Origin of the sequence: Zunongwangia pacifica (assembly GCF_023499215.1) — a bacterium.
In the GTDB taxonomy this organism is placed as follows: Bacteria; Bacteroidota; Bacteroidia; order Flavobacteriales; family Flavobacteriaceae; genus Zunongwangia; species Zunongwangia pacifica.
The window spans coordinates 173014-230684 of the sequence record NZ_JAKHSK010000001.1; the positions used below are offsets into that span (position 1 = coordinate 173014).

A 57671-nucleotide genomic window follows, 5' to 3' on the forward strand; every position below is an offset into this window, starting at 1 on the left:
AGATAGCGACAACCTGTTGGGAAGTGTCGTCCAGCTCATCAATATTAATTTGTGGTTTGGGTGCGCTTTTAGAAGTTTTAGATTCATTTTCTTCTCCTGTTGTGCCGGTAATCGCATCGTTATTTAAAACTGAATTTCCTTCCTGAATAAAATTGCGAATGAATTCACGTAATTCCATGGTGATCTCGTCCCAGGAAGCCACGTCGTATTTATTGATACTAACATAATTCTCATCAATAAAAACTTCTTTTACAAAAGGAAAATGAAATAGTTTTTGAGCTAATGGAGATTCAGCCGCATCGTCAATATTTTTGAATTCAGCCGCATGAAGTACCAGTTTTCTATTGGCTACAAACTTCATCACCTTAGGGTTTGGTGTGCTTTCGGCGTAAACGGTGACAGGAATATTTTTTTGCTGCTCGTCAGTTTTAATAACTACACCGCCTTTATTCAGGTAATTTTGTATTTGCTCGGCTACCTCATTTTCAACTTCAGGCCATGCTACAATATCATATTTTTCAATAGCGATAAAATTTTGAGAAATGTAAACTGTCTTTACAAATGGAAGATAAAAAAGTTGTTGGGCAATTGGGGACTTCGTAGCTTCATCGATGTTTTTGAACTCAAAATTCTCGTGTTTGGTTAAGAATTTATTGGCTTCAAATTTTACAATTGCCGGTTGTGTAGTGTGTTGTATATTAATAGTATAATTCTCCATTTCTTGAAATTTTCTGCAAAAATACTAAACAAAAGTCAGCTTATGTATATATTTACGCGACTTATATTTAATAGCATCTATAGTTTGATAAAATTTTACTTCGGTTTTATGTGCTTCCAGCGGTATGGACGAATCTTGAGTTTGTTGATTTTTGGTTTCCTTTTTACATTTTCGGGTAAAAAGACGTATGCACAAGAAGTTATTCCAACATATTCAGATTACCTTACAGATAATCTATACTTATTATATCCATCGATGGCAGGTGCTTCAAATTATAATCAAATTCGGCTTACCGCTAGGCAGCAGTGGTTTGACGTAGATAACGCCCCCAACTTACAAACTTTAAGTGTTAATGGAAGATTGGGTGATAAGATAGGTTTGGGAAGTATCTTCTTTAGAGATGAAAATGGTTATTTTTCTAAGTTAGGAGCCTATGCTACTTTTGCTTATCATCTTATGTTTTCCAGGGATAATGTGAACCTTAATCAGTTATCTTTTGGGATTAGTGGAGGGATTATTCAGCACCGGCTGGATCAATCTGCATTTACGGTTTATGATCCTATTATTGGAAATAGTGCTACTGCGACAGATATTTTTGGAAATATGGATGTAGGAATGTCGTATTATTATATGGATTTTTATGCGCATGTTGCGGTAAAGAATATTATTACGGTAGATAGGGATTTATTTTACTCTGATGCGGTGCCGAATAATCAAAGAAAATATCTGGCTTCAGCCGGATATGTTTTCGATTTTTATCGCAATGATTGGGGATTGGAACCTTCGTTTTTATTTCAGCTTAGAGAACTAAATTCTCAAGCCACCATAGATGCAAATATAAAAGCCTATAAAGATTTCGATTTTGGCCAGGGATGGGTGGGAATGTCTTATCGGCAAGCTTTTGATGGAGCAGAGTATACCAGAACCGGGGAAGAAATACAACGACAAAATTTACGATATATCACCCCTTTTTTAGGTTTGGAATATAAACGATTTGTTTTTGGTTATACCTTTAGTTACCAGATGAATACTATGGTGTTAAGTAATAATGGTTTCCATCAGATTACTTTGGGATATAATTTTGGGGAAAGCAGGCAGCGATACGATTGTCATTGCCCGGCGATTAATTAAAAGTCAAGGTGTGTCACCCTAAAGCTTTCATTGTTATCGTTAACGAGGTTTTGAAGTACTTTTGGATCGTGGTTAGTATAAAAAATACAGGTTCCTTTTTGCTTAAAATCGGTATGTAATATTTTTTCTTTTTCCAAAATAGCCTTGGTCTGTCGGGCTACGGCTTCACCAGAGTCGATAATACTTAAATCGACACTGAATTTTTCTTTTAACTTCGGAATTAAATAGGGGTAGTGGCTACAGCCTAAAACCAAATAATCAATAGGGTTTGATTTTAAAGGGACAAGAAGATCATCCAATAACTTATCCATTTCTTCTGAATATATTTTCCCAGCTTCGATAAGCTCTACGAGTCCGTTTCCTTCTACTTCAATAACTTTTAATCCCTGGGTGTATAGATCTGAAGTTTTTGTGAATAAACTGCTGCTAAGCGTCCCTTTGGTGGCAAGAATACCAATTGTTTTTGTTTTCGACTTTAATGCGGCAGGTTTTATTGCGGGTTCAATGCCAATGATAGGAATGTCGAATTCATTTCTTAATTCTTCAATCGCATTTGTCGTGGCGGTGTTGCAGGCTACAACAATTATTTTAGCGCCAAGTTCTAAAAGTTTTAGAGTGTTTTTTCGGCTAAGTTCGATAATTTCCTGCTTGGTTTTAATACCATAAGGAGCATTACTGCTATCGGCCAGATACATAGTATCTTCAAAAGGTAAAAGCTCATGGATTTCTCTCCATATAGAAGTTCCCCCAACGCCTGAATCAAATATGCCAATATTGTTTTTGCCCATAGGATCAAAAATAAAAACTGCGCAGATATCTGCGCAGTTTTTATTATAAATTATATCTTAAAATCTTTATTAAATACCTAATTTAGTTTTTACATCTGGCATTAAATCATACCCGTCTGCCATGATTACACCAGCACCAGTTGTAGAATCTAAAACATAATCAAATCCTTTAGCTCTTGCTACATCTTGGATAGCATTACGTGCTTTTTCTAAAATGGGTCTTACAAGATCTTGTTGTTTTTTCTGAAGATCCTGAGAAGCTTTTTGGCTACGCTCACGGATTCTTTGCTCAGCACTTTGTAACTCCATAGAACGTTTTTGGTTCTCTTCTTCAGTTACTGTTTCAGCTTCAGCTTCGTAACGTTGTAGGGTCTTTTGTGCTTCATTCATCATATCCTTGATTTCAGCATCATACGTATTTCTCAACTTATCGAGTTGGGTCATGGCATCTTTATACGCAGGCATAGACTCGATAAGTTCCTGAGTCGCGATGTGTGCAACTTTAGAGTCCTGAGCATTTACAAATGTCGTAGCTCCCAGGGTTAATGCTAAGGCTATAAAAAATGTTCTTAATTGTTTCATTTTAATTATTATTAAGTGTTAAAGTAATTATTTGTTAATTGATTGTATCCTTCTTTTGTTGTAATGCTTCTCGGGCAGCTTGTATGCTATCCTGCCTCGCTTTACGCTCTTTTAATATTCTTTCTCTTCTTGCTTCAAATTCAGCTTTTTTAATGGCTCTAAGAGAATCACGTTCTCTACGGCGTTGCTCAATATAAAGTTCTCTTTCGGTTTTAGCATTTTCAGAAGCCTGAGCTCTAGCCTGAATAACGGAGTCTTGAGCTACCGTTCTGTTTTCAGCCTGTTCCAATTCTATACGATCTTTGCGGGTTTCGATTTGTTCCCGATTGGCTGCTCTGGTAATGATTCTTAAAACCTGATCACTCATATCGTAATTGGACTTGGCATAAATCATACCAATTTCTGAAGTGCGGTCGAAAATAAAATCAAATTTTCTTCTTTCGGCTATTTCCTGGACTGCGGTAAATACCTGATCCTGTATAGGTTTAATTAGTTTTTTCTTCTGAATAATAAAATCGCCTCCAGGCCCAAATCTTTTTTGTTGATACTCGGTGAGCTGATCTTGTAAATACTTGATATCCTCTTCGCGCTCTTCTAAAAGTTCTTTGGTTAATAAAGCGCGCTCATTTTCAAGTTGGGTCTGGATTTCAGAAATTTCACGTCTTTTTGAATCAATTTCGTTTTTCCATTCTTGTACGCGACGATCAAGTTGGGCTGAAGCTTCCTGATATTCAGGAATGTTCTCTAAAATATAGTCCATATCAATATAGCCAATATTAAGGCCACGCTGGGCAAATGTTACCAGCGGTAAAAGTATTGCTATAATAATTAGACTTAATTTTTTCATACGCCCGAATATAGAAAATATCATGCCATTTTAAAATTGTTGACCGATGATGAAATGTGTTTCCCATCCGTTTGCACCAGATTGTCCAGGGATTGGATCAAATCCATAACCAAAGTCGATTCCTAATAGTCCAAAAGCAGGCATAAAAATCCGAAGACCGGCACCAGCAGAGCGGTTTAACTGGAATGGATTAAAATCTTTAAAGTTGTCATAAGAAGCACCACCTTCTAAGAATGTTAATGCATATATCGATGCTGATGGTTTAAGAGTAATAGGGAAACGAAGCTCTAAAGAGTATTTGTTATAGATCGTTGCCCCATCGTCTTGTGATGCCTGACTTAAAGATGTCCTGTCTAAAGGAATTAAAGACTGGTTAGGATATCCTCTTAGTCTAATGGTTTCACGACCATCAAGACTATACGATCCAAGTCCGTCACCTCCCAGATAAAAACGCTCAAAAGGAGGGATTCCACGCTCTTGATTATAAGCGCCTAGGAAACCATATTCAACGTTTGTTCTTAATACTAAATTTTTGTTTTCACCAAAGTTAGCTAAAGTAGTATACCAGTCTCCTTTAAATTTAACTTTATAAAATTCCAGCCACTTGTATTTTTCCTGATCGATTTTAGATTGATCTCCTACGGCGTTATCTGGAGTTACACGATTACCATTTCTATCGATTAGATTTCCATTATCATCTTCTAACTGATATTCTCTATGGTTTTTCAAATCATCATAGTCTACACCATTCCATAGTGAATAAGGAGGGGTGAACTTAGCAGTGATGCTAAAAACAGATCCTCCTACCGGGAAGATTGGGTTATACCTTGTGTTATCCCTAGTAATACCTAAGGTATAGGTAAAGTTGTTAGAGAAACCGTCACCGTAGGTAAATAATCCGGTATTATAGTTGTTAAGATCGTAACGTTGGAAACCTACAGCATGAGAAATTTGTAAATAAGGATCTGGTTCGGTAAGCCGTTTACCAAATCCTACACTAACCCCTAAAATATCAAAGCTACGGTCTCTATTAGCTTTTCTTGCTCGATAATCATATAAAAACTGCCTTGTGTAAGAGAAGGAAGTAGAAAGTTGTACTGGTTTCCTCCCGCCTAGCCATGGCTCTACAAAAGAAAGGCTATAGGTTTGGTAATAAGTACTGGCTTGTGCTCTTAAAGAAAGGCTTTGTCCGTCTCCCATAGGTACCGGTTTGTATGCATCTTTATCGAATATTCCCGCTAGTGAGAAGTTATTGAAAGAAAGCCCTAAAGTACCTATAAAACCACCGCCACCATAACCACCTTGTAGTTCGATCTGGCTGGCACCGGCTTCAACTACATTGTATTCTAAGGATAATGTTCCAGTTTGTGGATCTGGATCAATAAACTCAGGACTAAGTTGCTCCGCATCAAAGAATCCTAAAGAACCTAATTCTCTTACCGTAGATACAACGTCCTGCTGGTTATACTTTTGCCCTGGTTTTGTTAACAGGTTCCTGTAGATTACGTGGTCTTTAGTTTTGTTGTTTCCAACAACTCGGATTTCGTCAAAATAAGCTTCTTTTCCTTCAGTGATTCGTAATTCGAAATCAATCGTATCTTTATAAACATTCGTTTCTACTAAATTAAAACTAGAGAATAGATAACCATTGTTTCTATAAATGGTGGAAATATTGGTTGCATTAGGATCTTTAGGATCTTCAATTCTTTCGTTCATAAGAACGCCGTTATAGGTATCTCCCTTTTTAATCCCTAAAGCACGGTGTAAGAAATCATCGGTGTAAACCGTGTTGCCAACAAAATCGATATTTCCGATGTAGTATTTGTCACCCTCTTCAAGTTTAATCTTTAAAGCGATGTTATTTTTATCGACTTTAATAAGACTATCCGAAATAATTCGGGCATCTCTATACCCATTTTCTTTTAGTTTGTTTACAAGGTTTTGCTTATCTGTTTGGTAATCTTCCCTGTTAAATTTTGAACGCTTCCAGAAACGATAAAATCGCTTTTCCTTGGTGTCTTTCATGGCTCTTTTTAACCTGGCATCAGAGATCTGCTCATTACCAATGATATCGATATCCTTAATTTTTACCTTATCTCCGGTATCGATATTAACAACCATATTTACGAGGTTGTTATTGGTTGTATCTTTAACTTCGACAGTGTTTATGGCTACTTTTGCATTAAAATACCCATCTTTTTTGTACTTGTTTTCGATGTAATTTTTGGTGTTGGTAATGAGGTTTTCAGTAACATTAACACCGATCTTTAGCTTATTTTCGTCAATGAGCTCTTCCTTGTCTTTTTTCTTTTTAATGCCTTGTATCCTAACTTCAGAAAGTTTTGGTATATCTGTGATCACTAGCTCAAGATCTGCGACCCCGTCTTTTACATTGGTGATATAAAATTCGATATCACTAAACATATCGAGATCCCAAAGTTTTTTGATAACATTACTTAGCCGTTGCCCAGGAATGTAAATTTCGTCACCTGTTTTAAGTCGTGTAAATGAAATTACGGTGCCTTCGTTATATCTTGTAGAGCCGGTAACTTTTATTTTGCCTAAAGTGTATTTTTTACCGTTTCCTATAGGGAGATCCTGCGCATTTGCAGCGATGCTAAAAGTAAAACAAATTATTACGAATGCTAATATCCTTTTCGTCATAAATACACTAACTAAGTTGCTCACTTGTTTTTCCAAATCTTCGTTCTCTGTTTTGATAATTGTAAATGGCTTCATAAAGATTTTCTTTTCTAAAGTCTGGCCATAAAATATTTGTAAAATACAACTCGGCATAAGCCATTTGCCAAAGCAAAAAGTTGCTGATCCTTTGTTCGCCACTTGTTCTAATCATCAAGTCGACATCGGGAATATCTTTGGTATATAAACTTTTAGATATTAAAGAATCATTTATTTCATCTGGTTGTAACGTTCCTTCTTTAACTTTATTGGCTAAAGCTTTGAATGCAGAGGTGATTTCTTCTCTGGAACCATAGCTTAATGCCAAAATTAAAGTCATTTTAGCGTTATCTTTTGTTTTTTCGATAACATCTAAAAGTTCCCTTTTTGCTTTTTTAGGCAGATTATCAATATTGCCTATTGCGGTTAGTTTGATATTGTTGTCCTGAAGCGTTTTGATTTCTTTCTTTAAAGAAGAAACCAAAATTTTCATTAGGGTGTCAACTTCTAGTTTTGGGCGATTCCAATTTTCAGTGGAAAAAGCGTATAGAGTTAAAAATTTTATTCCAATCTCGGCACTACCTTCTACAACATCTCTTACAGATTTTACGCCTTCATTATGGCCAACCGCTCTTAAAAAGCCTTGTTTTTTTGCCCAACGGCCGTTGCCGTCCATTATAACGGCAATATGCGAGGGTAATTTTGTTAAGTTGAGATTTTCTTTAAAATTCATTTCCTAAAAGCTCGAGTAACATGGTTTTCTGCCAAATGTTATGGTGAATGTGATTCCGGTAAAAACATACCAATCTTTAGTATTTTGATTACCAAAAGTAAGTATTGGATCTTGTTCACCCAGTAATTCTTCAGGATTACTTCCGTCCAAATTATCGGTAAAGGTATAGCGGGCACCAATTTCTATAGCGCCAATCAAATGCTGGCTAAGCGTTGTTTTGTATCCAACAACCATAGGGATGGCAAATTCCCAATTAGTACCTTCATTAACTAATGGCCCCCCGCGTGAACCATCTAAAATTACATGGTCTGCACTAAAATAGGTGAATCCGGTGTAAAGATACGGCGTACTTTGCGATGTTCCCTTATGTAAATCAAAATCCCAAAAATTAAATTCTAAACCCAAAGAGGCTTCGGTAATCGTATTACTAAATGAATAGCCTCTTTGTTTTCTGCGAGTATCATTGCTATCAGCATCATCTGCTTCTATTTTTCCCATAATCACTGAGAACCTAAAGGAGTGACGTGGGCTCCTATTCCATTTTAGAATACCCCCCACTGCAAGACCACTGGGATTAATGTAGAACGAATTTCCTACATCCCCAATATAATTTGCGCCACCCAAAAAGGCACCCACCTCATAGGTTTGAGATTGCAAATTAACTGTAGTGATCAACATAAAAACAAAAGCTATTAGATACCGCATAGGTTCTTAAAAGTTTGCAAATATAACAATTATGTTTGCTCTGCAATAATTTGAGCTCATTAGTATTACATTAACAGTTTTTAAAAAAAAATATTGTTTAGTTACGTTTATCTTCTCCCCATAAAAGCTTTTTTCTTAAAGTTTGAAGAAAGCTGTCTTCATTTAGCTCTACAAGGTTGATGGTGTATGGGGCCTTTTGAATAATGATTTCGGTATCATTTTGAAGGCTTGCTAAGCGGGAATCCATAGATAATAAGTGAGAATCTTCCCTACCACTAACTTTTAAAGTAATTTTAGTATCATCTTTAATAATTAAAGGTCTGGCGTTTAAATTATGCGGAGCAATAGGCGTGATAACAAGTGAATCTGCATCTGGGGTAATTACCGGGCCACCGCAACTAAGGGAATATCCGGTAGATCCTGTTGGAGTAGCAATAATTAAACCATCGGCCCAATATGAGGTAAGATACTGGTCATTTAACCAAGTATCTACTGTAATCATTGAAGTGGTATTTTTTCGGCTAACCGCTATTTCATTAAGGGCTACATTATCAAAAATTTCATCGTCAGACTTTGGGTTTGTTTCAATCTGCAATACAGTTCTTGGTGAAATACTAAAATCTTTTTTTAAGAGGGTATGAATTGTTTCTCCAATTTGTTCTTTCTGGATTGTAGATAAAAAACCAAGTCGGCCGGTGTTAATTCCTATAATAGGGATATCAAGATTCTTAATATAATTTATCGATTTTAGGATGGTGCCATCGCCACCAATGGTAAAGAAAAGATCGTAACTGGCGTCCAGGATATCGAAAGTTTCATAATCGCTATACTCGCCGGTAATGCTCTTGTTCTTATTAATAAGGTCTAAAAAGTTACGCTCAATAACGACGTCAACTTTTTCTTCCTTAAGGAGTTCTAAAAGCTGGTTAATATAAGTGCCGGCGTTTTCATGATAAAACTGGCCGTAAATGCCTATTTTCATTTATATCAAAATTTATTCGATAATCAAGATTATTAGTTCGATGCTCGATAGTTATTAAGGAGTGCCGAATTAAAAAAATATTCTTAATTAAATGTTTAGGTATTTGTCCAGATATTTAGATCGATCACGAAGATTTTTATTAAAAGCATCTTCCTGATGTTGCGAAATAATATTGTAACCATAACGTCTTAGGGATTGTATCACCTCGTTAATTCCGGTAGGGTTTATTTTTATGGTGATTTGCGCAAGATCATTTTCTATCTTAGAAACAAACAAGCCAAGCAAGTGAACATTACTGGATTCTACGATCTGGCTAATTTCACTTAAAGAGTAATCTTTAAATCCTTTTTCAACTACAATAATATTTCCGGCTTCATTTAAAAATGGGGTTTCGTTAAAAATTCCCATAATTTCATTCAGTTCTACATAGCCTAAATATTCATTTTCACTATCCAGGACCGGTAAAATATTAGAATTGTTTTGTGCAAAAGATTCTAAAATGTCCAGCCAGTAATCGGTATTTCGAACAAAAAAGCCCTCAAGTGCATATTGATAATCTTCAATCGATTTTTCAGCTTCAAAACATCGAATATCATTTTCAGAAATACAACCCATATAAATACCATTGTTCTCTACCGGTAAGTGAGAATAGGTAAGTTGGTTAAAATCATTCTGTAATTCACCAATCTTGTCTGAAAAATGACGAATAGCAACATCATTCAATATATATTCTTCAATATCCATAATCCTCGCGTCGTTTAACGCAAATTAATTAAAATAATATTCATGAAGCCATCCTCAACTTTGTATTTTTGTTAAAACGGGAAGTTTTAGGATAAGCTTTAGAATTTGTCCTGTAGATCTGCGCTATTATTGTAGCAGTTCATTTTAATTGATATCGAATTTGAAACCAAATCCTTAAAGGTAAAGATAAGAAGATGACAAAATTAAGTGTAAATATAAATAAGATCGCTACGTTAAGAAATGCCAGGGGAGGTGATATTCCTAATGTAGTGCAATGTGCTTTAGATATCGAGAGGTTTGGAGCTGAAGGGATTACAGTGCATCCAAGACCAGACGAAAGACATATAAGATATCAGGATACAAGGGACTTGAAACCCCTTCTAAAAACCGAATTTAATATTGAAGGAAATCCGGTTACAAAATTTATAAATCTGGTGCTAGAAGTAAAACCGGCACAGGTAACTTTGGTGCCAGATGCTGTAGATGCGATTACCAGTAATGCCGGTTGGAATACGGTAAAAAATAAAGATTATCTTATTGAGATTATTTCTGAATTTAAAAAACATGGGATTAGAACATCGATTTTTGTAGATCCAGATGAAAAAATGATTGAAGGAGCCGCTGCAACCGGTACAGATCGTATTGAATTATATACAGAAAGTTTTGCCGAAAAATTTGCAGCCGGCGATAAAGAAGCAGCGGTAAAGCCTTATGCAGATTGTGCAAAGTTGGCCCATCAATTAGGGCTGGGGATTAACGCCGGGCATGATTTGTCTTTGGATAATATCGAGTTTTTTAAAAATAAGGTTCCTTTTGTAGATGAGGTTTCTATAGGTCATGCTTTAATTGCCGAAGCGCTTTATCTTGGTTTAGAAGAAACGATCGCTAGGTATTTACAAAAATTACAGTAAGCTTAAATTGGTCATTTTCGACTATTATTTTAAAAAATTGCAATGAAGTTACATACTAATATTATAGGAGAGGGAAAACCTTTTATCATCTTACACGGATTTCTAGGAATGGGAGACAATTGGAAAACACTGGGAAAGATGTTTTCTGAAAAAGGATACCAGGTTCATCTGGTAGATCAGCGAAATCATGGTAAAAGTCCCCATAGCGATGATTTTTCCTATGAAGTGCTAGCCGAAGATTTAAAAGAATATATTGAGGAGCATCATTTAGAAAAAGTAGTGCTAATGGGGCATTCTATGGGAGGCAAAACGGCTATGCTATTTGCAACCACTTATCCCGATTTACTTGAAAAGCTTATAATTGTAGATATTGCTCCAAAATATTATAAACCACATCATCAGGATATTTTAGCCGGATTAACCTTGCTGGAGGAATCTGATGTTTCTTCGCGCCAGGAAGCGGCCAAAATAATTTCTGAATATGTTCCCGATAGACCTACGCAGCTTTTTCTGCTGAAAAATCTAGACCGTGAGGATAAAGACAAGTATGTATTAAAAGTTAACCTGAAAACTTTAAAAGATAAAATCGAAAATATAGGGGCAGCTTTAGAAAAAGGAAAAGTTTACGAAGGGAAAACCTTATTTATAAAAGGAGAAAAATCGGGTTATATAAAATTACCCGAAGATGAAGGTTTGCTTCATAGTCATTTCCCCGCTGCTGAAATTGAAGTGATTAGCGATGCCGGGCATTGGGTACATGCTGAAAATCAAGAAGATTTTTATGATTCGGCGATTAGATTTCTTTAAAAATTACCATTAAATATTATGCATACATAATATTTTTACCTATTTTGTTACGGTATTTGTATTTTGAGATAAATTTATTGCACACTTTACAAATTGAAACAAACTTAATTCTACTAAAATTATGAAGAAACTTTTATTCCTAACCCTTTTTGGGTTGGCGGCTGCAATGACTTACGCCGGGGGATACAGGGTAGGGCTTCAGGGACAGCGAAGGCTGGCAATGGGGCATACTGGTGTGGCTGTGGTTGATAATGCAGAATTGGCTTTTTTTAACCCGGCAGGGTTAGTGTATCTAGAGGATCGCATAAATGTAGCCGTTGGTGCCAGTGCGGTATTCTCTGATGTGGTATGGCAAAATGACCAATATGGGCAAATGGCAAGAACAGATAGCCCGGTAGGTACACCTTTTTATGCCTACTTTTCTTATAAAGCTTCAGATTGGTTAACATTAGGACTGGCAGCTTATACGCCTTACGGAAGTTCTGTAGAGTGGCCAACAGATTGGTCTGGATCCCATTTGGTAAATAATATCGATCTTAAAGCGATTTATATTCAGGCTTTGGCTTCTATAAAAATTTCAGAGCAGCTTAGTATAGGTGGAGGTCCTATATATGTAAATGGATCTGTAAACTTCAATAGAAATTTAAACAGAACCCTTAGCGATATCGATGGAAATAGGGCAAATGTGACTGTAGATGCTTCTGGAGTGCATGCCTGGGGTTGGTCTTTGGGGGCTATGTATAATCCTACCGATAAACTTAGGATAGGGGCAAATTACCGTTCAGAAATTATTGTTGAAGCAGAAAATGGTGATGCAGATTTTAGTAATATTCCTAATTCACCTCTTACTCCTTTTAATGATACCCGTTTTGATGCATCATTACCTTTGCCGGCAGAACTTTCTATTGGGTTATCTTATGAGATTTCAGATAAATGGTTAGTGGCTTTTGATTATAACCGTGCTTTTTGGGATGTCTACAAGTCTTTAGATATCGATTTTCAGGATCCGGCAATTCCAGATTCTAAAAACCCCAGAAATTATAAAGATGCCAATATTTATAGATTTGGGGCGCAGTACATCGCAAACGACATGTTTACCTTAAGAGCAGGGTATTATTTTGATGAATCCCCTGTGCAATCAGGCTATTTCGCGCCAGAAACCCCAAGGAATGATGCGCACGGTTTCACCGCAGGACTATCAGTAAATATTACCGAAAAACTTTCCATAGATGCTTCTTTCCTTTATAATAGATTTAAAGAGGTAGAGGAATCTTATGATTATTATACAGAAAATGGTCAAAATGTGCCTTTTGAGGGTTCTTATAAATCAGTGGCATTTGTTCCCGGGCTTGGTGTGACATTCAAAATTTAAACTTACAGGAAATGATGAAAAACTATAGATTTTTAGCAGTAGGCTTATTGGCTTTGGGAATAGTTTCTTGTGAGCCAGATTTAGATCATCCAATAGATGAAAAAGGAAGTGTATATAGTAATGGAGAAGCCGATTTTACGCATTACGTTGCCTTAGGAAATTCGTTAACTGCCGGTTATGCAGATAATGCGCTTTATATTACGGGGCAAACCAATTCGTATCCTAATATTTTAGCGGGACAATTTGCGTTAACGCAGGAAACAGATGAGTTTACCATTCCTTATATGAATGATAATGCCGGTGGGCTTTTAGCTAACGGGCAACAAATAACAAATAATAGATTGGTGCTGGCCACAGATGGAGAAGGCAATAATAGCCCTTCGGTCTATACCGGCATGGCGCCTACAACAGATATTGCTAACATTTTAGAAGGACCTTTTAGTAATATGGGAGTTCCTGGAGCCAAATCGTATCACTTAGGTGTAGAAGGTTATGGTAATTTAGCAGGAGTACAGGCCGGCCTTGCAAATCCTTACTTTGTAAGATTTGCGTCTTCGCCTCAAACAAGTGTGATGGCCGATGCCATGGCTCAAAATCCTACATTCTTTTCTTTGTGGATAGGCAATAATGATGTGTTAGGTTATGCTACCTCAGGAGGTACGGGGGTAAATCAGGCAGGGAATTTAAATCCGGCCACCTATGGATCTAATGATATTACAGATCCTCAGGTATTTGCCAGTGTATATTCTGGTTTGGTTCAAACGCTAACTGCTAATGGCGCAGGTGGCGTGTTGATTAATATTCCAGATGTAACTTCTATCGCATTTTTTAATACCGTACCTAATAATGCCTTAGTCTTAGATGCACAAACTGCCGGGAACTTAACAGCATATTTTAGTGCCGTTTCTCAGGTTTTTGCTGGAGGGTTAATGGCGCAGGGAGTTCCGCAGGAACAGGCAATGGCTTTAGCAGCTCAATATGCAATTACTTTTAATGAAGGGCCAAATAGATTTATAATCGACGTGCCGGTAACACAAACCAATCCGCTTGGATTTAGACAGATGACGGAAGATGAGTTGATTCAACTTCAGGTGGATCAATCGGCTTTGGCCAGTGGTTACGGTTCAGTGAAGTTAACCGCAGAAGTACAACAGGTTTTAGGGCTGTTAATGGCTGGAGGAACTCCAACTGCAGAGCAGGCTAATATCTTATTTAGTGGTGTAAATGGTTTAGATGATGCAGATGTTTTAGATAGTACAGAAATTTCAGAAATTCAAACGGCTACGGCTGCATTTAACCAAACGATAGCTGCAGTAGCCAATGCAAACGGACTTGCAATGGTAGATGCTAATGCATTATTAAATGGTGTTGCAAATGGTGGATTTTCTTTTGATGGTGGTACTGTTACTGCTACCTACGCCACAGGTGGTGCTTTTTCTTTAGATGGAGTGCATTTAACGCCAAGAGGCTATGCTATTGTAGCTAATGAGATTATCGATCAGATTAACGCGACTTATGGCTCTACGGTTCCAAAAGTAAATGTTGGACAATACGGCACTATTACGCTTAGTAATGATGTGCAGTAATGATAAACTTATATTAAAATATGAGGAAGTCGGCAAGTAGCCGACTTTTTTTTTCGCAATTTTGAACTAGCAATCAAACTCTTATAAAAAAATGAGACTTTTATTAAAACTTCTTTTGTCTGCGTTGGTAGTGGTAGGTTTAGCTAAGCTTTTACCCGGTGTTACGGTAGACAGTTATTTTACTGCATTTATTGTAGCTATCGTCTTAGCACTACTTAACCTTATCATTAAGCCTATCCTGGTGATCCTAACTTTGCCGGTAACCATCTTAACCCTTGGCCTGTTTTTGCTTATCATAAACGCCATAATTATCTTTTTAGCAGATGGTTTTGTGACTGGTTTTAATGTAGATGGCTGGTTTATGGCAATAATATTTAGTTTACTTTTTTCATTATTTCAGTCCATATTATATTCTCTTCTGGATAAGGATTAGAAGCTTGCTGAAATTCAATAATTTGAAACTTTGCAGGCTAGTGAAAAAAGCTTAATTTTGCACACCAATTTTTTATAATAAGTCAAGATGAATATTACCAGAGAGAATATTGATGAATTGAATGCGGTAGTAAAAGTAGATATCGCAAAAGACGACTATGCTCCTAAAGTAGAGAAGATCCTTAAGGATTACCGTAAAAATGCCAATGTTCCTGGCTTTAGAAAAGGTCACGTTCCTATGGGGATGGTGAAAAAACAATACGGGCAGGCTGTATTGGTAGACGAAGTGAATAAATTACTACAGGAAAACCTTAATAAATACCTTACTGAAGAAAAATTAGACGTTCTTGGAAATCCAATTCCTAAAGAGCAGGAGAATTTTGACTGGAATAAAGATAACTACACTTTTGAGTTTGAAGTTGGTCTTGCTCCAGAATTTGAAGTAAGTCTTGATTTAGAAAAACCTGTGAAAAAATATAATATCGTTGCTGATGATGCGATGATCGATAGACAGATCGAAAACATCCAAAAACAGTACGGTAAATTAGTTTCTAAAGATGAGGTTGAAGAAGGTGATATCGTAGCCGGAACTTTTAAAAATGAAGAAGAAGGTATCGAAAATGAAACTTCAATCGAACTGGAGAAAATTAAGGGAAAGAGAAACCTTAATAAATTTGTAGGGGCTAAAGTTGGTGATACCATTACCTTAAAGACCAAAAGTCTTTTTGAAGATGATCACGATTTAATCCAACATTTAAAAGTTGAGCATGATAAAGCTCACGATCTTGATATCGAAGTAGCATTTACGATTTCAGAAATCAATAAAAGAGAACTTGCAGATTTAGATCAGGAATTATTCGATAAGCTTTTTGGAGAAGGCAAAGTGACTACGGTGACTGAGCTTAAAGAGAAAATTAAAGAAGATGCTGAAAAGCAATTTGTTCAGCAAAGCGATCAGCAGTTAATGAATGATGTTACCGAAGCATTGATCGAAAAAACTGAATTTGATCTTCCTAAAGAATTTCTTCAAAAATGGATTAGAACAGTAGGTGAAAAACCATTAACTGAAGAAGAAGCGGTAGAAGAGTACGAGAATAGCGAAAAAGGTCTTCGTTACCAGTTAATCGAAGGGAAAATCGTTAAGGATAACGATATTCAGGTAGATTTCGAAGCCTTAAAAGCCTTCGCAATAGAGAAAATTAAACAACAAATGGCTCAGTTTGGCCAGATGGATCCTTCAGATAAAGAATTAGATGATATCGCAGCAAGGATTTTATCAAATCAGGACGAAGTAAAACGTCTTTCTGAGCAATTGGTTAACGAGAAATTGTTAAATTTCTATAAAGACAATATGAAATTTGACGAAAAGGAAGTTACTTATGATGAGTTTGTAAAAGAAATTTATGAGTAAAAACTGTGGGTAATTCCGCAGCAAAATTTTACTTCAGGGTATAGCCCTAAAAAATCAAATCTCGATTATCGAGTAAGCCTTTTTTATAATTTATACCTATCTTTAAGGCGTTAACCATAACGGTATAACGCCTTTTTTGGCTTTATAGATTACTTGTGTAATTAAATAAAAAAATTGATGGACTACGGAAAAGAATTCGAGAAGTACGCAACGAAACATCACGGGATAAACAGCAATTATTACGATAAAATAGTAAGTAGCATGGCACCGGTTGGGATGACTCCCAATATTATCGAAGAACGCCAGATGAATGCTGTAGCTATGGATGTATTTTCACGATTAATGATGGACAGGATTATCTTTATGGGAACTGCCATTAACGATCAGGTAGCTAATATTATCCAGGCACAGTTACTGTTTTTAGAAAGTACAGATTCTTCAAAAGATATTCAAATTTATATAAACTCTCCTGGAGGTAGTGTTTATGCCGGTTTGGGAATCTATGATACCATGCAGTTTATTAAACCAGATGTTGCAACAATTTGTACAGGAATGGCGGCTTCTATGGGAGCGGTACTACTTTGTGCAGGAGAAAAAGGAAAACGAAGCGGTTTGCCACATTCCAGGGTAATGATTCACCAACCACTGGGCGGAGCTCAGGGACAGGCCAGTGATATCGAGATCACCGCCAGGGAGATCATTACATTAAAAGAAGAATTGTATAAAATCATTTCTAAACATTCAGGACAAAGCTACGACAAAGTTTACGAAGACAGTGATCGTGATTACTGGATGAAAGCAGACAGAGCTAAGGAATACGGAATGATAGACGAGATCCTTACCAGAGACAAGTAAGATCGGGATTTGATGAAATAAGAAGAGAATTTCAGGATATGTAATGCTGAAATCGAACGAAATATTTTAAGATGGCGAAAGAAGAATTAGAATGCTCCTTCTGCGGAAGAAAGAAACCTGAAACCAATCTTTTGATTGCAGGTTTAGATGCCCATATTTGTGACCGATGTATCGAGCAGGCACACGGGATCGTTCTTGAAGAATCCAAGCAGGGAGAGGCTAACGAATTATCTTCAGAATTGATGCTAAGCAAGCCTAAATCAATAAAGGCTTTTTTAGATGAATATATTATCGGGCAGGAAGCTACTAAGAAGGTAATGTCTGTTGCGGTTTACAATCATTACAAACGATTGCTGCAACCAGATAGCGATGATGATATCGAGATCCAGAAAAGTAATATCGTAATGGTTGGAGAAACCGGTACCGGCAAAACTTTAATGGCTAAAACTATTGCAAAGATGCTTAATGTGCCTTTAGCAATTGTCGATGCCACAGTATTAACGGAAGCTGGATACGTTGGTGAAGATGTAGAAGGGATCCTAACACGATTACTACAGGCGGCAGATTATAATGTAGAAAAAGCTCAAAGAGGTATCGTTTTTATCGACGAGATCGATAAAATTGCGCGTAAAAGTGATAATCCTTCAATTACCAGGGATGTTTCTGGAGAAGGAGTGCAGCAGGCGCTATTAAAACTTCTGGAAGGCACTACAGTAAATGTTCCGCCAAAAGGAGGAAGAAAGCACCCCGATCAAAAATTTATCGAGGTCGATACTGAAAATATCCTTTTTATTGCCGGTGGGGCTTTTGATGGGATCGAGAAAAACATTAGCAAGCGTTTAAATATGCAGGCCGTTGGATTTAGCGCGTCTAAAAACGATGATACGATTGAAAGAACCAATCTTTTACGATATATCATCCCTAAAGACTTAAAGGATTTTGGGCTTATTCCTGAAATTATTGGCCGATTACCAGCTTTAACGTATATGAATCCGCTAGATAAGGAAACGCTTCGATCTATTTTAACCGAACCTAAAAATGCCATTATCAAGCAATACACAAAACTGTTTGAAATGGATGAGATTGAATTTACAGCTACAGAGGAAGCTTTAGATTTTATCGTAGAAAAGGCGGTAGAATATAAACTGGGAGCACGTGGATTGCGTTCCCTTTGTGAAGCCATTCTTACCGATGCGATGTTTGATCTTCCTGAAAGCGATGTAACCGAATTCACCCTTACGCGAGAATATGCCGAAGATAAATTAAACAAATCGACCATGAATGCGCTAAAAGCAGCCTCGTAGTCGAAAAACTAATATTGGATAAAAAGCCTCATGAATTTTTAGAATTTATGAGGCTTTTTTAATTCCCAAAATTCGATAATTTTCGATACCATTTTTTCTTTCTTAAAACTTAACACCTTTCATTTTTAATTTTTGAAAGCTTTAGCATAGCGCTATAATCTTGTGTTAATCATTTGAAGTCGGTTTTATTAATTGGTAATTTCAAAGAGATAGACCACACGATTACCAACTAATAAATCTCAAAACATGGCAGAGGAGAAAGTAGCGACAGCCGAAATTGAAAATCAGGAATGGCTGGATTCCCTTAAATGGGTTTTGCAAAATGAATCGAAAGAACGAGTAGAAGAAATACTAAAATTACTACGAGCAGAAGCCCAAAGACACGGCGTAAAATCAGACTTACCTTTAACCACGCCATATATGAACACCATTAGTCCCCAGGATGAAGAACAATATCCCGGTGATATCGAAATCGAAGAAAAAATACTGGCTTACATCCGTTGGAATGCCATGGCGATGGTCGTAAGAGCTAACAATAAAAGCAAAGGAATTGGCGGTCATATTTCTACTTATTCCTCAATTGCTCATTTATGGGAAGTCGGTTTTAACCATTTCTTTAAAATAGATCGTAGTGCCGGTTCAGATTTAGTGTATTTTCAGGGACATGCTTCACCCGGAGTCTATGCCAGGGCTTTTTTAGAAGGACGGCTTACAGAAGAACATTTAGAAAACTTCCGTAGAGAAGTAAAATCAGATAAAGGATTAACCTCATATCCACATCCGCATTTAATGCCAGAATTCTGGAATTTCCCAACCGTTTCTATGGGATTAGGACCTATAAGTGCAATTTATCAGGCACGTTTTAATAAGTATCTCGAAAACCGGGGAATTATAGAAAAGAACGATCAGCAAATCTGGGCATATTTAGGAGATGGAGAAATGGACGAGCCAGAAGCTCGTGGAGCAATTAGCGTTGCAGCAAGGGATAAACTGGATAATTTAACCTTTGTGGTCGATTGTAATCTACAGCGATTGGATGGTCCCGTTCGTGGTAGCGGTAAGATTATTCAGGAGTTAGAAGGTTTATTTCGAGGAGCCGGTTGGAATGTTATTAAACTGATTTGGGGAAAAGACTGGGATCCTATTTTTGAAAAAGATACTGAAGGGAAACTGGTGAGCTTACTCAATGAAATCCCCGACGGGCAACTTCAAAAATATGCATTTTCTGAAGGTGATTTTATTCGTGAGGATCTCTTCGGAAAAGATAAAAACCTGTCTAAGATCGTCAAAAGTTTGTCTGATGACGAATTAAAACGACTGAAACGAGGCGGGCACGATCATCAAAAGATCTATAACGCATACAAACAGGCGACAGAACATAAAGGCCAGCCCACAATAATCTTAGCGCAAACCATTAAAGGTTACGGGCAGGGAAAAGCTGGTGAAGCCAGTAATGTGGCACATAAAACCAAAAGCTTTAAAGAAGAAGAATTAAAGGCGTTTAGAGATTTTTTTAGCCTGCCGGTTTCAGATAAAGAACTAAAAGATATTCCGTTTCTAAAACCTAAAAAAGATAGTGAAGAGCTTAAATATCTACAGGAAAAACGAGAAAAATTAGGCGGATTTCTTCCGCAGCGAAAAGACAATAGTGAAGCACTAAAAGAGCCTGATAAAAAAGTATTCAAAAGCTTTTTAGAAGGTTCGGGTGATGACGAAGCGGCTACCACTATGGTGATGATCCAAACCCTAAGCCGTTTGTTTAAAGATGAAGAATTAGGTAAGTATATTGTTCCCATTATTCCCGATGAAAGTCGAACCTTTGGAATGGAGTCTTTATTTAGACAGGTTGGGATTTATGCGCCGGGCGGGCAGTTGTACGAGCCCGTAGATAAAGAAAGCCTGCTGTTTTATAAAGAATCTAAAGACGGTGCGATCATGGAAGAAGGGATCACCGAATCGGGTTGTATGGCCGAGTTTATAGCGGCCGGTACTTCTTACCTAAATCAGGGAAAACCAATGATCCCATTTTACTTTTTCTACTCGATGTTTGGTTTTCAAAGAACAGGCGATTTAATGTGGGCCGCAGCCGATGCCGGTGCGAAAGGATTCCTTGTGGGCGGAATTTCGGGAAGAACAAGTCTGCCGGGCGAAGGATTGCAGCACCAGGACGGGAATAGTCATTTGTACGCTTTAGCATTTCCAACATTAAAAGCTTACGATCCTGCATTTGCTTATGAGCTTGCGACGATTGTAAAAGCCGGGATTAAAGAAATGTATATCGATAAAGCGCATTATTTCTATTACATCACATTAGGTAATGCCACCTACAAAATGCCTAAAATGCCAAAAGACAGCGAAGAAGGTATTTTAAAAGGTATGTATAAATTCCAGAAGACCAGAAAACGTAAAACCGATAAAAAAGCACATCTTTTTGGAAGTGGTTCTATAATGGCCGAGGTGTTGGAAGCCGCTAATATTTTAGAAAAGGACTATGATGTTGCGGTAGATATTTGGAGTATTACCAGTTACAAAGCGCTTTATGATGATGCGATAGATACCGAGCGTAACAATCGTTTAAAAACTCAGCTAAATAAAGACAAAAATTATATCCAGGAATGTCTGGAAGACGAAAAAGGAGTTTTTGTAGCGGCTTCAGATTATGTAAAAGCATTGCCAGAATCGATTGCAAAATGGTTTCCGGCCAATCTTGCTGCTTTGGGAACCGATGGTTTTGGGCGCAGTGATGCGAGACCAGAACTGCGTGATTTTTTTGAAGTAAACGCAGCACATATTGTTTTTGCGACGCTTTATGAATTAGCATACGAAGGAAAAATTAAAGCAAAGCAGCTTAAAGAAGCCGCAAAGAAATTTGATATCGACGCCAAAAAACCAAATCCAAGAACATCCTAACCAATAAAAGAAAAGAAAATGGCTAAAGAAATTAAAGTTCCACAAATAGGAGACGGAGTAGAATCTGCAACAGTTTCTGAAATATTAGTTGCTGAAGGTGATAAAATTGAAAAAGATCAGGGCGTTATTGCGGTAGAAAGCGATAAAGCTTCAGTGGAAGTACCCAGTTCAGCTGCCGGAACGATCAAAGAAATAAAGATCAGTGAAGGTGATGAGGTTGAAGTTGGGCAGGTAATTATCCTACTGGAAGAATCTGATGATGAAGACGGGGAAGCAGATGATAATGAAGAATCTTCTGAAGAGCAGGAAGAAGAAAAAGCTTCCGAAGAAAAAGAAGGTGCAGATGATGATAATGAGGATGATGCTGAAGAAAAAGATTCAGATAAGAAAAAGAAAAAAGTAAAGGAAGAAAAGTCTAGCGATGACGAAGAGGAATCTGAAGATGATGAAGAGGATGAAAAAAAATCATCCAAAAAGGACGAATCTGGAGATAAATCTGATGAAAAATCTTCTGAAGAAAGTAAGGATGACAAGTCTAAAAAATCTTCAGGGAAATCTACCGGAGCAGGAATTCAGGCTTCGCCGGGTACTCGTCGCTTAGCAAGAGAACTCGGTGTAGATCTTACTGAACTGGCAGAAGAGATTTCTGGAAAAATTTCAGAAAAAGACGTTAAGGAATTCGCTAAAAAAGGAAGTGAAAAATCAATAAAATCGGCAGCTGTTTCTTTACCCGATTTTGAAAAATGGGGAAGTGTAGAACGTAAGCCATTAAACAATATTCGAAAAGCGACGGCGAAAAATGTAACGGCTTCCTGGCAAGCTGTGCCGCATGTTTTTCAGTTTGATGAAGCCGATATTACCGATATTCAACAGTATTTAGAAGCGAATCAGGATAAAGCTGAAAAAGCCGGTGGTAAATTAACGATTACTGCCCTGCTGACTAAAATAGTGGCGAGTGCACTGGTTAGATTTCCAAAGTTCAACGCCAGTGTAGATATGGAAAACGAAGAAATGATCCTGAAAAACTATGTGAATATCGGGATTGCAGTAGCTACAGAAAAAGGTCTTTTAGTGCCGGTAATTAAAGATGCCGATAAGAAAAGTATTATAGAAATTGCTGTAGAACTAAGCAATATTGCTGAAAAAGCCAGAGATGGTAAATTAAGTAAAGAAGATATGGAAGGCGCTAATTTCTCTATTTCTAATCTTGGCGGAATTGGCGGAACTAATTTTACGCCTATCGTTCCAGCACCACAGTCGGCAATTTTAGGAATTTCACGTTCGGCTAAAAAACCGGTATATATTGATGACGAATTTAAACCAAGAGAAATTTTACCGCTTAGCTTATCCTACGATCATCGTTTAATCGACGGCGCAGATGGCGCAGCATTTATAAATTGGATCACGCAGGCGCTACAAGACCCTTACAAAGCCTTGCTTGGGGCATAAACTAGAGATTATGGCAAATAGCAAGAAAGATAAAAAAGAACTGGTGGTGGTCGGCGCAGGCCCGGGCGGTTATGCAGCAGCATTTAGAGCAGCAGATTTAGGAATTAAAACCACTTTAATTGATCCAGAAGCCAATCCCGGCGGCGTGTGTTTGTATCGTGGTTGTATTCCTTCAAAAGCCTTGTTGCATGTAGCGAAAGTGAAAAAAGAGGCTACAGAATTATCGAATTTCGGGTTAAGTTTTGAAGAACCTGAAATCGATGTGAAGAAAATAGCAAAATGGAAAGATGGTGTGGTAAAAAAACTTACCAGCGGTTTAGGTCAGCTTAGTAAAGCAAGGAAAGTTGAGTTTATCCAGGGGAAAGCTTTTTTTAAAAATGAAAAAACGCTGGAGATTGAAGAAAACTCTGGTGAGTCGTACGAGCTTGAATTCGAAAATGCAATTATCGCTACAGGATCTACACCAACTGAATTGCCAAATATCGAAGTCGATCACAAACTTATCTGGAATTCTAAAGATGCACTCGATATTATAGAAATTCCGAAGAAATTATTAGTGATCGGTGGTGGTTATATTGGTCTGGAGCTGGGAAGTGTGTATGCCCATTTAGGAAGCGAAGTTTCTATTGCTGAAATGACTTCAGGATTTTTGCCGGGAGCCGATCGAGATTTGGTAAAAGTTTTTGAGAAAGAACAGCCTTTTAAAAATCTATATTTTGATACTAAAGTTGAAAAAGTAGATCCTAAGAAGAAAAAAGTTGAAGTCGTATTGAAGTCAGGCGATAAAGAACAAAAAAAGAAATTCGATCGTGTTTTAGTGGCGATTGGAAGACAACCCAATGCAAAAGCCAGTAAACCACAAAATGCGGGAGTGGAGATTGGGGAAGACGGTTTTATAAAAGTCTTTAGCAATCGTAAAACTTCAGCAAATCATATTTATGCGATTGGCGATATTACCGGGCAACCTATGTTAGCGCACAAAGCCTCTCATGAAGGCCGTGTTGCGGCAGAAGTTATTAAAGGTGAGAAAGGTGCTACTTATGATGCCAAGGTGATTCCTGCAATCGTATTTACCGATCCTGAAATTGCCTGGTGCGGACTTACAGAAGAACAGCTAAAATCATCGAATATCGATGCTAAAGTGGTGAAGTTTCCATGGTCGGCTTCGGGAAGGGCCAAAGCCTTGGGAACCGATAACGGACTTACAAAGTTGATTGTAGATAAGGAATCTGAAATTATCCTTGGTGGTGGCGTTGCCGGTAAAAATGCAGGGAGTTTAATTCCTGAAATTGCCTTAGCGATAGAAATGGGCACCACAGCAAGAGATTTATCACTTACCGTGCATCCACATCCAACACTTTCTGAAACAATCATGGAAAGTGCTGAATTATTCTATGGAAGTCCAACGCATATTGTTGATAACTAATTCAGATTAAAAATGAGGCTCTATTTTCAGTGTATGCTATTCGGTTATTTTTCAATATCCGTGGTGTCATTCCGTGCTTGACACGGAATCTCATACAGTTTTTGACTATTGATTTTTGTTTTATGAGACCCCTGAATCAAGCCCGCCTGCCGGACGGGCAGGTTCAGGGTGACGATGGTTTTCAGCAAGATAATGTGACAATAAAAAGTACTTAAGTACCTAAAGCGAGATTTTAACGTTCTCACTTTATTTATTTTTATATTTTTGGATTAAATCCATTTAATAGGATTAAATCCAAAAATATATGATTTCGAAGTCTATTTTACATCTGGATCTGGATTCATTTTTTGTTTCGGTAGAACGAAAAGTAAATTCAGAATTAAAGAATAAACCGGTGATCGTTGGCGGAATGGGAGATCGTGGCGTGGTGGCTTCGTGTAGTTATGAAACCCGAAAATTTGGGGTACGATCTGGTATGCCCATGAAAATTGCCCGTAGGCTTTGTCCGCAGGCAGTTTATATAAAAGGGAACGCCAGCATTTATACCAAAGAATCGCATCTGGTAACCGAGATTATTAAAAATCAGGTGCCATTATTTGAGAAAGCGAGTGTGGATGAGTTTTATGCCGATCTTACCGGGATGGATCGTTTTTTTGGGATCGAGCGATTTGCCAAAGAGCTTAGGGAAGGTATCATCAAAGAGAGTGGTTTGCCAATTTCGGTAGGATTATCGCAAAATAAAGTAGTTTCTAAAATCGCCACCGGCGAGGTGAAACCCGATGCAATGAGTGTTATTAAGTTTGGCGAAGAGAAACAGTTTTTGGCACCGCTTGATGTGAATAAAATCCCGATGATTGGCAATAAAACTTTTCAGTTGCTTATGGGGCTTGGAGTCTATAAAGTGAAAACGCTACAGGAAATGCCGGTAGAAGTTTTAGAAGGGGTGTTGGGAAAAAACGGGCGTACGATCTGGAAACGTGCTCACGGGATCGATAATTCTCCCATTATTCCGTTTCATGATCGTAAATCGATTTCTAACGAACGGACTTTTCATCGGGATACTACAGACGTTACCCGATTGCATGCTACTTTGGTGGCGATGACCGAGAGTTTGGCGTTTCAGTTACGAAGAGGTCATAAGCTCACCTCGAATATTAGTGTAAAAATTAGGTATTCAGATTTTCAAACCAGTACCCTTCAGGCAAAAATCCCGTATACCAGTGCCGATCATATTTTAATTCCGAAGGCAGAAGAACTTTTTAAAAAACTCTATAATCGACGGGTTTTAATTCGGCTTATCGGTGTGAAGCTAAGCGGACTTGTAGGCGGGCATTACCAAATTAACTTATTTGATGATAGTGAAAAGATGCTGAGTTTATATAATTCTTTAGACCGTATTAAAGACAAATATGGCGAGCGTAGTGTGGTAAGGGCGGTAAGTATGGGGGCAAAAACTATTGGCAGGATGCGCAATCCTTTTGATGGGGAACCACCCATTGTCCTGGCGCACCGAAATCAATAATTTGGGCTTAAAATATCAAATCTCGAATATAGAGAAAAGGGAAATTATGTATTTAAACTGTCATTCTTATTTTTCGCTGAGGTATGGTACTTTTTCTGAAAATGAACTGCTGGAACTTGCAAAATCAAAAAACGCAAGCTGTGTAGCGCTTACCGATATCAATAATACTTCAGCCTGTTTAAATTTTTTAAAGCAAGCGCAAACCTACTCCATGAAACCCTTGGTAGGGATAGATTTTCGTAATGGCGTAGACCAGCAGTACGTCGTAATTGCTAAAAATCGAAACGGATTTAGGGAGATGAATACACATCTTTCCAAGAATTTGCATGCTAAAAAGAATTTTGATAAAAGCGCACCTTTATTGGAAAATTGCCATGTGATCTATCCTTTTAAAAAGGTGCTGGAAAATGACAAAAATGAATTCAGGGAAAATGAATTTATAGGTGTTTCAGCTCGGGATTTAAATAAGCTGAAGTTTTCAGGGTATAAAAAAGATACTTCAAAATTGGTGGTTTTACAACCTGTTTCTTTCCGAAGTAAAAGAGATTTTAATGCCCATCGCTTATTGCGGGCCATTGATAATAATACATTGCTGAGCAAACTTACGGTAGAAGAACAGGCAAATCCTGAAGATAAAATGCTCGTGAAAGAGGATTTAATCGAAGCTTTTAATGAATTTCCTGAAATTTTAGCCAATACCAGAGCCCTTGCTGAAAGTTGTCATGTAGCGTTTACTTTTGATAAAAAACAGAACAATAATTTATCGAAAATTAACAGTAGGGAAGCCGATGAATTGATGCTTCGAAAAATGTGTTACGATAATGTCGAAAATCGATATCCGGAAGCCGATGAAGAAGTGTATGCCAGGCTGGATAAAGAGCTTACCGCTATCATAAAACTGGGCTTTGTTTCCTATTTTTTGATTAATCACGAAATCGTGCACTATGCCCGCAGCAAAAACTATCCTGTTATTGGGCGGGGCAGTGGAGCAAATTCTATCGTGGCGTACATCATAGGGATCACTAATGTAGATCCTATAGAATTAGATCTTTATTTTGAGCGCTTTATTAATGAAAATCGAAGTTCGCCGCCCGATTTTGATATCGATTTTTCCTGGAAAGATCGTGAAGATGTTACCCGTTTTATTTTTAATCGCTACGATCATGTAGCCTTAATGGGAACCTATGTAACTTTTAAACGCCGTGCCATGATTAGAGAATTAGGGAAGGTTTTTGGGCTTCCTAAGGCCGAAATTGATAAACTCTCATCAGGACGGTTCGAGGTTTCCGGTTTAGATAAAATGGAACGTTTAGTGCTTAATTATGGCAATTTAATTGCAGGATTTCCTAATTATTTAAGTGTACACTCTGGTGGTATTTTGATTCTTAACGATGATATTTTTAATTACGGAGCTACTTTTTTACCCCCTAAAAATTTCCAGACGATCCAGATCGATATGAATATTGCTGAAGAAGTAGGGATCCATAAATTTGATATTCTGTCGCAGCGGGGCTTGTCTAAAATCACCGATACTTTAGAGCTGATTAAACAAAATCAACCTGATGCTGTTATTGAAGACATCGACAATATTCCAAAATTCAAGAATGATCCGGCGATCAATAGTCTGCTTAAGACTGGTGATTGCATGGGTGTTTTTTATGTGGAATCGCCGGCAATGCGTGGTTTGTTAACCAAGTTGCAAACCGATAATTATATGAATCTTGTGGTGGCAAGTTCGATTATACGACCTGGTATTTCCAGCGGAGGGATGAAAGAAGAGTATATTAAAAGGCATCGTGATCCTAAACGAAGAAAGCTGGCACATCCTGTAATGTTAGAAATTATGGAAGATACCTATGGAATTATGGTGTACCAGGAAGATGTGATGAAAGTGGCACATCATTTTGCCGGACTTAGCTTTGATGATGCCGATGTTTTACGACGCGGGATGAGTGGGAAGAAAACTTCAAAAGATCAAATGGAGAAAATTGAAGCGCAATTCCGTAGTAATTGTAAAAAAAGAGGGTATTCACAGCAAATCACCGATGAGGTTTGGGAGCAGATATCTTCGTTTGCCGGTTATGCCTTTCCCAAAGGTCATTCGGCTTCTTATGCGGTAGAAAGTTACCAGAGTTTATATCTTAAAAATTACTTTCCGTTAGAATACATGGTGGCGGTGCTTAATAATGGTGGCGGATTTTATTCCGCAGAAACATATATTCAGGAAATAAGAAATTGTGGTGGTAATGTGCTTGCGCCCTGTATTAATAACAGCGATCATCCTACTACGATATTAGGGAAAGATATCTATCTGGGATTTGGGTATATCAAGGAGCTGGAAGTGAAAACGGTACAGCAAGTTTTAGAAAATCGCCAGTTTTTTGGCAGTTATAAAAGTCTGGATGATTTTATGGATCGCGTAGCTATTTCTATAGAGCAACTTCGAATTTTATTGAAAGTGGGTGCCTTTCGATTTACTGGAAAAGATAAACATCAGTTGCTTTGGGAAGCGTATTTCAGAAAAATAAAGTCAAAGAAAAAAAGTAATCAGCCGGGACTGTTTAAGATTCAACATAAAGAATATGTACTGCCAGCGTTTCAATATTCAGCTTTGATAGACGCTTACGATCAGATAGAGCTTTTAGGCTTTCCCCTGTGTAATTATTTTGATTTGTTGCAGGAGCCGGTATATAATTTTACAAGCGTAGATGAGCTTAAAAAGTTTGTGGGAAAGAAAGTAAGCATTTACGGAAAGTTGATTTGTACAAAAAAGACAACGACTTCTGGCGGTAAAGAAATGTGTTTTGCCACATTTCACGATATAGGTTACAACATTTTTGATACGGTTCAATTTCCTGATAAGGTTGCTAAATATCCTTTGTATAATAAAGGGGTTTATCGCTGTATAGGGAAAGTTATTAATGAATTCGATTATATTTCTATTGAAGCTGAAGCTATTGAATTTCAAAAAATAAAGATAGATCCCAGATTTGTAACCACTCCATTTTAAGCTAAAATAGTTTCTAAAAGGCTGTAAATGTTAAAATTATGCCTTTCGTCGATTTCTGTTGTTTTTTATCGAAAAATTATACTTTATTTGTATTCATTAACAAAAAATTAACTTTTTAACGAATCTAATCTTAATAATAATCTATTCCCTAACTAATAGTTATTATGAAGTTGATAAAATATGTATTCCTGCTGATTTTTGCAGGAAGTTATGGGCAACATATTAGCATTGACGATGCAAGTGTAACAAAAGAAGAATTAGTTGCAGGGCTCCTGGATAACTCGTGCGTGCAGATTACAAATATTGAGCAATCTGATAAAGAGGCAGTGGCGTATTTTAATAATAATGCCGGTGATTTTCCTATTTCGGACGGGGTGATTATCAGGTCTGGTAAAGCTAAATTAACCGAGGGGCCGTATTCTGGTAAAAATCTAAGCACAGTAATTAATGCTACGGGCGATAAAGATTTGCAGGCTATCAATAATGCCTCTGGGCAGAGTACAGAAATATCTGATGTTGCCTTTTTAGCATTTGAGTTTATTCCACTTTCCGAAAAATTTAGTTTCGATTTTATTTTTGCAAGTAATGAATATGGGCAATGGCAGTGTGCCAGTAGCGATGTATTCGCTTTTTTACTTACCGAAGTAGCTACCGGTGAAACTAAAAATATAGCTGTATTGCCAGGAACAGATATTCCAGTTTCTGTACGAACGATAAAGGATCATAGATTTAATGAGAATTGCGAAAGTGATAACCCCGAATTTTTTGATAGTTATCAGGTAGGTGCGGCAAATTCGGTAGTAAATATGCGGGGGTATACCAGGTTACTTACAGCTTCAGCAACAATAAAACCCGGTAAAAAATACAGAATTAAACTGGTAATAGGTGATAGTCATGATGCGAACTATGATAGCGCGATTTTTATAGCTGGTGGGAGTTTTAGGACAGATTTAGATTTAGGTGCAGACAGGATGTTATGTGAAGGGAGTCTTACCCGTTTAAATACAGGATTAGAGTCGCCTGTTTACCAACATCAATGGTTTAAAGATGAAGTAGCGATCCCAAATGGGAATAGTTATTTTTTAGACGTAAATGAGCCTGGGGATTACATGGTGAAAGTTACTAAAAATGATTCTAGTTGTGATATTAGTGATCAAATAAGGGTAGAACGCCTTGCGTATAATGATCTGCCAGACATAGTGGTATGTGATAATGGAGCACCAGAGCAGCTGTTCGATCTTACAAACAACGGATACGAAAAGCTGGGGGTAAGTTCAGAGCAATATGATTTAGTGTATTTTAAAGAGCGCGTAGCCGCTTTTAATCAAATTCCCAAATCAGCTTTAGCCAATTATAGAAGCAAACCCGGTGAAACTATTGTGGTTCAGCTAAAGAGCAAGGAAACCGGTGAATTTTGCAGTGCCGAAATCCCTTTTAAACTGAAAGTAAATGAAACCATACATTTAGATGTTCCAGAGGAGATTATTGCTTGTAGATCCCCAAAAGGTAATTTGGTAAACCTGTCTGAGATTAAAGATATTGTAAATAGCCAATTGCCTTCAGATTCTTATATTTTTAAATTATACCGGTCTGCCGGAAATGCAGATCAGGATGTAAATCCAATAGAGGATATCTCTAATTTTCAACTTTCAGGAAATGCTTCAGATTTTCAGGTTTTTGGTAAAGTTCAGGATACACTGGTTAGCGATTGCTTTAACATTTTTACGGTTCATGTAAGTTTAAATGATTTACCACCTGTTTCAAAATTACAGAATGTTGTGGAGTGTTCTTCTTATGTCCTTCCTCCAATTAGTGATGGAGACTATTATACTCGTCCAAAAGGAGAGGGAAGAATGCTTCAGCCTGGTGATGTGATCGAAAATTCAGGTACCTATTATATTTATAATACGGTTGTTTCTGGCTGTTTTAATCAGTCTAGTTTTAAAGTAGAGCTTGTTAAGGATTACAAGCTTAATGCTTATTATTGTGGGCAATTTGTGGTTCCTTCACCTCCGGCAGGAAGTTTTTATGACGCCCAAAATGGTCCCAACGGGACTGGGCAGGAAATAGCGGCAGGAACAGTGTATACTTCAGATTTCAGTATATATTATTACGGGGAAATGGAAGATGGTACGCTTTGTAAAGAACAAAAATTTGATGTAGCTATTTATTCTTTACCCGAAGTAGATGAACTGGAGGATGTTGTAGTTTGCAAGGGGTATGTTCTTCCACAGCTTAATAGCGGACAATATTATACCAGTCCCAACGGTGGCGGGCAACGGTTGAATCCTGGCGTTAAGGTAATATCTTCTATGAACCTTTATATTTATAACGATGACGGCAGGTGTAATAACGAAAGTGAATTCAAAATAAATATCATTCCAAATTTTGAAGATATTATTGCCTGTGGGAGTTATATTTTGCCAGAACTTAAAATTGGCGACTATACAGATACAAGCGGAAATGTTCTTGAGCCCGGCAGCGTAATTACAGAAAGTACAACCGTATTTTATCATGCCGATACTACAGATGGCTCTGATTGTGCAAAAGAAATAAGCTTTTCTATTACCGTAACCCCAATACCCCACGTGAGCACATTAGAAGATGTTCTTGTTTGTGTGGAAGATGGTTTTGTATTGCCAGAAATAGCAAATGGCGAGTATTTTACAGCATCTAATAGGGAAGGAGAACAACTTGTGGCTGGGACCGTAATAAAAGAAAGTCAAAAAATCTTCATCAATAATACCCAAAATTACTGTGCTAGTGAAAGTAGTTTTAATGTAGAGGTAAGGGAGCTTGCTCCTGTAGAGAATTTTGTAGATGTATATTCTTGTTTTGGGTATGAATTGCCAGAGCTTCAGTTCGGAAAATATTATACACAGCCAGATGCACAGGGCCAGGAAATAGCAGCCGGAACGTATATTGAAGAAACCACAAGGATTTATATTTATAATAAGTGGGAAGATTTTAATGGTTGTGCCAATGAAAAGTTTTTCAATGTTTATATAGAAGGTGTTCGAGTTGACAGGCCCAAAGCTGTTAATGCCTGTGATTCTTATGTGCTTCCGGAATTAAACGAAGGCGAGTATTTTACGGAGAAAGGCGGGAATGGACAAAAAATCGAGTCAGGAACTACGATATCGGCCAGTACGACACTTTATATTTACAAAAAAGCGGGCGTTCGTTTTGTATGTGAAGATGAATATGATTTTGATATTAAGATTTCGAATACTCCCGATGTAGCAGCAATCCCAGATATAGAAGCTTGTGGGAGCTACCGTGTGCCAAATATTTTTTCTCCTATGGGGATTATGCCAGCGGATTATGAAATGTATTATACTACAAATTTAGAAGATGAAAATGCTATTTTAAGGCCAGAAAATGTAATTACAGAGCCGGGGACTTATACGTTGTATTTAAAATCGCAGTCTTTATCTAATAATTCATGCTATAAATACTCTTCTTTTAATGTTACTGTTTATCCTTTGCAGGAGTTAGAAATTCATGAAGAGGCATTATGCGTTAATACCGAAACCGGAGAGGTAGAAACTGGGGCTTACTTTTATACGGGGCTTAATCCCAGGTTTTTTGAGGTGAATTGGTATTATGGAGGGAAGCTTGTCCATACTGGGACAGATTTTGAGGCCATGATCCCGGGAGAATATATTGTAAAGGCGAATAAAATAGATGGAAAGATAGAAACCGGTTGCGGCTTTAAGGAAGCCTCGGTCTTTGTAAAAGAGTCCGCAAAACCTGAAGTTTCTGTTACTGTATCAGAGCCTTTTCAAGATATAGCGGTGGTAGAAGTTGAAGTCGTAAAAGGTCGAGGAGATTATCTTTTTAGTCTTGATGGAAGTGAATTTCAAGCCGAAGGTCAGTTTTATGATGTCTCTTCAGGAACGCATGTTGTAGAAGTAAAAGGTGTAATAGGATATTGTGGGGCTACTATAGAAGAGGTTGAAGTGCTTAAGCATCCTAAATTTTTTACGCCAAATAACGACGGGTATAATGATACGTGGAATATTACAGCGTTAGAAACACATCCAGAGGCTGAAGTTCAAATTTATGATCGCTATGGGGCTTATATTACTAAAATAAAACCCGCTGAAGGTGGTTGGGATGGTTCTATAGGAGGATCTTCGCTACCTTCAAACGATTATTGGTTCCAGGTTGATTTTAAGGAGGATGGAGTTGCCAAAACCTATCGCTCTCACTTTTCTCTTAAACGATAATTAGCCTTTTCATTTAAAGTTGATTTCTTTGAAAAGAAAAAGCCCACTAAAATAGTGGGCTTTTTAAAGGTGGTGCCTCCAGGAATCGAACCAGGGACACAAGGATTTTCAGTCCTTTGCTCTACCAACTGAGCTAAGGCACCAGTTGCTTTTCGAAAGCGGTTGCAAATATAAATTCAATTTTAGGAACTCACAAGGCTTTTTTGAAAAAAATGCTTTCGTAACTTAGCATTTTATAAAATTAGGCTATGAATCTTGTTGTCGACCTAGGAAATACTTTTGCTAAAATTGCTGTTTTTCAAAATTATAGGCTCTTGGAAGTCTTTAAAATTCTGAAGTCAGAAAAAAATAAAAAAATTGAAAAAATTTTTCAAAAGTATCCTCAAATTCAATTTTCGATACTTTCCAGTGTATTAAAAGATGATGATTCAGTAAAAAAAGTACTCCAAAAACATTCAGTTTTATATTATTTGGATCATCAAACTAATTTGCCTTTTATAAATAATTACAGCTCTCCCAAAACTTTGGGTAAGGATCGTATAGCTCTTGCCGCAGCGGCAGTATATGCCTATCCTAAACAGGATTGCCTGGTGATCGATGCAGGAACCTGTGTAACTTATGATATTGTAAATAGCGATTCTGAATATTTAGGAGGGGCAATTTCTCCCGGTTTGCAAATGAGATTTAATGCTGTACATAAGTTTACAGAAAAATTACCGTTAATACAATCAGATAGTAACCATCTAAAATTGATAGGGGACTCTACAGAAGAATGTTTGAAGAGCGGTATTTATTTTGGTTTTGCTGCAGAAATTGATGGAATGATTACCAGCTATATTTCAGAATTTAAAGATTTAACAGTTATTTTGACGGGTGGTGATCTTCTATTTTTGTCAAAGCGATTAAAAAATAGCATATTTGCGAACTCAAATTTTCTTTTAGAAGGTTTAAACTACATTTTAGAATATAACAAAATTCAATGATTAAACGATTTATAGTAATCGTAGCTTTATTTTCTGCGTTTTGGGCGAAAGCTCAGGAAAACACTTCTTCGCCGTATTCTTATTACGGGGTTGGGATTACCAATTTTAAAGGGACTGTAGAAAATAGAGCCATGGGAGGTCTTAGTACGTTTTCGGATAGTATTCATATGAACCTTACAAATCCTGCCGGTTATGGTAAGTTGGCAAGGACAACTTATACCGTAGGAGCTAGTTTAGAGTCTACAGATCAGAAAACTCAGGATTCAAAAGATCAAACCAAAAATGTTTCTTTAGATTATTTAGGACTAGGTGTACCTGTAGGCCGTTTTGGTTTTGGTGTGGGCTTAATACCGTATTCTTCGGTAGGATATCGAATTTATGATATTGAAGAGGATGGCGCAAGCAGGCTAAAAGGACGCGGAGGAATGAATAAAGTATTCCTTTCTGCCGCTTATGCAATAAACCGAGATCTTAGTATTGGGGTGAATGCTGATTATAATTTTGGGAATATTCAGCATCGCAGAACGGTGGTGAGAGAAGGGGTGCAATATGGAACCCGGGATATAGATCGATCTGACCTATCGGGCTTTAGTTTTAATTTTGGGGTAGACTATCAAAAAAAATTAAACAGTGGATTGAAGTTACATGCATCTGCGGTGTATACTCCTGAAGCAGATATAACTTCAGAGAGTTATAGAGAAATCGCGAATGTGGCGTTTTCGGCAAATGGAGAAACTATTTTCAATGCAAAGACTTTTGATATGGAATCTCAGGACATTACTTTGCCTTCAAAAGCAACATTTGGTTTAGGTATTGGTAGGCCAAATAAATGGTTTTTAGGAGGTGAATATTCTGCATTTGGAAGTATACCAGAAATTTCGGTTTTTAGTACTCCTGTAAACGATGTAGAATATAATGATGGTAATGCATATCGTTTAGGAGGGTATATTGTGCCAGAGTATAGTTCACTTACAAGTTATTTTAAACGTATCGTTTATCGCTTTGGAGGACGTTTTGAAGAAACTGGTTTGCAGCTTAACGGAGAGTCGATAGATGAGTTTGGCATATCTTTTGGATTAGGATTACCGATTGGAGGAGATTTCTCTAATCTAAATTTGGGGCTGGAGTATGGACAGCGCGGTACAACAAGCTCAGGTTTAATACAGGAGAATTTTTTTAAATTATCAATTGGTTTATCTTTGAATGACCAATGGTTTGTAAAGAGAAAGTTTAATTAACCATAATAAACAACAAGATGAAAGCGAGATTTATAGTTTTATTATCGGCGGTAATGCTAGGTTCTGGAGCATTTGCTCAGGATTGTACTACCACTGCGGCTTTAGCTTATGATGATGCTAAAGCTAAGAATTATGATGCGGCATACGCGCCGTTAATGAAAGTGAAAGAAGAATGTCCAGATTATAGTTTAGCAACTTTCCAGTATTTAGAAAGAGTGCTAAAGCACAAAATTGATGGAGCTTCTGGAGAAGAAAAAACAAAATATATCAATGAGTTAATTGATGTATACCTAGGTAGATTAGAACATTACCCAGACAAAACAAAAAAAGGTGATGTTTATAGTGATATAGCACTTTTAAAGTTTGATAACAAAGTTGGAACTACAGAAGATAGATTCAACGCATTCGATAAAGCTTATACTGAAGATAAAGAAAACTTTACCAGTCCTAAAGGTCTTTATGCTTATTTCGATTTAATGGTAAATATGCAAGATGCCGGTGATCGTGAGTTACAGGATGTTTTTGATATTTACGATAGGGTAATGGCAAAAATTGAAGAGGAAGAAATCTATGAGGCAGATCGTCTACAGCCACTAATCGAAAAGCAAGATTCTGGTGAAGATTTAACTTCTAAAGAAGCAAAAACAGCAAAAATAGCTGAGCAGAAATTAAATAATTTTAATGCAGTAAAGGATGCTTTAAATGCAAAGTTGGGTGCTCGTGCAGATTGTGATAACTTAGTGCCACTTTACGAAAAAGATTTTGAAGCTAAAAAAGGAGACGTAGCTTGGTTAAGAAACGCGAATGCACGTCTTTCAGCTAAAGATTGTGAAGATCCGTTATTCTTTAAGATTTCTGAAGCACTTCATCAGTTAGAGCCTTCTGCTGCATCGGCTTATTCTTTAGGTCAGTTAGCTGAAGCTGATGGCGATAGAGGTAAAGCTTTAGAGTATTATAATGAAGCTGCTGAACTTGAAAAAGACCCAGCAGATAAGGCTAAGATCTATTACAGAATTGCTCAGAACTATAAGTCTTCGGGAAGTTTTTCTCAGGCTAGAAATTTCTATAGAAAAGCAATTCAGGCTAAGCCATCTTATGGTAGAGCTTATTTGAATATTGCAGATATGTATGCCGATAGCGCAAACAACTGTGGGCAAACTGCTTTCGAGAAAAGAGCAGTGTACTGGTTAGCTGCAGAATATGTAGCAAAAGCAGGTAGAGTTGATCCATCTCTTTCTAAGCATGCGAATGCAACAGTTGCGGCTTATAATGGTCGTGCCCCACAAAAAGCTGATGTATTCCAGGAAGGGAAAAAAGCAGGAGATGCTATTCAAATTGGTTGTTGGATAGGAGAAACTGTGCGTATCCCTAATTTATAATATGAAAATCACATATCGTGAAATAATACAAAGCATTGTCACGCTTATCGGCGTGACAATGCTTTTTTCATGTGAAGGTAATTTGAACGAAGTAAGAGCACTTCAAAACCCTGCAGATGCCCCAGCAGGAATTGCTAGTGGTATTCTTTTAAAGTATACCGATTCTGGTCGTGTTGTGGCGACCCTTCAAAGTGAAAAGATGTATGATTTCGAGAATAAAGACTTTCCTTATCGAGAATTTCCACAAGGCGTATATATCGAGTTTTTTGATGAAGATGATCAAAAAAGTACCGTTACAGCAGATTACGGGATTGTATATGGTGCCACCGGTTTGGTAGATCTTCGTGGTAACGTAGTGATTTTTACTGCAGATAGTACCCGGTTAGAAGGTGATCAGTTATACTGGGATCAAAATCAAAGTTGGGTGTTTACCGATCGCGAAAATCAAATTAAGTTTCCCGATGGATCTTTTAATGAAGGAATGGGTTTTGATTCCAATCAAAATTTCGATAAATTCAACTTTAGAACCAATAGTGGGATTCAAAACATAGACGAGTCAGAAAAATGACAAAATATTTTAGGTATTTCGAGTATGCATATTTAATCATAGGAGGGTTCTTCATTTTTGAAACCTTTGCTATTTGGGATGCCGAGCGCAGTAGAGCGTATATTTTTATATTCCTGGCCGCGATGGCCATTTTCATGTTTTTCTTCAAAAGAAATTTCCGAAGAAAACTCGAAAAGAGACAAAAAGACCATAAATAATGAGTGCAGAAGTCATCATCATTATTTTTTCATTACTACTTTCCGCTTTTTTTTCGGGTATGGAGATTGCTTATGTGTCTTCAAACAAAATTTATATTGAAATAGAGAAACTTCAGAATGATTTTTTGGCTAAAGTTTTAAAGCGCCTTACCAAAAAGCCATCTAAGTTTATCGCTGCCATGCTTGTAGGGAATAATATCGCCCTTGTTGTTTATGGTTTTTATATGGGCGATTTAATCATGGCATGGCTCCATGAAATTCAGCCTTTACACAATGCAATTTTAAATTATCTGGTGACCGATTTAAGTCTGTTTACCCAAACAGTTTTATCTACATTACTTATTTTGGTTACGGCCGAATTTCTTCCGAAGGTATTTTTTCAGATTTATGCTAATACCATGTTGAAGTTTTTTGCGGTACCGGCCTATCTTTTTTATTTGTTGTTCAGTTTTATTTCATCGTTTGTGATCTGGATTTCAGATATGATCTTAAAACGTTTCTTTAAAACCGATGGAGATGAGGTTCAACTGGCATTTAGTAAAATCGAACTAGGGAATTTTATTAGCGAACAGATGGAAACGGTAGAAGAGGAAGACGAAGTGGATTCTGAAATACAGATTTTTCAAAATGCCCTTCAGTTTGCCGATATTAAAGCACGGGAGGTTATGATTCCCCGTACTGAGATTATTGCAGTAAATCAGGATCAGGAACCCGGGGATTTGGTAAAAACCTTTACGGAAACCGGACTCTCAAAAATTTTAATCTATAACGATACCATTGATAATATTATAGGTTATGTACATTCTTTTGAGCTATTTAAAAAGCCGGAATCTATAAAATCTATTCTGTTACCTGTTATTTTCGTTCCAGAAACGATGTGGGTAAAAGATGTGCTTAATGTTTTGATCAAAAAACGAAAAAGTATTGCGGTGGTTATCGATGAATATGGTGGTACCAGTGGAATGATGACCATTGAGGATATCGTAGAAGAACTTTTTGGGGAAATAGAAGACGAACATGATTCCCCAATCCTGGTCGACGAAAAAATTAGTGACGAACATTTTAAATTTTCGGCACGTGTTGAAGTAGATTACATTAATGAAACCTATCGTTTAAATATCCCTACCGGCGAGAATTATGAAACTTTAGGTGGTTTTATTGTAAACCATACCGAGGAAATTCCCCAGCAAAACGAAGTGGTGCGCATCGATGATTTCGAATTTACAATCCTTGATGTTTCGAATACAAAAATCGATCTGGTAGAGCTTAAAATCAAGCCTGAGGATTAAAGCGTTAAAAAGTTAATATTTTGCTAATCATAAGTTTTATAATTAGCCTAAAAACACTATTTTCGCCCACTATATTTTGATAAATTATATCTAAGAATGGCAGTATTAAATAAAATCAGACAGCGTTCTGTTTTCTTAATTTTAATTATTGCATTGGCATTATTTTCATTTGTTCTGGCCGATGTGATTAGAAGTGGTGGCTTTAGCGGTAAAGATAACTCTATAGCCACTGTAAATGGAGAGGAAATTGGCAGGGAAGAATTTGCCCGTCAGGTAGAAGCATACCAGCAAAATATGCGTGGTAACATTTCTACTACGCAAGCTGTAAATCGTGTTTGGGATCAGCAATTAAATCAAATTATTGTTGATGAGCAGGTAGAAGCTCTTGGAATTAGGGCAGAGCAGGCTCAGGTAAGGCAGATGATGAGAGCTCAAATGGCTGGCAATCCTCAATTTACTAACGAAGCTGGAATGTTCGATGAAAATCGATTAAAAGAATATGTGGCAAGTTTAAAGCAAACATCACCACAAATGTATCAGCAATGGTTAAGTTATGAAGAGGGACTTGCAGAATCTGCCGCACAAAATATTTATGCAAATATGATTCGTGCCGGTGTTGGTGCAACCCTAACCGAAGGTAAAGAAGCCTATCATTTGCAAAATAATACTATGGATCTTCGTTATGTTCAGGTTCCTTTTTCTTCAATTCCAGATGATGAAGTTGAAGTTTCTAAGTCTGAAATAAAAACATACGTAGATAATCACAAAGCGAAATTTGAAACAGAGGCCGCTCGTAATATTCAATATGTTATTTTTAATGAAGAGCCGTCGCCAGAGGATAAAGAAGAAGCAAAAGAATCTTTAAGCGGATTGTTAGAAGATAGGGTAGAGTATAACTCGGTTTCTAAAACGAACGATACCATTGCAGGGTTTAAAACAACTTCAGACGATCAGGAATTTGTAAATTCTAATTCAGATGTACAACAACCCGTAACCTTCAAATTTAAAAATCAGCTTCCAAAAGAGTTTGCTGACGATTTATTTAATCTTGAGAAAGGTGAAGTATATGGGCCTTATGAAGAGAATGGATATTGGAAGTTAAGCAAGCTAGTAGAGACTAAAGAAATACCAGATTCTATAAAAGCAAGCCATATTTTAATAGGATTTCAGGGAGCGCAAGCAGGTGGTACCCGTACCGAGACTGCTGCAAAACAATTAGCAGACAGTTTAGCCGGAGTTGTAAAAGCTGATAAATCTAGAATGGGAGCATTGGCAACCGAATTTTCTGATGATCCTTCAGCTGCACAAAATTCTGGTGATCTTGGCTATTTTAGACCAGGAATGATGGTGCCAACCTTTGATGATTTTGTTCTAAACAATAACAAAGGAACAGTAGGTGTTGTAAAAACAGATTTTGGATATCATGTTATTTATATCGAAGATCAAACCGATAGAGAAAAAGCAGTGAAAATCGCTACAGTGGCTAGAGAGGTTGAAGCTACTGAAGGAACAAGAAATAAACTGTTTAACGAGGTAACTAAATTTGAAATTGCTGCGGGTGAAGGTGATTTTGCCGAAGAGGCCAAAGCAGCAGATTATAGAATCCGTACCGTACGTGATGTAAAAGCTTTAGATGAAAATATTCCCGGAGTTGGTGAACAACGCCGTGTCGTACAGTGGGCTTTTGAAGATGATGCGAAAGTAGGCGATGTAAAACGTTTTGAAACTCCAACAGGATATATTGTAGCGCAAATAACTGCTAAGAAGAAAAAAGGACTAATGAGTCCAGAAGATGCTTCGGCTGAAGTAATCCCAATTCTTACCAAGCAGAAAAAAGCTGAAATTATTAAAGAAAAGATTTCTGGAACTACTGTAGATCAGGTTGCAGAAAATCAGAATAAAATTGTACAAACAGCAAATGCGGTAAACTTAAGTTCACCAACCCTTGCCGGTGCAGGTAACGAGCCAGAAGTTGTAGGTGCAGTTTATGCGTTAGAAGTAGGAGAAACCAGTAAACCAATTGTAGGTGATAAAGGAGTGTATGTGGTAGAACTGGTAAGTAAGAGCGAAGCGCCAGAGCTGGATTCTTATAAACCATTTGCGCAACAGGAAACCAGAACGCGTCGTCAAATGGCAAACAACAGAGCTTTTGAAGCTTTAAAAGCGAAGGCTGAAATTGAAGATAAAAGAGCTAAATTCTATTAGTATTTAGCAGAAATAAGTCATAAAAAAATCCACTCGATCGAGTGGATTTTTTTATGACTATAGGTATCGGGTTTGGTTTTTCTAAACAACCTTTAGCGTTCCACTATAAAATCATTTGGCTGTAAGGAATTACTACCTCAAATCCTTTTTCTTTAAAATAAAGTGTAGGATCATTTTTGGCAGTTACCATAATAAAATCACCACCCCAGGCACCAAGACTTTTAATACTTCCCTCATAATCCGGGAAAAGCCTGGTTTTTACTTTAGGCAGGTTTAATGCTTTAGAAATTAAATTCTCGTGGATATTGATCAATAAATCATATTCGGCTAAATTATCGCATTTAATGAGCTGCTGAGTAATATTGGAAACCTTTTCAATTAAAATTTCACGATCATCAACGGTCCTTTTTCTGTAATGCGCTATGCCTTCTCTGCTATTTTGTTTTTGATTTAGGTAAACAAAGTAAATATGATCTGAAAATCCCGGCTCAAAATCTGCTTTTAGTGAAATTTGAGTATTTTTTTTCCGTTCGTAGGTTATAGGACTATCTGCTTGAGCACAGGCAATGTCGTAACCACTTCCTTTAAAAGTTTTATTCAGTAAAACATAAGGATCAATTTTCAGCCACTGCGCAAGGTTATTGATTAAAGTAGAAGAGGTGCCTAAACCCCAATTGCGGTTAAACTCTAATTCAGTTAGAATATCATACCCTTTTTCAAAAAGATGTTGTCCAGATAATTCTTCAGCAGCCGTTATAATTTGGATGCAGCGCGCTGATATTGCTGATTCTTTTTCTGATTCTGAAATTTTATATTCTGAAGTCGACTTTATTCCTAAGGAATCTTTTTTAAACTGATCCTGAAACCAGATTTTATCATTTTCATCCTTACTCATCCAGTTGATTACGCCTAAATTATTTTCCTGAATAGTTAAAGACTGTCCTTTTTTTGTAGGAAGGCATAAAGCCTGTGCGCCATCTAAAACAGCATATTCGGCTGTAATTAAAAGTTTACCGGGACTGTAAAATCTCATCCTCTAAGTTTTTCAAGTTGCACAGCAACATCGCTATGAGAAACCACATTGGTTTTATAATATTCGATTAGTTTTTCTTTTTCTTCCAAAGTGGCATTATGTTGATTAAGTATATTCATCAAATGCATTTTCATGTGGCCTTTCTGGATGCCGGTGGTGATGAGCGATTTTATGGCTGCAAAATTCTGGGCTAGTCCGGCGACGGCAACAATTTCCATTAATTTTTTAGCGTTAGGTTGCCCAAGCATTTCCAAAGCCAGCTTTACTAAAGGATGAAGACTGGTTAAGCCGCCAACAGTTCCCAGAGCCAAAGGGACTTCGATCCAAAACTTAAAGATTCCGTTCTCAACGCTGGCATGGGTTAAGCTGGAGTACTGCCCATCTTTCGCCGCGTAAGCATGTACGCCGGCTTCAATGGCTCTAAAATCATTTCCTGTAGCCAGCACCACCGCGTCTATTCCATTCATGATTCCTTTATTATGGGTAACTGCCCTAAACGGTTCGGTTTCGGCAATTTTAACCGCTCTTAAAAATTTATCTGCAAATTGTTCTCCGCTTAAATCAGGATCATCAGATAGGTTTTCTAAAGAACAGCGAACTTCTGCTCTTACCACACACTCGGGCACGTAATTAGATAGAATACTCATTACGATTTCGATATGGCGTTCTTTCTCATCAAAATCCTCCCAAATCGCTGCTTCCTTTTCCAGAACCTCAGCGAACTTTTCAAGGCAGCTATTTATAAAATTAGCTCCCATGCTATCTACAGTTTCAAAATTACAATGCAACTGGTAGTAATGGTCTATTTCAGCGGTGCGGTCCCTAAGCTCGATACTTTTAATACCGCCACCACGTTTCTCCATGTTTTGGGTGATCGGTATAGCAGCTTCTCTAAGTTTAGGTTCTAATTGGTTAAAAAACAGCTCTAATTTTTCTTCGCATCCTTGGTAAATAAAGTGTACCTGTCCAACTTTTATGGTGTCGATAACTTCTGCCTTAAATCCTCCCCGGCTTCCCCAAAATTTAGCCGCTTTACTGGCTGCCGCAATTACAGAGCTTTCTTCAATGGCCATAGGGATGGCAAAAAGTTCGTTGTTAATTAAAAAATTAGGCGCAATACCAAAAGGCAAATAGTAATTAGATAGGGTATTTTCGGTAAACTCCTCGTGTAATTGTTGTAGCTTTTCGTCCTTGTTCCAGTACTGTTTTAAAACTTCTACAGCTTTAGGATCATCATTCAGATAGGTTTTTGTTAACCAGTTAATCTTTTCTCCCTTCGTTAGCTTTGAAAAGCCGGAAATTGGTTCCTTCATGAAATTTTATAAATAGTTTCAATGCAAAGATACAATTGTTATTTAGTTGCTCGTAAGACATTAAATTTAAAGCCGTGTTTGGTTTGCTTGAAAACATCATTAACAAATTGTTAGTATTTAACATCAGTTCGACCGGCTTTTTCATCAAAATTTAGTAAACTTGGCCTGCAATAAAATTTTCAAAGAATTTAATGAGGTTCTCAAAAATCTTAGTTCTGCTTATGATGATGGCAGCTTCTGTTGCGACTTCTCAGGAAAAGAATATCACGCTTGAAGAAATATGGAGCGGAAAGTTTAGTCAGCAACATTTACAATCCCTACAATCTCTTAATAATGGTGTTGAATATGTGGTGCTAAATCACGACCCGGATTCTGGAAATTCCAGTGTCGATGTTTATAGTTACGAAACCGGTGAGAAAACCCGAACGCTGGTAGACACTAAAGATCTAAAAGGTTTAAAAAGTTTCCAGGCGTTTAGTTTAAGCCAGGATGAGAGCAAAATGCTGTTGGCTACAGATCCGCAACCAATTTATCGAAGATCTTCGAAGGCGATATTCTATATTTTTGATATAAAATCTAAAAAACTTACAAAGCTTAGTGATAAAAAAGTTCAGGAGCCCACATTTTCTCCAGATAATTCTAAGTTAGCTTATGTCTTTGAGAATAATATCTATGTTTACGATGTGGCAGGCCATAGCGAAAAGCAAATTACCAAAGACGGTAAAGTGAACAGTATTATTAATGGTGTGACCGATTGGGTATACGAGGAAGAACTTGGTTTTGTAAGAGCTTTTCAATGGAATTATAAAGGAGATAAAATTGCTTTTTTAAGATTTGATGAAGCTAAAGTGCCAGAATTTTCTATGGATATCTTCGGAGGTGGTCTATATCCAAGCGAGCTGGTTTTTAAATATCCCAAGGCCGGTGAAGCTAATTCTGAAGTTTCGTTGCACATGTACGATGTAGCTTCGGAAGAAAGTACAGAAATAAACCTGGGGGATGATAAGGATTTCTATATTCCGCGTATCAAATGGACCAATAAGGATAATGTATTAAGCGTTCAGGTTTTAAACAGGCATCAGGATCAATTAGATCTGATTTTTGTAGATGCTGAAGATTATACTACCAAAGTTATTCTTACTGAAAAAGATGAGGCTTACGTTGATGTAACCGATAATCTCACTTTTTTAGAAGATAACAGTTTTATCTGGACAAGCGAAAGAGACGGTTATAATCATATATATTTATATGATGAAAACGGAAAACTTAAGAGCCAGGTAACGACGGGGAATTGGGAAGTGACCAATTACTATGGTTATGATAATAAAAGTAATCGTTTATTTTATCAAAGCACAGAAAACGGAAGTGTAAATCGTGATGTCTATTCCATAAAAACAAACGGGAAAGGTAAAAAACGAATTACGGAAAAAACCGGAATCAATAATGCCGATTTTAGTGCCGATTTCACTTATTTTATCAATGCCTTTACGAGCACAGACACTCCGATGCAGTACACCTTGCATTTAGCTAAAAACGGAAAACTGGTACGGGAAATTAAGAATAATGAAGAGCTGTTAGAAGTTGAAAAACCGTATCATTTCTCACCCAAAGAATTATCTACGCTTGTAGTAAATGGCAATGAGTTAAATATGTGGACCATAAAACCTTCAGATTTTGATGCGTCTAAGAAATATCCGCTGTTAATGTTTCAATATTCAGGACCGGGATCACAGTCGGTTTCCAACTCTTATTTTAATACTAATGATTACTGGTATCAGTTACTGGCTGATAAAGGATATATTATCGCTTGTGTAGATGGCAGGGGAACTGGATTTAAAGGAGCCGAATTTAAAAAAATAACTCAAAATGAGTTAGGAAAATACGAGCTTGAAGATCAGATCGCAGCAGCAAAAAAACTAGGTGAACTTGACTATATAGATGCTGATCGAATTGGAATTTGGGGATGGAGTTTTGGGGGCTTTATGGCTTCTAATGCCATCCTGAAAGGAAATAATACCTTTGCAATGGCCATAGCAGTGGCACCGGTAACCAGTTGGAGATTTTATGACACCATTTATACCGAACGTTTTATGACCACACCGCAGGAAAATGCTTCTGGTTACGATGAAAATTCACCAATTAACCATGTAGATAAATTAAAGGGAGACTTTTTAATTGTACACGGCAGCGGTGATGATAATGTGCACCTTCAAAACACCATGCGAATGGTTGAGGCATTAATACAGGCCAATAAACAATTCGATTGGGCGATTTACCCCGATAAAAATCACGGCATTTATGGCGGCAATACCAGATTGCACCTGTATACAAAAATGACAAACTTTATAAAAGAACATCTATAAAACTCAATCAACAAACTTAAAATTATGGCAAATACTGCACCTCCAGCTAATCAAAAAGAAATATTTGGGCATCCGGCAGGATTGTATATTCTCTTTTTTACAGAATTATGGGAACGCTTCTCCTACTACGGAATGCGAGCCTTATTTACGCTATACCTTGTTGCTGAAACCACCTCGGATAATCCAGGTTTTGGATGGACAAATACCGAGGCCTTAGAACTTTATGGTTGGTATACCATGCTAGTTTATGTGTCTTCTATTCCAGGGGGATGGGTCGCCGATAAACTTTTAGGGCAAAAGAAAACTGTTTTGATTGGTGGTATACTCCTGTGTATTGGGCACGGAATCTTATCGTTTGAATCTGAAACTTCTTTCTATATTGGTTGTTTATTTATCATTCTTGGGGTAGGTGGTTTAAAACCAAATATCTCTTCGATGGTAGGAGGATTATATAAGCAAGGTGACGAACGTAGAGATCTTGGGTTCTATATTTTTTACATGGGGATTAATATTGGTGGTTTCTTAGCACCAATTGCTTGTGGTTTCTTAGCTCAATATTATGGATGGCACTGGGGATTTGGTCTTGCAGCAATAGGAATGTTGCTGGGACAGATCGTTTATATGCTGGGACAAAAGCACCTATCTCATGTTGGGAATTTAATTTCAAGAAAAAACGAAGCAGATCGAGCGATTTTAGATAAACCCTTAACCTCAATAGAAAAAGACAGAGTAAAAGTATTGCTAATCTCTTTCTTATTAATTATCCTTTTCTGGGCAGCTTTTGAGCAGGCTGGTGGTTTAATGAATCTTTATGCTTCAGAGAAAGTAGACAGAACGATTTTAGGCTTCGAAATTCCTGCTTCAGTATTCCAGTCAGTAAACTCTTTCTTTATTATCACTTTGGCGACATTGGTTGGTAGCTTTTGGTTTCATTGGAAAAAGAAAGGAAGAGAATCATCTTCTATTTTTAAAATGGCGGTTGGTTTAATTATTATGGCCTTAGGGTTTGGTTTTATGAGTGCAGCATCTTTGCAATATCAAGAAACCGGATCTTCAGGAATGTACTGGTTAATTTTAGCCTATTTATTCCATACCATTGGTGAATTATGCGCATCACCGGTATCGCTATCTTTTATTACCAAACTAGCTCCGCTAAAATATGCTTCAATTATTATGGGAATGTACTGGGCGGCAACAGGCTTAGGAAATAAGGTTGCCGGTTTAATTGGCCAATTTGCTCAGGATCTTGGGGAATTCGAAATTTTTACCGGTATCCTGGTAATCTGGACAATAATAGGATTGTTAGTTATTGCAATGTTAAAACCTCTTAAACGTTTAACCCACGGTGCAGAGGATGCAAAGATGGAAGAAGGCATCCCGCAGGAAACAACAATAGAATAAAAAGAGATTATAATATTTTCTAAAAAACGTTCTGTAAAAGGAACGTTTTTTGTTATCATAGAAGAAAATTTTTGAAGATGAAAAAAATACTTTTTATAGCATTAATAATGGTTGGTTTTGCAGTGCAGGCGCAGGAAACTGAAAGTAAGATTAACTGGATGACCATGAACGAGGCGCTGGCAGCACAAAAGGAAACGCCTAAGAATATTATCATGGATGCGTATACTGATTGGTGTGGCCCGTGTAAAATGCTTGATAAAAACACTTTTGGGCATCCACAGGTGGCCCAATTTATTAATGAAAACTATTATCCGGTAAAATTTAATGCAGAAGGCCAGGAAGAAATTAAATACAAAGACGAAGTTTTTGCTAATCCAGAATATAAACCTGAGTTAAAAGGTAAAAGAAATAGTCCGCATGAATTTGCTCGGGCTTTACAAATTTCAGGATATCCAAGTATTGTGTTTTTTGATGAAAACGGAGATTTAATCGCACCATTAACCGGATATAGAACGCCGGCGCAAATAGAAATATTTTTAAAAATCTTCGCAAAAGACGAGTATAAAAAATTAACTACAGAAAAAGCCTGGAATGAATACAATGAAAACTTTGAACCTACGTTTAGTAAGTAAGTGTTAGTTGTATCATAAACAATAGTTTGTGGTTAGTAGTTAAAAGCTCCCTTTTTACCCGTCTGGTAAAAAGGGACTTTTTTATGTATACAGGTCTGTTTCCATAATGTAATAAAATTAGGGTAATTGCTGGCGTCGGCGATAACTATGTGTGGCTTTAAAATAGCAATAGTGCGCTCTAAATTCACTTTTGGAGAATTAGAAAGCAGTATTATATCCGGCTTAAATTCAGGAAAATTAAAAAGCGCAGCACTGTCGATCACCAAAATTCTTTTTTGCTTCAGTTCATAAAAATTTTCAAGCTTATTAAACTCAATATTCGATATTTTTTCAGCTATTTTAAAATCTTCCAAGTAATTCCAGCTGCTATCTTTTAGATTATGGCTAAAAAGATTTAATTGTTGTGCTTTCTTTTCAGCAATGATACTGTTTCCCGATTTATTCAGAATAAAAATTTCTTCGGAAGAATGCTGATATTGGTCAATTAGCAGGCTAATCTGAAATGCGATAATCGCCGTCAACACTAAAAATACATGTCTTTTCTGTTTTTGTTGAAGTAAGAAGAAAAAGCTCATGATGACTCCGAATAAAAGTAATACTGAAAAGGCACTAAGATGAATTTCGTTGATAATAAAATTTTCTTTGCTGGCCACCCACGCGATAAATGCATTAAGTTTTTCAACCAAAATCGAATAGAATTTTACCAGGACTTTAGGCAGTACATCTAAAACCCCTAATATGAGGATTAAAATTCCTAAAATAAGTAAGATGCCAAGTCCGGGAAGGATCACCATATTCGTTAGCAAAAATAATCCCGGAAATTGATGAAAATAGTATAAACTTAACGGCAAAACACCAATCTGCGCGCAGAGGCTTACGCTAATCATCTGATAAAAAAATCGCACAATCCTGTTTTTGGGGTACCAAAGTTTATTGAATTTAGGCTGAAATAATGCAATGCTAAATACAGCAGCAAAACTTAGCTGAAATCCAACCTGAAATACATAAAACGGATTGATAAGAATAAGAATTAAAAATGCAGAAAACACGGTGTTGAGTAAACTGATTTTACGGTGAATCTGAAGACCAAAAGCCACAAAGCTAAACATAAATGAAGCGCGAACTACCGATGCCGATAAGCCGGTAAGTAATGCAAAGCTCCAAATTCCGGCTAAGGTTAAAGCCAGTTTTAACCATTTTGATTGCTGAATTGGTTTTAGAAGAAAATTAATGAGCAACAAAATGATACCAATGTGCAATCCTGAAACGGCCAAAATATGAATAGCGCCAGCGGCAGCATAGTTTTGATAGATTTCATTTGAAATACCGTTACGCTCCCCTAAAATTAAAGCCTGAATTATAGCAAGTTCATCTTTTTTAAAACCTGAATCCTGTAACGTTTGGAGTAGGGATCTTTTTATTTTGGTGAAAAGAGAAGGTTTGGCGTTTTGATCGATTAAAATTTGATGTTCTGAAAGATTAATTTGATAAAAAATACCCTGAAATTTCATGTATTCTGAATAGTTGAATTGGTGCGGGTTCAGTGGTAGATTTATACTTGTAATTTTTGCCGGTACCGTGATTTGTTGCCCAACCTTTAAATTCGATTGTAAAGGAACACCGACTAAGATTTTACCAAAAGCGGGCTTCCGTTTTATCAAATCCCGATTATGGATAACATAATCTACTTCAACAATAAAGCGTTTATGGAAATTCGGTTTTAGTTCTTCGGTGAGTTTTAGTTGTAAAAAATCCTCTTCAGAATTAACGAAATTCGAAAAATAATACGGTCGGTTTTCAGGGAATTTAAGCTGGTAGGAAATACTTCCGAAGAAAAATAAAATCAGATATAAGCATATTCCAAAATAGGGCAGTTGGTAAAGCTGCGATTTGGCTTTAAAAAAGAAGAATACAAAAAGAAAGAGGGTAATCCCGGCAGAAATTAGCAGGGCGTTTAAGGGGATTTTAAAAAAATGTGCTGCTAAGATTCCGCATAAAAATGCAATCGAAAATTTAAGAATCTTGGTGTTGATGTATCCCATCTTTCTGATTATTAGAAAGTAGGGTCACACTAAAAGTAGTGAAAATCTGCTTTTTAGCCGACTTTTTTAAAAAGTTTAAATTATTCTTCTGGCCATCACAAAAGTATTATTCCAGTAATTTTCAGAAAGTTTACTAATCACTACACCCTGTGAAGTGGTAGAATGGATAAAAAGAATATCGCCTTGTGAAACATCTACAACAAGTCCTACATGGTTAATTACTTTGCGGTTTTTATTTGTTTCAAAAAACAAGAGATCGCCTACCGTTACGTCTTTTAAATAAAGGCGTTCGCCCTGTAACGACATTGCACGCGAGGTTCTTGGTAATGCAATATCATTCTCCTGAAATGAAACGTACATTAGGCCAGAACAGTCCATCCCGCGTTTTGTGGTGCCACCGTATTTGTATTTAGTGCCTTCAAAACTAATCGCATAATTTACAATATCATAAACCCGATCGTCTTTAGGTTTGATGACTTCATTGTTTTGAGTGATTTTTGGATCGTAATGTTTTGTTTTTTTAGTAGTTTTTTCGGTTTTGGTAGTAATTACTTTGGGTTTTGAGCCGCCACAGGAACTTAAAAATATAGCGGTTAAAATCATTATGCCCAGTCTTAGGCTCTGCTTCATTATCATATCTCTTTCTATATTCTTCATCTCACTTAATGTCGATATTGTAGGATTTCGGGATGTTTTATTTTATGGCATCATAAATAAAGGTGGCAGTTTCTAAACTAGCGCCAGTTCCGCCCAATTTTTGTTCTAATTCGTAATAGTCTTTAAAAATTCGCTCCCTGTTTTTCTCTTCCAGGATCTTTTGTAATTCGATTTTAAGGGTATCTGAATTGAATTCTCCCTGAATAAGTTCTTTTACCACCTCTCGATCCATAATTAGGTTGACCAGAGAGATATAGTCTAAATTAATAATTCTTTTAGCAATATGGTAAGAAATATAGTTGCCTTTATAGCAAACCACTTCTGGGACCTTAAAAAGAGCGGTTTCTAAAGTTGCAGTACCCGAGGTGACCAGTGCGGCATACGCGCAACTTAAAATATCATAGGTTTTATTCATCACCAGATTGATATTGGTCTTTTTAAGGTAAGGTTTATAAAATTCGGTTTCCTGGCTTGGCGCTCCGGCAATAACAAACTGATAATCTTTAAAATCCTGTGTGATGCTTAGCATGACTTCCAACATCTTAGAGATTTCCTGTTTTCGGCTGCCGGGTAATAAGGCTATAATGGGGCGTTCGTCCAGGTTATTTTCAGCTTTAAATTTGGCTATATCGGTATTTTTGCGATTAGAAATAGCATCGATTAATGGGTGCCCGACGAAATTAACAGGATAGTCATGTTTTTTTTCGTAAAAATCTTTTTCGAAGGGTAAAATCACATACATGTGATCGATATCACGTTTTATGGCTTTAATCCTGTTTTCTTTCCAGGCCCAGATTTGCGGTGAAATATAAAAATGGGTATCGTAGCCCTCTTCTTTTGCCCATTTTGCGATACGTAAATTAAATCCGGGATAATCGATAAAGATTAATGCGTCGGGTTGGTATGTTGCGATATCTTTTTTGCAAAATGAAATATTACCTAAGATGGTTCGCAGGTTCATAATCACTTCCGCAAAACCCATAAAGGCAAGATCACGGTAATGTTTTACCATAGTTCCGCCTTGTTCTTGCATAAGATCGCCACCCCAAAATCGAAATTCGGCATTTGGATCTACTTTTTTTAGGGACCTCATAAGGTTAGAAGCATGTAGGTCTCCCGAGGCTTCTCCTGCAATGATATAATATTTCAAGCGCTTAAAATTTTATTCTTAATAATTAAAAATTTCGAATTTTAACCACAGCAATTGCAACTGCAACTACCAGGCATGCCAGTAAAATTCCGCGGGCATGATAAATTTGTTTCTTCCGCATAAAAACGAAAAATGGGAAAAAGTTCAATACAGCGCCAATAGCAATTAATTTTCCGAAGTAATCATTCTGAATAGAATCATGAAGGCTTACTTCAAAACTATAGTCAGAGAAAAATGTAGTAAACAAGAAAACTCCAGCTATAGTGGTCGAAATACCAATTAAAAAGCCTATTGCGATATTGCCCTTACTCATCCAGTTTCCAGTCGTTTAACTCGTTAATAAAATGGTGTGCCGTTAAATCGAATTGAACGGGGACTAAAGAAACATATCCGTTTTCTAAGGCCCATTCATCAGTATCCTGGCCTTCATCGTTATTTACAAACTTACCACTTAACCAGTAATAATCCCGACCTTGTGGATTGGTCCTTTTATCAAACTCTTCTTCCCAATGTGCGTTGGCCTGACGGCAAACTTTAATGCCTTTAATTTCTTCTGCGGGCAATTTGGGAAAATTTACGTTTAAGACCACCCCTTTTGGAAGCCCGTTTTTAAGTACATTTTTAGTAATCGCTTTCACATATTTTTTACAAGGCTCAAAATCGGCATTAAGGGAATAATCCAAAAGCGAGAAACCAATGGCAGGAATTCCTTCTACGCCAGCCTCTACTGCAGCACTCATGGTTCCGGAATAAATGACGTTTATCGAAGAGTTAGAGCCGTGGTTAATTCCGCTTACGCAAAGATCGGGCTTACGGTGTAAAATTTCCTGTGTCGCAATTTTCACACAGTCGGCCGGGGTGCCAGAGCAACTATATTCTTTATGATTGTAGTTTTCTTTTAGTGTAACCGAGTCACAAAATAGAGTGTCACTAATGGTGATGGCATGTCCCATTCCGCTTTGCGGACTATCGGGAGCGACAACAACGACATCACCAATCTCTTTCATGACCTGTAAAAGGCTTCTAATTCCGGGTGCGGTAATACCATCATCGTTAGTGACCAGAATTAGCGGTTTTTCTTTGCTCATAGCTTAATTTTTATAGTTGCTAAATTAGTAATTTCCTACGGAAAGATTAATTTAGTGCTTTAACAAATTATTAGTTGCTGTTCTTATGAATGGCACAGTTTTTAATGTATTTTGTACAGAATTTAATGACGAAATCTATGCGATATATGAAAAGGAATTTAAAAATCCTGGTTTTGGCTGTTTTGATGGCAGCAACTTCATGCAGCTTCACCACAAAAAAGTTTGATGACCCTAACAAAGACAAGCTTTTAATCGATCTTATTACCTATGTTCTTAGCCAGGGACATTACGATGCTAAAGAGATAAATGATGATTTTTCAGCAAAAGTTTATAAGCATTATATAGAAAGTTTAGACCCTTCAAAGCGTTTCTTTTATAAAGAAGATATTGAGGAATTTGAAAAATATAAGCTGCTTATTGATGACGAAATCAACAATAAGGAACTTAATTTTTTCGACTTAACCTATTCTAAGCTAGAAAAACGTAATGAGGAGGCAAAACAATTGTATACTAAAATCCTTGCCGAGCCTTTTGATTTTTCTAAAGAAGAAGATTTTATCGCTGATGGTGATGATTTGGATTATGTGACTTCTAAAGCCGAATTGAAGGAGCGTTGGAGAAAACAACTTAAATTTTCTACACTTATTAACTATTACGATCTTAAAGAGGACGAGAAAAGTAAGAAAGAAAATGATCCCGATTACACAATGAAATCTGATGAGGAACTAGAGAAAAAAGCTCGTGAGACTACCCAGAATAGTTTATCGGAGTACTTTGATCTAACCGATGACTTGGAAAGAAAAGATTACTTCTCTGTTTTTATCAATGCCATAGTAGAAGAATTTGATCCTCATACGTATTATTTTGCGCCAAGGGATAAAGACCGTTTTGACATCCAAATGTCTGGTAAAATTGAAGGTATTGGGGCAAGATTACAGAAAAAGAATGATGATATTACCATTATGGATGTAATATCTGGTGGTCCTGCCTGGAAAAGTGAAGAATTAGATGCAGGCGATGTTATTCTTAAAGTGAAACAAGAGGATGAAAATGAACCTGTAACGATTTCAGGGATGCGCCTTGATGATGCCGTAGATTTAATCAAAGGACCAAAAGGCTCTAAAGTTACCCTTACTGTTCGTAAAAAGTTGCTTGGAAATATAGAGCAGGTTACCCTTACCAGAGATCTTGTAGAGTTGGAAGAAACTTATGCAAAAACAGCGATGGTGGATAAAGATGGCAAACAATACGGAATCATTAACCTTCCAAAATTCTATTTTGATATGGAAGATTATGATAGCCGTAATGCAGCTTCAGATATGCGTAAGGATATTATCGAGCTTAAAGAACAAGGTATGGACGGGCTTGTAATAGATCTTAGGAATAATGGTGGAGGTTCCTTAAAAACCGTAGTAGATATCGCAGGATTGTTTATTGAAAAAGGACCTATTGTACAGGTAAAATCTAATGGAGAGCGTAAAGAAGTGCTTAACGATGAAGATTCTGAAATTGTTTGGGACGGGCCGCTTGTAATTTTAGTAAATGAGCTTTCAGCTTCAGCTTCAGAGATTTTAGCGGCGGCAATGCAGGATTATAAAAGAGCCGTTATCATTGGTAGTAAGCAAACTTATGGTAAAGGAACCGTTCAGAATGTGATCGACCTTAATCGATGGTTAAGAAATAACGATTATGGGGATATGGGAGCCTTAAAAATTACTACTCAGAAATTCTATAGAGTAAACGGAGGTTCAACCCAGTTAGAAGGAGTGAAGAGTGATGTTGTTGTTCCAGATCGCTACAGCTATGTGGATATTGGCGAGAAAGATCAGGAAAATCCATTACCATGGGATAAAATCGATCCCGCAGATTATAACATTTGGGATGGTTATGTAGGTTATGAGGAGGCCATAGAGAATAGTAAAGAGCGCATGGCAAAAAGCGAACAAATTAAGCTAATCGAGCAAAATGCAAAGTGGATTAAAGAGCAAAGTGAAGATGATACTTATTCTTTAAATTTTGATCGTTATGCTGCCGATGCAGAGAAAAATAAAGAAGTAGCGAAACAATATGATGCTCTAAAAGACTATAAAACCAATCTTTCTTTTACTTCTTTACCTTACGAAGAAAAACTTTTTAAAGCAGATTCTACGCTACAGGAGAAAAGAGAAAGATGGCATAAGGATTTAAGCCGTGATGTGTACGTTGAAGAGGCGATTAACGTGCTTTCTGATATTAAGAGGAATAACATGAAACATAAAGTAGCAGGTTCAGATAAGTTAAAGGATTAATTTTTCTGCTTAACTAATAATTTTAAAACGCCCGGAGTTTGTTAACTTTGGGCGTTTTTAATTGCTAAATAAATAGAATGAAACGAAAAATCGTTTACCCTTTTTTGATTTTAGTCGTTGCAGCGGCTCTTTTAGTGGCAGAGCGTTGTTCGATGTAATTATTCTTTTTGCTGAATTAAAACTATTCCTTTAGCACTTTCAGCGTATTCTTTTATCATCTTATTCCTTGTGGAAAGGAAATTTTTAAGGTAATTCTTCAGAAATAAGAAATCAGCACATCTGCCAAAAATTCCTAATGGAGATTTGTAGTTGAGACTATCGGTAATACGTGTTTTTTCTTCGGAAATTGACTTGAAATGGTGCTCGTGTCTGAAGGATTTAAAGATGCCTTTTTGCATTTGATCCACAAAGAAAAGCGGGAGCTGAAATTCGACAATTTTAGAAGTGAATTTTTGACTCGATAATCGAGATTAAATGCTCAAATACTTGTCCTTACTTAAAAATTTCAGCTCAAATTAAATGATTCTTAGGCTTGCGTTAGATCGTTACTTCCTCCAAAATGCCTGGCCTGCCAGGTTACCTGTTGGCCCAATTCAATTAAACCTTCAGTTTTGCCAGCAATAGCCTTTTCTTTGGTTTGTTCCGTAGAAATAAGATGAAGATCAATACTCCTTGATAGATCAAATACAAGCTGGATTTCAGCATCAATTTCTGTAGTGATTTCTATTTTCGGCATTAAAAAGATAGTCTGTCAGAATCCAGTCTTATAAAGATAAACAATAAGATCGTGAATCCCCATAAACCAGAACCGCCATAGCTAAAAAACGGTAATGGAATACCCACTGTAGGGAAAATTCCTATCACCATCCCAATATTTACCATAAAGTGAAGGAAGATAATGCCAACGACGCTATAGCCATAAATACGGTTAAACTGTGATTTTTGCCGTTCTGCCAAAAATATGAGCCTTAATAACAAGCTGATAAATAGCAACACCACTAAACCGCTTCCTACAAAACCCCATTCTTCGCCTACGGTACTAAAAATATAATCGGTATGCTGCTCTGGCACAAAGTGACCTTTGGTTTGTGTACCTTCAGTCCAGCCTTTGCCCGTCCACCCGCCACTACCAATGGCAATCTCACTTTGGTTGGTATTATAACCTATTCCGCGGCTATCGACCTCTTTTCCCAAAACGATATTAAAGCGATCACGGTGGCGTTGTTCAAAGACATTATTGAAAATATAGTTTACCGAGAACGATAAACCTATACAGGTGGCAACAATAAATACTAATAAAGGGATGCCTGGCCGCTTTTTTTTCTTTAATAACAAACTTAGTGCTGCCAAAATAATGACTGCGGCGGTAACCCAAATAGGGCCAAGTAACAAAGTACCTACAAATATCATTACTCCCGTTAAGGCGAGTACCAGATAAAGGGCTGAGATACCTTCTCTATACAATGGGAAAAAGAATGCTGCATATACCATAGCACTCCCGGGGTCTGGTTGAGGGACAATAAGCAATGCAGGTAAAGCAATAATAATAAAGGCCTTAAATTGATGCGAAAAAAGCTTAATATTAGTCTGGATATCACTTACATATTTTGCGAGTGCAAGTGCAGTGGCAATTTTGGCAAACTCTGAAGGTTGTAATCTAAACGACCCTATGGCATACCAGGAGGTAGCTCCAGAAATAGTTTTACCAAATACAAAAAGTCCTGCAAGCAGAATAAGAGCAGTGATATAAATGATGCTCGAGAAGCGTTGATAGAATTTAGCCTCGATAGCAAGGATAATAACGATTAGAAAGACGCTAAGGGCAATCCATAGCGCCTGCTTTCCGTAAGGCTCATTAAGGTCGAAGTAGCTTACAGAAGGATCAGAGCCCAGTGAGGCCGAATAAATATTAGCCCAACCAAAACATACCAGTAAAAAATAAATTAAAATCGTTAGCCAATCAAAGCCAGCCGTTTTTCTTGCCATCATTGATTAAGAAAGGTTCTCCACTATAGGGTTTTTCGTATTCGTCTTCTAAGCTGTTTTTAGGATCCATTATAAAATCTTCAAGATCTGTACGGGTAATTTTTCCTTTTAAATATTTTTCGATCATTAAACTGGCAATTTTCCCTCCGTAGCGACCACCCCAGTATCCATTTTCTACAAAAACGGCGATGGCAATTTTAGGATCATCTACAGGAGCAAAGGCTACGAAAATGGAGTGATCGGTAAGCTGCATTCTTTTACCATTTACCCTCACAAAATTTTCTGCCGTTCCGGTTTTTCCAGCGATTTCAATACCCTCAACCTGTAAAGAACTTGCGGTACCGTTTTTATATACCTGATGCATACCTTCTATCACCGGATCAAAATTTTCAGGATCAATCGTAGTGTGATGTTTTTTAATAAATCTTTCGTCTTTTATAGGCTTACCATCGATCTTTTTAATCATGTGTGGGGTGTAATACCAGCCTCTATTCGCAATTGTCGCCGTCATATTAGCGAGCTGAATAGGTGTTAATAGGACTTCTCCCTGGCCTATGGCGTTAGATAATGTCGCTGTAGCATACCAACGGTAGGTTGGATAATCGTATATTTTATTATAATATTCTGAAGTTGGGATTTTACCCGGTCTGCCGGTACTTAAATCGTTGCCTAAATAATCGCCTAATCCAAAACTTCTTACGTGTTTGTTCCACACATCCATGC

44 protein-coding genes and 1 tRNA gene (2 of these 45 only partly in view) are annotated in these 57671 nt (G+C 37.1%); 25 read left to right on the plus strand and 20 right to left on the minus strand.

Features of this window, described 5'->3' with window-relative positions:
• Positions 1–718: the 5' portion of a NifU family protein gene (locus L1967_RS00790; RefSeq protein WP_249599810.1), read on the minus strand. The gene continues 212 nt to the left of window position 1, outside the view; only the first 718 of its 930 coding nucleotides appear in the window; its start codon is at positions 716–718; its stop codon lies beyond the left edge, outside the window.
• 135 nt (positions 719–853) lie between these two features.
• Here L1967_RS00790 and L1967_RS00795 point away from each other — a divergent pair, with 135 nt between their 5' ends.
• Positions 854–1849, plus strand: coding sequence for a PorP/SprF family type IX secretion system membrane protein (locus L1967_RS00795; protein WP_249599811.1), 996 nt, complete (start codon positions 854–856; stop codon positions 1847–1849).
• Here the strand turns inward: L1967_RS00795 and murI are convergent.
• From murI to L1967_RS00835, 8 genes are all read right to left on the minus strand, one after another.
• Positions 1846–2637: a glutamate racemase gene (gene murI, locus L1967_RS00800; RefSeq protein WP_249599812.1), complete on the minus strand. Its 792-nt coding sequence runs from the start codon at positions 2635–2637 to the stop codon at positions 1846–1848. The genes L1967_RS00795 and murI overlap by 4 nt on opposite strands.
• A 69-nt stretch (positions 2638–2706) precedes the next feature.
• Complete coding sequence (locus L1967_RS00805) at positions 2707–3219, minus strand: OmpH/Skp family outer membrane protein (protein WP_249599813.1); 513 nt, start codon at positions 3217–3219, stop codon at positions 2707–2709.
• Between the two features lie 34 nt (positions 3220–3253).
• Positions 3254–4066 (minus strand): OmpH/Skp family outer membrane protein, encoded by an 813-nt coding sequence (locus tag L1967_RS00810; protein ID WP_249599814.1) that lies wholly within the window; start codon positions 4064–4066, stop codon positions 3254–3256.
• A 30-nt stretch (positions 4067–4096) separates the two neighbouring features.
• Entirely contained in the window at positions 4097–6805 is a 2709-nt protein-coding gene (gene bamA / locus L1967_RS00815; protein ID WP_249599815.1) for an outer membrane protein assembly factor BamA, read from the minus strand.
• On the minus strand, positions 6738–7478 hold the full coding sequence (locus L1967_RS00820) for an isoprenyl transferase (RefSeq protein ID WP_249599816.1): 741 nt from the start codon (positions 7476–7478) through the stop codon (positions 6738–6740). The genes bamA and L1967_RS00820 overlap by 68 nt, the downstream gene beginning before the upstream one ends.
• A 3-nt stretch (positions 7479–7481) precedes the next feature.
• Positions 7482–8183, minus strand: coding sequence for a type IX secretion system protein PorG (porG, locus tag L1967_RS00825; protein WP_249599817.1), 702 nt, complete (start codon positions 8181–8183; stop codon positions 7482–7484).
• A 97-nt stretch (positions 8184–8280) separates the two neighbouring features.
• Complete coding sequence (locus L1967_RS00830; protein WP_249599818.1) at positions 8281–9165, minus strand: NAD kinase; 885 nt, start codon at positions 9163–9165, stop codon at positions 8281–8283.
• 87 nt (positions 9166–9252) lie between these two features.
• The gene (locus L1967_RS00835; RefSeq protein WP_249599819.1) at positions 9253–9909 is read right to left on the minus strand and encodes a CBS domain-containing protein; all 657 of its coding nucleotides are present in this window, start codon (positions 9907–9909) and stop codon (positions 9253–9255) included.
• A 194-nt stretch (positions 9910–10103) separates the two neighbouring features.
• Between L1967_RS00835 and L1967_RS00840 the strand changes: the two genes are divergently transcribed.
• The 14 genes from L1967_RS00840 to L1967_RS00905 all read left to right on the plus strand — a co-directional run bounded on the left by L1967_RS00840 (position 10104) and on the right by L1967_RS00905 (position 33136).
• Positions 10104–10820 (plus strand): pyridoxine 5'-phosphate synthase, encoded by a 717-nt coding sequence (locus L1967_RS00840; RefSeq protein WP_249599820.1) that lies wholly within the window; start codon positions 10104–10106, stop codon positions 10818–10820.
• 42 nt (positions 10821–10862) lie between these two features.
• On the plus strand, positions 10863–11627 hold the full coding sequence (locus L1967_RS00845; protein ID WP_249599821.1) for an alpha/beta fold hydrolase: 765 nt from the start codon (positions 10863–10865) through the stop codon (positions 11625–11627).
• Positions 11628–11748: 121 nt separating this feature from the next.
• Entirely contained in the window at positions 11749–12999 is a 1251-nt protein-coding gene (locus L1967_RS00850; RefSeq protein ID WP_249599822.1) for an OmpP1/FadL family transporter, read from the plus strand.
• A 14-nt stretch (positions 13000–13013) separates the two neighbouring features.
• Positions 13014–14585, plus strand: a complete 1572-nt coding sequence (locus L1967_RS00855; RefSeq protein ID WP_249599939.1) for an SGNH/GDSL hydrolase family protein — start codon at positions 13014–13016, stop codon at positions 14583–14585.
• Between the two features lie 91 nt (positions 14586–14676).
• A complete protein-coding gene (locus tag L1967_RS00860) occupies positions 14677–15018 on the plus strand; it encodes a phage holin family protein (protein WP_249599823.1) in 342 nt (113 codons plus the stop codon).
• An 87-nt stretch (positions 15019–15105) separates the two neighbouring features.
• Positions 15106–16428, plus strand: coding sequence for a trigger factor (gene tig / locus L1967_RS00865; RefSeq protein WP_249599824.1), 1323 nt, complete (start codon positions 15106–15108; stop codon positions 16426–16428).
• Positions 16429–16605: 177 nt separating this feature from the next.
• Complete coding sequence (gene clpP, locus L1967_RS00870; RefSeq protein ID WP_249599825.1) at positions 16606–17283, plus strand: ATP-dependent Clp endopeptidase proteolytic subunit ClpP; 678 nt, start codon at positions 16606–16608, stop codon at positions 17281–17283.
• Between the two features lie 71 nt (positions 17284–17354).
• On the plus strand, positions 17355–18587 hold the full coding sequence (clpX, locus tag L1967_RS00875) for an ATP-dependent Clp protease ATP-binding subunit ClpX (RefSeq protein ID WP_249599826.1): 1233 nt from the start codon (positions 17355–17357) through the stop codon (positions 18585–18587).
• Positions 18588–18833: 246 nt separating this feature from the next.
• The gene (gene aceE, locus L1967_RS00880; protein ID WP_249599827.1) at positions 18834–21497 is read left to right on the plus strand and encodes a pyruvate dehydrogenase (acetyl-transferring), homodimeric type; all 2664 of its coding nucleotides are present in this window, start codon (positions 18834–18836) and stop codon (positions 21495–21497) included.
• An 18-nt stretch (positions 21498–21515) separates the two neighbouring features.
• Positions 21516–22946 (plus strand): 2-oxo acid dehydrogenase subunit E2, encoded by a 1431-nt coding sequence (locus L1967_RS00885; RefSeq protein WP_249599828.1) that lies wholly within the window; start codon positions 21516–21518, stop codon positions 22944–22946.
• Positions 22947–22956: 10 nt separating this feature from the next.
• On the plus strand, positions 22957–24372 hold the full coding sequence (gene lpdA, locus L1967_RS00890; RefSeq protein ID WP_249599829.1) for a dihydrolipoyl dehydrogenase: 1416 nt from the start codon (positions 22957–22959) through the stop codon (positions 24370–24372).
• A 304-nt stretch (positions 24373–24676) separates the two neighbouring features.
• Positions 24677–25894, plus strand: a complete 1218-nt coding sequence (gene dinB / locus L1967_RS00895) for a DNA polymerase IV (protein WP_249599830.1) — start codon at positions 24677–24679, stop codon at positions 25892–25894.
• A gap of 46 nt (positions 25895–25940) precedes the next feature.
• On the plus strand, positions 25941–28904 hold the full coding sequence (locus tag L1967_RS00900; RefSeq protein ID WP_249599940.1) for a DNA polymerase III subunit alpha: 2964 nt from the start codon (positions 25941–25943) through the stop codon (positions 28902–28904).
• Positions 28905–29068: 164 nt separating this feature from the next.
• The gene (locus L1967_RS00905) at positions 29069–33136 is read left to right on the plus strand and encodes a T9SS type B sorting domain-containing protein (protein WP_249599831.1); all 4068 of its coding nucleotides are present in this window, start codon (positions 29069–29071) and stop codon (positions 33134–33136) included.
• A gap of 70 nt (positions 33137–33206) precedes the next feature.
• On the opposite strand, the gene L1967_RS00910 is transcribed toward L1967_RS00905, so the two are convergent.
• Positions 33207–33279 (minus strand) — tRNA-Phe (locus L1967_RS00910).
• 105 nt (positions 33280–33384) lie between these two features.
• On the opposite strand from L1967_RS00910, the gene L1967_RS00915 reads away from it, so the two are divergent.
• The 6 genes from L1967_RS00915 (at position 33385) to L1967_RS00940 (ending at position 40995) form a co-directional block, all read left to right on the plus strand.
• Positions 33385–34119 carry a type III pantothenate kinase gene (locus tag L1967_RS00915; RefSeq protein ID WP_249599832.1) on the plus strand — a complete coding sequence of 245 codons (735 nt, stop codon included), beginning with the start codon at positions 33385–33387 and terminating at the stop codon, positions 34117–34119.
• Entirely contained in the window at positions 34116–35357 is a 1242-nt protein-coding gene (gene bamG / locus L1967_RS00920) for a BamG family beta-barrel-assembly machinery protein (protein WP_249599833.1), read from the plus strand. Before L1967_RS00915 ends, bamG begins: the two co-directional genes overlap by 4 nt.
• 17 nt (positions 35358–35374) lie before the next feature.
• Entirely contained in the window at positions 35375–36736 is a 1362-nt protein-coding gene (locus tag L1967_RS00925) for a hypothetical protein (RefSeq protein WP_249599834.1), read from the plus strand.
• A 1-nt stretch (position 36737) separates the two neighbouring features.
• Positions 36738–37304: an LPS export ABC transporter periplasmic protein LptC gene (lptC, locus tag L1967_RS00930; protein ID WP_249599835.1), complete on the plus strand. Its 567-nt coding sequence runs from the start codon at positions 36738–36740 to the stop codon at positions 37302–37304.
• A gap of 196 nt (positions 37305–37500) precedes the next feature.
• Positions 37501–38790, plus strand: a complete 1290-nt coding sequence (locus L1967_RS00935) for a hemolysin family protein (protein ID WP_249599836.1) — start codon at positions 37501–37503, stop codon at positions 38788–38790.
• Positions 38791–38886: 96 nt separating this feature from the next.
• A complete protein-coding gene (locus L1967_RS00940) occupies positions 38887–40995 on the plus strand; it encodes a peptidylprolyl isomerase (RefSeq protein ID WP_249599837.1) in 2109 nt (702 codons plus the stop codon).
• 103 nt (positions 40996–41098) lie between these two features.
• Here the strand turns inward: L1967_RS00940 and L1967_RS00945 are convergent, their stop codons facing one another.
• Together L1967_RS00945 and L1967_RS00950 are read right to left on the minus strand one after the other, a co-directional pair.
• Positions 41099–42028 (minus strand): GYDIA family GHMP kinase, encoded by a 930-nt coding sequence (locus L1967_RS00945; RefSeq protein ID WP_249599838.1) that lies wholly within the window; start codon positions 42026–42028, stop codon positions 41099–41101.
• The gene (locus L1967_RS00950) at positions 42025–43341 is read right to left on the minus strand and encodes a hydroxymethylglutaryl-CoA reductase, degradative (protein WP_249599839.1); all 1317 of its coding nucleotides are present in this window, start codon (positions 43339–43341) and stop codon (positions 42025–42027) included. The genes L1967_RS00945 and L1967_RS00950 overlap by 4 nt, the downstream gene beginning before the upstream one ends.
• Before the next feature lie 191 nt (positions 43342–43532).
• On the opposite strand from L1967_RS00950, the gene L1967_RS00955 reads away from it, so the two are divergent.
• From L1967_RS00955 to L1967_RS00965, 3 genes are all read left to right on the plus strand, one after another.
• A complete protein-coding gene (locus tag L1967_RS00955) occupies positions 43533–45704 on the plus strand; it encodes a S9 family peptidase (RefSeq protein ID WP_249599840.1) in 2172 nt (723 codons plus the stop codon).
• A 24-nt stretch (positions 45705–45728) separates the two neighbouring features.
• Complete coding sequence (locus tag L1967_RS00960) at positions 45729–47105, plus strand: peptide MFS transporter (protein WP_249599841.1); 1377 nt, start codon at positions 45729–45731, stop codon at positions 47103–47105.
• Positions 47106–47182: 77 nt separating this feature from the next.
• Positions 47183–47737 (plus strand): thioredoxin family protein, encoded by a 555-nt coding sequence (locus L1967_RS00965; RefSeq protein WP_249599842.1) that lies wholly within the window; start codon positions 47183–47185, stop codon positions 47735–47737.
• A gap of 32 nt (positions 47738–47769) precedes the next feature.
• On the opposite strand, the gene L1967_RS00970 is transcribed toward L1967_RS00965, so the two are convergent.
• From L1967_RS00970 to surE, 5 genes are all read right to left on the minus strand, one after another.
• Positions 47770–49779 (minus strand): ComEC/Rec2 family competence protein, encoded by a 2010-nt coding sequence (locus L1967_RS00970; RefSeq protein ID WP_249599843.1) that lies wholly within the window; start codon positions 49777–49779, stop codon positions 47770–47772.
• A gap of 75 nt (positions 49780–49854) precedes the next feature.
• Positions 49855–50409, minus strand: a complete 555-nt coding sequence (locus tag L1967_RS00975) for a C40 family peptidase (protein ID WP_249599844.1) — start codon at positions 50407–50409, stop codon at positions 49855–49857.
• Between the two features lie 64 nt (positions 50410–50473).
• Positions 50474–51586 carry a lipid-A-disaccharide synthase gene (lpxB, locus tag L1967_RS00980; protein ID WP_249599845.1) on the minus strand — a complete coding sequence of 371 codons (1113 nt, stop codon included), beginning with the start codon at positions 51584–51586 and terminating at the stop codon, positions 50474–50476.
• A 25-nt stretch (positions 51587–51611) separates the two neighbouring features.
• Positions 51612–51899, minus strand: a complete 288-nt coding sequence (locus L1967_RS00985) for a hypothetical protein (protein ID WP_249599846.1) — start codon at positions 51897–51899, stop codon at positions 51612–51614.
• Entirely contained in the window at positions 51892–52674 is a 783-nt protein-coding gene (gene surE, locus L1967_RS00990; RefSeq protein WP_249599847.1) for a 5'/3'-nucleotidase SurE, read from the minus strand. Before surE ends, L1967_RS00985 begins: the two co-directional genes overlap by 8 nt.
• Positions 52675–52820: 146 nt before the next feature.
• On the opposite strand from surE, the gene L1967_RS00995 reads away from it, so the two are divergent.
• A complete protein-coding gene (locus L1967_RS00995; protein ID WP_249599848.1) occupies positions 52821–54962 on the plus strand; it encodes a carboxy terminal-processing peptidase in 2142 nt (713 codons plus the stop codon).
• Positions 54963–55488: 526 nt separating this feature from the next.
• Here the strand turns inward: L1967_RS00995 and L1967_RS01000 are convergent.
• The 3 genes in view from L1967_RS01000 to mrdA are tightly spaced (each overlapping or abutting the next) and all read right to left on the minus strand, a layout consistent with a single transcriptional unit that may run on beyond the window.
• Positions 55489–55698: an SRPBCC family protein gene (locus L1967_RS01000; RefSeq protein ID WP_249599849.1), complete on the minus strand. Its 210-nt coding sequence runs from the start codon at positions 55696–55698 to the stop codon at positions 55489–55491.
• Positions 55698–56948 (minus strand): rod shape-determining protein RodA, encoded by a 1251-nt coding sequence (rodA, locus tag L1967_RS01005; protein ID WP_249599941.1) that lies wholly within the window; start codon positions 56946–56948, stop codon positions 55698–55700. Before rodA ends, L1967_RS01000 begins: the two co-directional genes overlap by 1 nt.
• A protein-coding gene (mrdA, locus tag L1967_RS01010; RefSeq protein WP_249599850.1) for a penicillin-binding protein 2 crosses the window boundary here: on the minus strand, positions 56923–57671 show its final stretch. The gene runs 1147 nt beyond the window's last position; 749 of the gene's 1896 nt are visible here — the last part of the coding sequence; the start codon falls outside the window, past its right edge; it ends in the stop codon at positions 56923–56925. The genes rodA and mrdA overlap by 26 nt, the downstream gene beginning before the upstream one ends.

Excerpts from the sequence above, each read along its gene's own strand:
- bamG (WP_249599833.1), top strand. The coding sequence starts at position 34,116 with ATGATTAAACGATTTATAGTAATCGTAGCTTTATTTTCTGCGTTTTGG.
- L1967_RS00940 (WP_249599837.1), top strand. The coding sequence starts at position 38,887 with ATGGCAGTATTAAATAAAATCAGACAGCGTTCTGTTTTCTTAATTTTA.
- L1967_RS00900 (WP_249599940.1), top strand. The coding sequence starts at position 25,941 with ATGTATTTAAACTGTCATTCTTATTTTTCGCTGAGGTATGGTACTTTT.
- surE (WP_249599847.1), bottom strand. The coding sequence starts at position 52,674 with ATGAGCAAAGAAAAACCGCTAATTCTGGTCACTAACGATGATGGTATT.
- L1967_RS00855 (WP_249599939.1), top strand. The coding sequence starts at position 13,014 with ATGAAAAACTATAGATTTTTAGCAGTAGGCTTATTGGCTTTGGGAATA.
- L1967_RS00960 (WP_249599841.1), top strand. The coding sequence starts at position 45,729 with ATGGCAAATACTGCACCTCCAGCTAATCAAAAAGAAATATTTGGGCAT.
- L1967_RS00935 (WP_249599836.1), top strand. The coding sequence starts at position 37,501 with ATGAGTGCAGAAGTCATCATCATTATTTTTTCATTACTACTTTCCGCT.
- L1967_RS01000 (WP_249599849.1), bottom strand. The coding sequence starts at position 55,698 with ATGCCGAAAATAGAAATCACTACAGAAATTGATGCTGAAATCCAGCTT.
- L1967_RS00830 (WP_249599818.1), bottom strand. The coding sequence starts at position 9,165 with ATGAAAATAGGCATTTACGGCCAGTTTTATCATGAAAACGCCGGCACT.
- murI (WP_249599812.1), bottom strand. The coding sequence starts at position 2,637 with ATGGGCAAAAACAATATTGGCATATTTGATTCAGGCGTTGGGGGAACT.
- tig (WP_249599824.1), top strand. The coding sequence starts at position 15,106 with ATGAATATTACCAGAGAGAATATTGATGAATTGAATGCGGTAGTAAAA.
- L1967_RS00915 (WP_249599832.1), top strand. The coding sequence starts at position 33,385 with ATGAATCTTGTTGTCGACCTAGGAAATACTTTTGCTAAAATTGCTGTT.
- L1967_RS00860 (WP_249599823.1), top strand. The coding sequence starts at position 14,677 with ATGAGACTTTTATTAAAACTTCTTTTGTCTGCGTTGGTAGTGGTAGGT.
- L1967_RS00945 (WP_249599838.1), bottom strand. The coding sequence starts at position 42,028 with ATGAGATTTTACAGTCCCGGTAAACTTTTAATTACAGCCGAATATGCT.
- L1967_RS00850 (WP_249599822.1), top strand. The coding sequence starts at position 11,749 with ATGAAGAAACTTTTATTCCTAACCCTTTTTGGGTTGGCGGCTGCAATG.
- porG (WP_249599817.1), bottom strand. The coding sequence starts at position 8,183 with ATGCGGTATCTAATAGCTTTTGTTTTTATGTTGATCACTACAGTTAAT.
- L1967_RS00835 (WP_249599819.1), bottom strand. The coding sequence starts at position 9,909 with ATGGATATTGAAGAATATATATTGAATGATGTTGCTATTCGTCATTTT.
- L1967_RS00885 (WP_249599828.1), top strand. The coding sequence starts at position 21,516 with ATGGCTAAAGAAATTAAAGTTCCACAAATAGGAGACGGAGTAGAATCT.
- L1967_RS00950 (WP_249599839.1), bottom strand. The coding sequence starts at position 43,341 with ATGAAGGAACCAATTTCCGGCTTTTCAAAGCTAACGAAGGGAGAAAAG.
- aceE (WP_249599827.1), top strand. The coding sequence starts at position 18,834 with ATGGCAGAGGAGAAAGTAGCGACAGCCGAAATTGAAAATCAGGAATGG.
- clpP (WP_249599825.1), top strand. The coding sequence starts at position 16,606 with ATGGACTACGGAAAAGAATTCGAGAAGTACGCAACGAAACATCACGGG.
- bamA (WP_249599815.1), bottom strand. The coding sequence starts at position 6,805 with ATGAAGCCATTTACAATTATCAAAACAGAGAACGAAGATTTGGAAAAA.
- L1967_RS00955 (WP_249599840.1), top strand. The coding sequence starts at position 43,533 with ATGAGGTTCTCAAAAATCTTAGTTCTGCTTATGATGATGGCAGCTTCT.
- clpX (WP_249599826.1), top strand. The coding sequence starts at position 17,355 with ATGGCGAAAGAAGAATTAGAATGCTCCTTCTGCGGAAGAAAGAAACCT.
- L1967_RS00820 (WP_249599816.1), bottom strand. The coding sequence starts at position 7,478 with ATGAATTTTAAAGAAAATCTCAACTTAACAAAATTACCCTCGCATATT.
- L1967_RS00805 (WP_249599813.1), bottom strand. The coding sequence starts at position 3,219 with ATGAAACAATTAAGAACATTTTTTATAGCCTTAGCATTAACCCTGGGA.
- lptC (WP_249599835.1), top strand. The coding sequence starts at position 36,738 with ATGAAAATCACATATCGTGAAATAATACAAAGCATTGTCACGCTTATC.
- rodA (WP_249599941.1), bottom strand. The coding sequence starts at position 56,948 with ATGGCAAGAAAAACGGCTGGCTTTGATTGGCTAACGATTTTAATTTAT.
- lpdA (WP_249599829.1), top strand. The coding sequence starts at position 22,957 with ATGGCAAATAGCAAGAAAGATAAAAAAGAACTGGTGGTGGTCGGCGCA.
- L1967_RS00995 (WP_249599848.1), top strand. The coding sequence starts at position 52,821 with ATGAAAAGGAATTTAAAAATCCTGGTTTTGGCTGTTTTGATGGCAGCA.
- L1967_RS00845 (WP_249599821.1), top strand. The coding sequence starts at position 10,863 with ATGAAGTTACATACTAATATTATAGGAGAGGGAAAACCTTTTATCATC.
- L1967_RS00925 (WP_249599834.1), top strand. The coding sequence starts at position 35,375 with ATGAAAGCGAGATTTATAGTTTTATTATCGGCGGTAATGCTAGGTTCT.
- L1967_RS00840 (WP_249599820.1), top strand. The coding sequence starts at position 10,104 with ATGACAAAATTAAGTGTAAATATAAATAAGATCGCTACGTTAAGAAAT.
- L1967_RS00905 (WP_249599831.1), top strand. The coding sequence starts at position 29,069 with ATGAAGTTGATAAAATATGTATTCCTGCTGATTTTTGCAGGAAGTTAT.
- L1967_RS00810 (WP_249599814.1), bottom strand. The coding sequence starts at position 4,066 with ATGAAAAAATTAAGTCTAATTATTATAGCAATACTTTTACCGCTGGTA.
- L1967_RS00965 (WP_249599842.1), top strand. The coding sequence starts at position 47,183 with ATGAAAAAAATACTTTTTATAGCATTAATAATGGTTGGTTTTGCAGTG.
- L1967_RS00975 (WP_249599844.1), bottom strand. The coding sequence starts at position 50,409 with ATGAAGCAGAGCCTAAGACTGGGCATAATGATTTTAACCGCTATATTT.
- L1967_RS00985 (WP_249599846.1), bottom strand. The coding sequence starts at position 51,899 with ATGAGTAAGGGCAATATCGCAATAGGCTTTTTAATTGGTATTTCGACC.
- L1967_RS00970 (WP_249599843.1), bottom strand. The coding sequence starts at position 49,779 with ATGGGATACATCAACACCAAGATTCTTAAATTTTCGATTGCATTTTTA.
- dinB (WP_249599830.1), top strand. The coding sequence starts at position 24,677 with ATGATTTCGAAGTCTATTTTACATCTGGATCTGGATTCATTTTTTGTT.